Annotated in this window: 52 protein-coding genes and 1 pseudogene (1 of these 53 only partly in view); 36 read left to right on the forward strand and 17 right to left on the reverse strand. The window is 72.5% G+C overall.

Annotation, left to right across the window (positions count from 1 at the left end):
- Positions 1-14: 14 nt before the first annotated feature.
- Both RBH18_RS08620 and RBH18_RS08625 read right to left on the reverse strand, forming a co-directional pair.
- Positions 15-416, reverse strand: a complete 402-nt coding sequence (locus tag RBH18_RS08620) for a peptidase inhibitor family I36 protein (protein WP_306205520.1) — start codon at positions 414-416, stop codon at positions 15-17.
- Between the two features lie 48 nt (positions 417-464).
- The gene (locus tag RBH18_RS08625) at positions 465-1403 is read right to left on the reverse strand and encodes a hypothetical protein (protein ID WP_306205522.1); all 939 of its coding nucleotides are present in this window, start codon (positions 1401-1403) and stop codon (positions 465-467) included.
- 185 nt (positions 1404-1588) lie between these two features.
- Here RBH18_RS08625 and RBH18_RS08630 point away from each other — a divergent pair, with 185 nt between their 5' ends.
- The 3 genes from RBH18_RS08630 to RBH18_RS08640 are packed head-to-tail and all read left to right on the forward strand — an operon-like array spanning position 1589 to position 4940.
- Complete coding sequence (locus tag RBH18_RS08630; RefSeq protein ID WP_306205524.1) at positions 1589-2146, forward strand: ABC transporter ATP-binding protein; 558 nt, start codon at positions 1589-1591, stop codon at positions 2144-2146.
- On the forward strand, positions 2143-4362 hold the full coding sequence (locus RBH18_RS08635) for a YhgE/Pip family protein (RefSeq protein ID WP_306205526.1): 2220 nt from the start codon (positions 2143-2145) through the stop codon (positions 4360-4362). The genes RBH18_RS08630 and RBH18_RS08635 overlap by 4 nt, the downstream gene beginning before the upstream one ends.
- 5 nt (positions 4363-4367) lie before the next feature.
- Positions 4368-4940 carry a TetR/AcrR family transcriptional regulator gene (locus RBH18_RS08640; protein ID WP_306205528.1) on the forward strand — a complete coding sequence of 191 codons (573 nt, stop codon included), beginning with the start codon at positions 4368-4370 and terminating at the stop codon, positions 4938-4940.
- Here RBH18_RS08640 and RBH18_RS08645 read toward each other — a convergent pair.
- The 6 genes from RBH18_RS08645 to RBH18_RS08670 form a co-directional block, all read right to left on the reverse strand.
- Complete coding sequence (locus RBH18_RS08645; protein ID WP_306205530.1) at positions 4937-5992, reverse strand: ABC transporter permease; 1056 nt, start codon at positions 5990-5992, stop codon at positions 4937-4939. The two genes, RBH18_RS08640 and RBH18_RS08645, sit on opposite strands and share 4 nt — an antisense overlap.
- A complete protein-coding gene (locus RBH18_RS08650; protein WP_306205532.1) occupies positions 5989-6882 on the reverse strand; it encodes an ABC transporter ATP-binding protein in 894 nt (297 codons plus the stop codon). The genes RBH18_RS08645 and RBH18_RS08650 overlap by 4 nt, the downstream gene beginning before the upstream one ends.
- 217 nt (positions 6883-7099) lie before the next feature.
- Positions 7100-7753: a response regulator gene (locus tag RBH18_RS08655; RefSeq protein WP_306205534.1), complete on the reverse strand. Its 654-nt coding sequence runs from the start codon at positions 7751-7753 to the stop codon at positions 7100-7102.
- A gap of 292 nt (positions 7754-8045) precedes the next feature.
- Complete coding sequence (locus tag RBH18_RS08660; RefSeq protein WP_306205536.1) at positions 8046-9320, reverse strand: sensor histidine kinase; 1275 nt, start codon at positions 9318-9320, stop codon at positions 8046-8048.
- Positions 9317-9979 carry a DUF998 domain-containing protein gene (locus RBH18_RS08665; RefSeq protein WP_306205538.1) on the reverse strand — a complete coding sequence of 221 codons (663 nt, stop codon included), beginning with the start codon at positions 9977-9979 and terminating at the stop codon, positions 9317-9319. Before RBH18_RS08665 ends, RBH18_RS08660 begins: the two co-directional genes overlap by 4 nt.
- 417 nt (positions 9980-10396) lie before the next feature.
- Entirely contained in the window at positions 10397-10795 is a 399-nt protein-coding gene (locus RBH18_RS08670) for a MerR family transcriptional regulator (protein WP_306205540.1), read from the reverse strand.
- A gap of 737 nt (positions 10796-11532) precedes the next feature.
- Between RBH18_RS08670 and RBH18_RS08675 the strand changes: the two genes are divergently transcribed.
- From RBH18_RS08675 to RBH18_RS08705, 7 genes are all read left to right on the forward strand, one after another.
- Complete coding sequence (locus tag RBH18_RS08675; protein WP_306205542.1) at positions 11533-13035, forward strand: amino acid permease; 1503 nt, start codon at positions 11533-11535, stop codon at positions 13033-13035.
- A gap of 14 nt (positions 13036-13049) precedes the next feature.
- On the forward strand, positions 13050-14396 hold the full coding sequence (locus RBH18_RS08680; protein ID WP_306205544.1) for a glutamine synthetase family protein: 1347 nt from the start codon (positions 13050-13052) through the stop codon (positions 14394-14396).
- 12 nt (positions 14397-14408) lie between these two features.
- Entirely contained in the window at positions 14409-15770 is a 1362-nt protein-coding gene (locus tag RBH18_RS08685; RefSeq protein WP_306205546.1) for an aldehyde dehydrogenase family protein, read from the forward strand.
- A gap of 6 nt (positions 15771-15776) precedes the next feature.
- Positions 15777-16541 carry a 3-oxoacyl-ACP reductase gene (locus RBH18_RS08690; protein ID WP_306205548.1) on the forward strand — a complete coding sequence of 255 codons (765 nt, stop codon included), beginning with the start codon at positions 15777-15779 and terminating at the stop codon, positions 16539-16541.
- A 227-nt stretch (positions 16542-16768) separates the two neighbouring features.
- Complete coding sequence (locus RBH18_RS08695; RefSeq protein ID WP_306205550.1) at positions 16769-17464, forward strand: gamma-glutamyl-gamma-aminobutyrate hydrolase family protein; 696 nt, start codon at positions 16769-16771, stop codon at positions 17462-17464.
- 191 nt (positions 17465-17655) lie between these two features.
- Positions 17656-18417: a gamma-glutamyl-gamma-aminobutyrate hydrolase family protein gene (locus tag RBH18_RS08700; protein WP_306205551.1), complete on the forward strand. Its 762-nt coding sequence runs from the start codon at positions 17656-17658 to the stop codon at positions 18415-18417.
- A gap of 138 nt (positions 18418-18555) precedes the next feature.
- Positions 18556-22134 carry a SpoIIE family protein phosphatase gene (locus RBH18_RS08705; RefSeq protein WP_306205662.1) on the forward strand — a complete coding sequence of 1193 codons (3579 nt, stop codon included), beginning with the start codon at positions 18556-18558 and terminating at the stop codon, positions 22132-22134.
- Here the strand turns inward: RBH18_RS08705 and RBH18_RS08710 are convergent.
- Positions 22121-22435: an STAS domain-containing protein gene (locus tag RBH18_RS08710; protein WP_306205554.1), complete on the reverse strand. Its 315-nt coding sequence runs from the start codon at positions 22433-22435 to the stop codon at positions 22121-22123. The genes RBH18_RS08705 and RBH18_RS08710 overlap by 14 nt on opposite strands.
- A gap of 89 nt (positions 22436-22524) precedes the next feature.
- Between RBH18_RS08710 and map the strand changes: the two genes are divergently transcribed.
- On the forward strand, positions 22525-23382 hold the full coding sequence (gene map / locus RBH18_RS08715; protein ID WP_306205556.1) for a type I methionyl aminopeptidase: 858 nt from the start codon (positions 22525-22527) through the stop codon (positions 23380-23382).
- Here map and RBH18_RS08720 read toward each other — a convergent pair.
- Both RBH18_RS08720 and RBH18_RS08725 read right to left on the reverse strand, forming a co-directional pair.
- A complete protein-coding gene (locus RBH18_RS08720; protein ID WP_306205558.1) occupies positions 23379-23801 on the reverse strand; it encodes a ferritin-like domain-containing protein in 423 nt (140 codons plus the stop codon). The genes map and RBH18_RS08720 overlap by 4 nt on opposite strands.
- Positions 23798-24241, reverse strand: a complete 444-nt coding sequence (locus tag RBH18_RS08725) for a hypothetical protein (RefSeq protein ID WP_306205560.1) — start codon at positions 24239-24241, stop codon at positions 23798-23800. The genes RBH18_RS08720 and RBH18_RS08725 overlap by 4 nt, the downstream gene beginning before the upstream one ends.
- A 287-nt stretch (positions 24242-24528) precedes the next feature.
- Here RBH18_RS08725 and rimP point away from each other — a divergent pair, with 287 nt between their 5' ends.
- The 11 genes and pseudogenes from rimP (at position 24529) to truB (ending at position 35572) form a co-directional block, all read left to right on the forward strand.
- Positions 24529-25200, forward strand: a complete 672-nt coding sequence (gene rimP / locus RBH18_RS08730) for a ribosome maturation factor RimP (protein ID WP_306205562.1) — start codon at positions 24529-24531, stop codon at positions 25198-25200.
- Positions 25197-26213, forward strand: coding sequence for a transcription termination factor NusA (gene nusA, locus RBH18_RS08735; RefSeq protein WP_306205564.1), 1017 nt, complete (start codon positions 25197-25199; stop codon positions 26211-26213). Before rimP ends, nusA begins: the two co-directional genes overlap by 4 nt.
- 76 nt (positions 26214-26289) lie before the next feature.
- The gene (locus RBH18_RS08740) at positions 26290-26550 is read left to right on the forward strand and encodes a YlxR family protein (protein WP_372338888.1); all 261 of its coding nucleotides are present in this window, start codon (positions 26290-26292) and stop codon (positions 26548-26550) included.
- A 132-nt stretch (positions 26551-26682) separates the two neighbouring features.
- Positions 26683-26766 (forward strand): annotated as a pseudogene (locus tag RBH18_RS44085) (translation initiation factor IF-2 N-terminal domain-containing protein); the annotation flags it as partial.
- A gap of 357 nt (positions 26767-27123) precedes the next feature.
- On the forward strand, positions 27124-29811 hold the full coding sequence (gene infB, locus RBH18_RS08745) for a translation initiation factor IF-2 (protein WP_372338889.1): 2688 nt from the start codon (positions 27124-27126) through the stop codon (positions 29809-29811).
- A gap of 75 nt (positions 29812-29886) precedes the next feature.
- Positions 29887-30906 (forward strand): TRM11 family SAM-dependent methyltransferase, encoded by a 1020-nt coding sequence (locus tag RBH18_RS08750; protein WP_306205567.1) that lies wholly within the window; start codon positions 29887-29889, stop codon positions 30904-30906.
- Positions 30907-30948: 42 nt separating this feature from the next.
- A complete protein-coding gene (locus RBH18_RS08755) occupies positions 30949-31242 on the forward strand; it encodes a DUF503 domain-containing protein (RefSeq protein WP_306205570.1) in 294 nt (97 codons plus the stop codon).
- A 90-nt stretch (positions 31243-31332) separates the two neighbouring features.
- Entirely contained in the window at positions 31333-31797 is a 465-nt protein-coding gene (rbfA, locus tag RBH18_RS08760) for a 30S ribosome-binding factor RbfA (protein ID WP_306205572.1), read from the forward strand.
- Positions 31794-32840, forward strand: a complete 1047-nt coding sequence (locus tag RBH18_RS08765; protein ID WP_306205574.1) for a DHH family phosphoesterase — start codon at positions 31794-31796, stop codon at positions 32838-32840. Before rbfA ends, RBH18_RS08765 begins: the two co-directional genes overlap by 4 nt.
- 504 nt (positions 32841-33344) lie before the next feature.
- On the forward strand, positions 33345-34667 hold the full coding sequence (locus tag RBH18_RS08770; protein ID WP_306205576.1) for an MATE family efflux transporter: 1323 nt from the start codon (positions 33345-33347) through the stop codon (positions 34665-34667).
- A 23-nt stretch (positions 34668-34690) separates the two neighbouring features.
- The gene (gene truB, locus RBH18_RS08775) at positions 34691-35572 is read left to right on the forward strand and encodes a tRNA pseudouridine(55) synthase TruB (protein ID WP_306205577.1); all 882 of its coding nucleotides are present in this window, start codon (positions 34691-34693) and stop codon (positions 35570-35572) included.
- A 24-nt stretch (positions 35573-35596) separates the two neighbouring features.
- Here truB and RBH18_RS08780 read toward each other — a convergent pair whose 3' ends face one another.
- Together RBH18_RS08780 and RBH18_RS08785 are read right to left on the reverse strand one after the other, a co-directional pair.
- The gene (locus RBH18_RS08780) at positions 35597-35992 is read right to left on the reverse strand and encodes a response regulator (protein ID WP_306205579.1); all 396 of its coding nucleotides are present in this window, start codon (positions 35990-35992) and stop codon (positions 35597-35599) included.
- Positions 35989-38631: a response regulator gene (locus tag RBH18_RS08785; protein WP_306205581.1), complete on the reverse strand. Its 2643-nt coding sequence runs from the start codon at positions 38629-38631 to the stop codon at positions 35989-35991. Before RBH18_RS08785 ends, RBH18_RS08780 begins: the two co-directional genes overlap by 4 nt.
- A gap of 80 nt (positions 38632-38711) precedes the next feature.
- Here RBH18_RS08785 and RBH18_RS08790 point away from each other — a divergent pair, with 80 nt between their 5' ends.
- From RBH18_RS08790 to dapB, 6 genes are all read left to right on the forward strand, one after another.
- The gene (locus RBH18_RS08790) at positions 38712-39644 is read left to right on the forward strand and encodes a bifunctional riboflavin kinase/FAD synthetase (protein ID WP_306205583.1); all 933 of its coding nucleotides are present in this window, start codon (positions 38712-38714) and stop codon (positions 39642-39644) included.
- Between the two features lie 113 nt (positions 39645-39757).
- Positions 39758-40027 carry a 30S ribosomal protein S15 gene (gene rpsO, locus RBH18_RS08795; RefSeq protein ID WP_305782807.1) on the forward strand — a complete coding sequence of 90 codons (270 nt, stop codon included), beginning with the start codon at positions 39758-39760 and terminating at the stop codon, positions 40025-40027.
- A gap of 197 nt (positions 40028-40224) precedes the next feature.
- Positions 40225-42567, forward strand: a complete 2343-nt coding sequence (locus RBH18_RS08800) for a polyribonucleotide nucleotidyltransferase (RefSeq protein ID WP_306205587.1) — start codon at positions 40225-40227, stop codon at positions 42565-42567.
- An 8-nt stretch (positions 42568-42575) separates the two neighbouring features.
- Positions 42576-43910 carry a M16 family metallopeptidase gene (locus RBH18_RS08805; protein ID WP_306205589.1) on the forward strand — a complete coding sequence of 445 codons (1335 nt, stop codon included), beginning with the start codon at positions 42576-42578 and terminating at the stop codon, positions 43908-43910.
- Positions 43911-43996: 86 nt separating this feature from the next.
- Complete coding sequence (locus tag RBH18_RS08810; RefSeq protein WP_306205666.1) at positions 43997-44887, forward strand: phosphatase PAP2 family protein; 891 nt, start codon at positions 43997-43999, stop codon at positions 44885-44887.
- On the forward strand, positions 44871-45623 hold the full coding sequence (gene dapB / locus RBH18_RS08815; protein ID WP_306205668.1) for a 4-hydroxy-tetrahydrodipicolinate reductase: 753 nt from the start codon (positions 44871-44873) through the stop codon (positions 45621-45623). The genes RBH18_RS08810 and dapB overlap by 17 nt, the downstream gene beginning before the upstream one ends.
- Positions 45624-45741: 118 nt before the next feature.
- Here the strand turns inward: dapB and RBH18_RS08820 are convergent, their stop codons facing one another.
- Complete coding sequence (locus tag RBH18_RS08820; protein WP_306205590.1) at positions 45742-46299, reverse strand: GNAT family N-acetyltransferase; 558 nt, start codon at positions 46297-46299, stop codon at positions 45742-45744.
- Between the two features lie 10 nt (positions 46300-46309).
- Positions 46310-46813: a GNAT family N-acetyltransferase gene (locus RBH18_RS08825; protein ID WP_306205592.1), complete on the reverse strand. Its 504-nt coding sequence runs from the start codon at positions 46811-46813 to the stop codon at positions 46310-46312.
- Positions 46814-46913: 100 nt separating this feature from the next.
- Here RBH18_RS08825 and RBH18_RS08830 point away from each other — a divergent pair, with 100 nt between their 5' ends.
- The 5 genes from RBH18_RS08830 (at position 46914) to RBH18_RS08850 (ending at position 52723) form a co-directional block, all read left to right on the forward strand.
- Positions 46914-48128 carry a winged helix-turn-helix domain-containing protein gene (locus RBH18_RS08830; RefSeq protein ID WP_306205594.1) on the forward strand — a complete coding sequence of 405 codons (1215 nt, stop codon included), beginning with the start codon at positions 46914-46916 and terminating at the stop codon, positions 48126-48128.
- A 37-nt stretch (positions 48129-48165) separates the two neighbouring features.
- A complete protein-coding gene (locus tag RBH18_RS08835; protein ID WP_306205595.1) occupies positions 48166-48669 on the forward strand; it encodes a DUF2752 domain-containing protein in 504 nt (167 codons plus the stop codon).
- A 41-nt stretch (positions 48670-48710) separates the two neighbouring features.
- A complete protein-coding gene (dapA, locus tag RBH18_RS08840; RefSeq protein WP_306205597.1) occupies positions 48711-49607 on the forward strand; it encodes a 4-hydroxy-tetrahydrodipicolinate synthase in 897 nt (298 codons plus the stop codon).
- 18 nt (positions 49608-49625) lie between these two features.
- Complete coding sequence (locus tag RBH18_RS08845; RefSeq protein ID WP_306205599.1) at positions 49626-51314, forward strand: ribonuclease J; 1689 nt, start codon at positions 49626-49628, stop codon at positions 51312-51314.
- Between the two features lie 89 nt (positions 51315-51403).
- Entirely contained in the window at positions 51404-52723 is a 1320-nt protein-coding gene (locus tag RBH18_RS08850) for a S1 family peptidase (protein WP_306205601.1), read from the forward strand.
- A gap of 59 nt (positions 52724-52782) precedes the next feature.
- On the opposite strand, the gene RBH18_RS08855 is transcribed toward RBH18_RS08850, so the two are convergent.
- Positions 52783-53781, reverse strand: coding sequence for an NAD-dependent epimerase/dehydratase family protein (locus RBH18_RS08855; RefSeq protein WP_306205603.1), 999 nt, complete (start codon positions 53779-53781; stop codon positions 52783-52785).
- Between the two features lie 86 nt (positions 53782-53867).
- Here RBH18_RS08855 and RBH18_RS08860 point away from each other — a divergent pair, with 86 nt between their 5' ends.
- Both RBH18_RS08860 and RBH18_RS08865 read left to right on the forward strand, forming a co-directional pair.
- Positions 53868-54719: a helix-turn-helix transcriptional regulator gene (locus RBH18_RS08860; RefSeq protein WP_306205606.1), complete on the forward strand. Its 852-nt coding sequence runs from the start codon at positions 53868-53870 to the stop codon at positions 54717-54719.
- A 48-nt stretch (positions 54720-54767) separates the two neighbouring features.
- Entirely contained in the window at positions 54768-55136 is a 369-nt protein-coding gene (locus RBH18_RS08865; RefSeq protein ID WP_306205608.1) for a DUF2784 domain-containing protein, read from the forward strand.
- On the opposite strand, the gene RBH18_RS08870 is transcribed toward RBH18_RS08865, so the two are convergent.
- The gene (locus RBH18_RS08870) at positions 55123-55545 is read right to left on the reverse strand and encodes a type III secretion system chaperone family protein (RefSeq protein ID WP_306205609.1); all 423 of its coding nucleotides are present in this window, start codon (positions 55543-55545) and stop codon (positions 55123-55125) included. The genes RBH18_RS08865 and RBH18_RS08870 overlap by 14 nt on opposite strands.
- A gap of 76 nt (positions 55546-55621) precedes the next feature.
- Here RBH18_RS08870 and RBH18_RS08875 point away from each other — a divergent pair, with 76 nt between their 5' ends.
- Positions 55622-56724, forward strand: the start of a protein-coding gene (locus RBH18_RS08875) for an FtsK/SpoIIIE family DNA translocase (protein ID WP_306205610.1). Its footprint extends 1441 nt past the window's final position; the window shows 1103 of its 2544 coding nt (coding positions 1-1103); its start codon is at positions 55622-55624; the stop codon falls past the right edge of the window.

A 56724-nucleotide genomic window follows, 5' to 3' on the forward strand; every position in this document is an offset into this window, starting at 1 on the left:
CGCCCGCCGCACGGTCAGCAGTTGTAGTACCAGCCGTGCGAGACGCCGTGGTCGCTGGACGAGGGCTTGCTCGCGAAGTACGTGCCGGCCTGCAGGCAGATGGTCATCGCGCCGGTCCGGTTGTAGTTGTCGTACACCCGCACGAAGGTCGGGCCGGACAGGATGCCGTGGTTGTACCAGGACGAGTCGTGCTTGAAGACCTTGGCCGAGCGGTTGCTGAACCAGTTGTCACCCCAGTCGTTGTCGTTGCCGGGGGTGCCCCAGACGCCGTTCTTGAAGTCGACGTCGTTGTAGACGCAGAACGACCCGGACGGGCACTGCTGGGGGACGGCGGCCTGAGCGGGCGACGCGGCGACCGCGATGGACGCGGCGGCGCCGGCGAGGCCGAGCACGGCGGCCAGGATGCGTTTCATCATTGGTGCTCCTTCGTGGTGTCGGTGTGCACCCGGGTCGGTCCCGGGAATTCAGGAGTCCTCGCCGGCGAGCAGGCGGCGCGCGTACGGCAGCGCGGCCTGTTCCCGGCGGGACAAATCGGCGAGCTGGGCACTCAGGTCGGCGAGGATCCGTCGCCGGGCGGCCGGAGCGAGCCGTCGTGCGGTCGCCGACAGGCCGGCCTGCCGGTTGCACCGCGCGGAGGTCACGGCGGCGGCCCGGGACTGCGCGGCCTGCTGATCGGAGGGAAGCGCCGCGACGCGGGCGGTGAGCTCGGCCGGGTCGGCGACGGCCCAGTGCCGTTCCGTCATGCAGGTCCGCCACCGGGCCAGAGCGGCCGTGAAGGCCGGGTCGGCGGTGACCCGGGCCTGGACGAGCGGGTTGAGGTTGTCCTTGGTGATCCGGGCCCGCACGTACGCGTCGAGGTCGCCGTAGAGCAGCCGGAGCGCCTCGCTGCGACAGCCGGCCCGGCTCTGCCGCACGGTGCCGCTGGGCATGGGTACCTCCACCGCCGGGCCGGTCGCGGGGTCGCCGTACAGGGCGGTGGCGAACGCCTCGCGGCGAGCCGGATCGAGTCCCTCGACGTAGCGTTCGAGGGTGCTCCGAGGCCGGGGCGGCTCCGCGGCCGCACTCGGGACGGCCGCCGCGGCGGCGGCACGTTTCTCGTCGTCCTCCGGCCACGCGGAGTCGAGGGACGCCGGGGGCGGGGGAGCGGCCAGCTCGCTCCGCACCTCCGCGGCGTCCACGGAATAGTCGAAGCCGGCGCGTCGCATGCAGCGGGCGATCAGCACCGTTTCGGCCAGCCGCAAGGCGCCGGCGTCATCGGCACCGCGCGCCAACGACCGCACGTCGGCCGGAAGCACGGCCGGCATCGAAGCCGGCAGCGGGGCAGGAGGCGAAACCTGCGGGCTCCCGCAGGCCGCAGCCAGCAGGACGACGAACAGAAGCAACCGGGTGGGCGGAACGACCATGCGAACCACGATCGACGGCCGTGAATCGCCCGGACAAGGCCGTGCTGTCCCCGGAAGACAGATCAACCCCAGGTCAGACAGCTAACCGGAGATGCCCATGGTGAGGTGCGCCACCGCCGACGCTCATCGATGTCCGGGAGGGGTATGTTTTTGAACTGACCAGTCAGTGCAAAGTAGGTGGCGACATGCCGGTACTCCACGCGGCCGGGGCGGGCGTCAAGCATCGCCGCCGGTGGCTTTTCCGTGACCTCGACGTCGATGTCGAACCCGGTGAGGTGGCCGCGGTCGTCGGCCCGCCCGGAAGTGGGCGCACCACGGTGCTGCTCGCCCTGGCTCAGCGCTTCAAGCTGGACGCCGGACGGGTGGACGTGACGGGCCGGGTGGCGCTCGGGCACGTGCCCGGAGTCTCCGAGCCCGAACCGGTGCTGACGGTCGCCGAGCATGTCCGGGAGCGCTTCCTGCTCTCCGGGCGCAAACCGGCCGAAGTGGACCTCCGCGACCTGCGCGCCGAGGCGAAGGGCTTCGAGCTCAGCCCGTACGAGAAGCAGGTCCTGGGGTTGATCCTGGCCGGCATCGCGGAGCCGGACCTCATCGCGCTCGACGGCGTCGACGACGGTCTCGACGCGCCCGAGCGCGCCGCCCTATGGGAACTAATCGGACAGTTGAGCGCCGCGGTGATCGTGACGGCGCGCGAGATCGACGTCGACGTCGCCACCGTGGTGCGGCTGGGAGGGGCACAATGACGAGCATCCGGCTGGCGGGCTTCGAGCTGCGCCGTTTCCTCCGCGGCCGCCTCCCGGCTGCCGCCCTCGCCGTGCTCTGCGTGGTCCCGCTGCTCTACGGGGCCCTCTACCTGTACGCGTTCTGGGACCCCTACGGCCGCCTCAACCACATCCCCGCCGCCCTGGTCGTCGAGGACAAGGCGGCCACCGCGACCGACGGCACCCGGGTCCACGCCGGTCAAGACCTCGCCGATGAGCTGATCGAGCGCGAGGTCTTCGACTGGCACGTGACCGACGAGCGCGGCGCCGAGGCGGGCCTGGCCGACGGCAGCTACCAGCTCTCCCTGCGCATCCCGAGTGACTTCTCCGCCAACCTCACCACCGGGCCCGACGAGCACGCCCAGCCCAAGGCGGCCGAGTTGCTGGTGGTCAACGACGACGCGACCAACTACCTGTCCGGCATCTTCTCCAAGACCGCCTTCGCGGAGGTACGGGCGGCAGCCGCCCAGTCCGCGCAGAGCGGCTACTTCGACAAGATGCTCATCGGCTTCACCGACGCCCAGTCGCAGACCCAGGAGGCGGCGGACGGCGCGCACAAGATCGACAACGGCCTGACCGACGCCGAGTCCGGGGCCGATCAGCTCAACGACGGTCTGGGCGACGCGCAAACCGGCGCCGGCCGGCTCGCGGACGGTCTCGGCGACGCGGAGACCGGCGCCGGTCAGCTGTCCAGCGGTCTGGGCACGGCGGCCCAGGGCGCGGACGACCTCGCCGACGGTCTCGCCGCGCTCCAGGCCGGGACGGCGCAACTCGTCACCGGGACGCGGCAGGCGGCCACCGGCGGCCGGCAGCTCGCGACCGCCGTCGACCAGGCCGCCGACCGCATCGAGCCGGTGCTGCGCGACAACGCCCAGGCCATCCAGGACGCCGCCCGGGAGGTCGCCCAGGGCGCCGATCTGCTCGCCCGCAACGTGGGCCGGCTCGACGACGCGGCCGACGACGCGGTGCGCACCGCGACCCGGCTGCAGGACTACCTGGCCGGGCTGCCCGACGACACGCCCGGCATCGACCAGGCGCGCGAGGATGCCGCCCAGCTCGTGGCGGCGGCCCGGCGGGTGCGTACGGCGATCGACGACTCGGATCTCACCGCGCTCAGCAAGCGCCTCACCGCCGTGGCCGCCGACGCCCGCAAGGTGGCCGCCGCCGCGCCGCACCTGGCCGACGACGTCGCCGCGGCTCGATCCCAGGTGGACGAGCTCGCGTCCGGCCTCGGGCAGCTGGCCACCGGCGCGCAACAGGTGAACGACGGCGCCCAGGACGCGGCAGCCGGCGCCGACGACCTGCGCGGCGGCCTCTTCCGGCTGGCCTCGGGCGCCCGGGAGCTCGACTCGGGCCTGGACACCCTGGCCGCCGGCGGAAACCAGCTCGCCGGCGGGCTGGGCTCGCTCTCGGCCGGCGGCGCCCAGCTCGCGAGCGGGCTCGGCGACCTGCAGACCGGCGCGGCGAAACTCGCGTCCGGGCTCAGCGACGGCGCCGACCAGCTGCCCTCGTACGGCGACGACCCCTCCCAGCGCGCGGACCTGCTCGGCAACCCGGTGCAGCTCGACCGGACCGTACGCCACCCGGCGGCCACCTACGGCGTCGGCTTCGCGCCCTACTTCCTCAGCCTGGCCCTGTGGGTCGGGGCGATGATCACGTTCATGGTGCTGCGCCCGTTCAACCGGCGCTACCTGGTGTCGGGCACGCCGGCGTACCGGGTCGCGCTGGCCGGCCTGCTGCCCGCGGTCGCCGTCGGGCTCGTCCAGGCGCTGCTGCTCTTCGCCGTCGTGGTGTTCGGACTGGGCCTGAACCCGGTGTCGCCGGTCCTGACGCTGGGCCTGCTGATGCTGACGGCCACGGCGTTCGCCGCCATCATGCAACTGCTCGGGGCGGCGGCCGGGCCGGCCGGGCGCATCGTGGCGCTGGCCCTGCTGATGCTGCAGCTGACGTCGTCCGGGGGCACGTACCCGGTGGAGACGTCGCCCGGCTTCTTCCAGGCGATCCACCCGCTGCTCCCGATGACGTACACCGTCGGGGCGTTGCGGCACACGATCGACGGCGGCCCGGCGGGTACGGTGGTGTCGGGCCTGGTGGCGCTGCTGGCGTACGGTCTCGGGGCGCTCGCCCTGACGATCGTGGTGGCGCACCGCAAGCGCCGCTTGACCCCGTCCGCCCTGCACCCGGAGCTGGTGATCTGACAACCGTGGGACGCCGAGAAGCCACCCGCCAGAAGCTGTACGAGGCGGCCGTCGAGCTGATCGCGGAGCAGGGCTTCTCGGCGACCACCGTGGACGACATCGCCCTGCGGGCCGGGGTCGCCAAGGGCACCGTCTACTACAACTTCGCCTCCAAGACCGCGCTCTTCGAGGAGCTGCTGCGGCACGGCATCGGGCTGCTGACGACGGCCTTCCGGGAGGCCGTGGCGGGGCTGCCGCCGCGCGAGGCGGTCGGGGCGCTGGTCCGGGCCGAGCTGGAGTACATCCGGCAGTACCGGGCCTTCGCCCAGCTCCTGCTCTCCGAGATGTGGCGCACCAACCGGGAGTGGCAGCAGACCCTGGTCCTGCTCCGGGAGCAGGCCATCGGGGTGATCGCCGAGACCGTCCGGGCCGGCGTCGACTCGGGCGAGCTGCCGGCCGACCTCGACGTGCGGGTGGCCAGCTCGGCCCTCTTCGGCGTGGGCCTCGTCGTGGCGGTCGACTGGCTGGTCTTCCAGCCCGACCGCCCGATCGAGGACGTCGAGAAGAGCCTGCTGGCCATCCTGCACCGCCGGGTCTAGCTTCGGGCCAGTGCCGTCTTGAACGAGGTACGGCCGTTGGTGCGCAGCAGCGACCCCTCATAGATCCGCGATCCGAGGGCGAGGAACACCGCCGCCGTGGCCGCGAGGATCACCAGTGCCACGATCGGCTCCCACACCGCCGCGTCGCCCCGGAAGAGCCGGATCGGCATCGCCATCGGCGACGACAGCGGGACATAGGACAGCGCCCGGATCACCGCGTCGTTGTCGCTGAGGAAGACCACCGCGAACATCGGCAGCATGACAATCATCTGCAGCGGGGTGGACGTGCCGGCGAGGTCCTCCTGCCGGGCGGCGAGCGCGCCGACCCCGGCCCACAGCGTCGCCAGCATGACGAAGCCGAGGACGAAGAAGGGCAGGAACCAGGCGATCGTGGGCCCGAGCCGGCCGACCACCTCGGTGTCCATGTCCCCGATGCGGACGCCGACGATCGCCACGATCGCGATGAGCGCGATCTGACCGAAGGCGAGCAGCGTCATCGCCGCCACCTTGCCCGCGAGCAGCGCCCGCACCGGCACACTGGAGACCAGGATCTCCACGATCCGGGTCTGCTTCTCCTCGGTCACGCTCTGCGCGATCTGCATGCCGAAGGTGAACGACGTGATGAAGAACAGGAACGCCAGCGCGAACGGCACGAGGTAGTCGAGGGCCGGGTCGATCGCGTTCGGGTCGAGCAGCTGGACGGGCGGCGCCACGCTCAGCGCGCCCACCACATCGGACGGCGCGTCGTCCATGGCGAGCACCCGGGGCCCGGACACCACGGCGGCTGCCACGTCGCCGTCACGCACCAGCTTCTCGGCCGCCGCGTCGTCCGGGGCCGCGGTCACCTCGAAGTCGGCGCTCTGCAGCGGGGCCACGGCGGCGGGCAGGGAGACGGCCACCTTCGTCGGGCCGCCGTTGAGCAGGCTCGGGATCACGAAGCTGCCGATGGTGACGATCAGGAAGAAGGCCGTACTGAAGAGGAAGGTCTTGTCGCGCAGCTTGACTCGCACCTCGCGGGCCGCGACCAGCTTGGCAGCATCGAACACGGTCACTGGTTGACCTCCCGGAAGATCTCGGTGAGCGAGGGAGTGACGGGGGCGAACGCGCGGACCGGCCCCCGGGCGAGGGCGGCGCGCAGCACGGCCTGGTCGTCCTCGCCGTTCGCCAGGTCGAACACGGCGACGGGCCCGTCCAGGTCCACGAGCGTCACGCCGGGGTGGTCGCGCAGCCAGCCCGCGTCCCCGTCCACCTCGAGGCGGTAGCGGGGGAGCGCGTGCTCGGCGCGCAGCTGGGCACGGCTGCCCGCCGCCCGGATCGTGCCGTCCGCGATGATGACCAGGTCGTCGCAGAGCCGCTCCACGACGTCCAGCTGGTGGCTGGAGAAGAGCACGGGAGCGCCCGAGGCCGCCCGGTCGCGCAGCACGGCCAGCACGACCTCGACGGCGAGCGGGTCGAGGCCGGAGAACGGCTCGTCCAGCACCAGCACCTCGGGGTCGTGCACCAGCGCCGCGGCGATCTGCACCCGCTGCTGGTTGCCGAGCGACAGCTTCTCGACCTGCTCACCCGCGCGGTCGGCGAGCCCGAGCCGCTCGAGCAGCGACTCGGTGGAGCTCCTGGCGGCCGCGGCGGACATGCCGTGCAGCCGGCCCAGATAGACGACCTGGTCCAGGACCGACATCTTCGGATAGAGGCCGCGCTCCTCCGGCATGTAGCCGAAGCGCTGCCGCACGTCCCGGGTCAGCGGCCGGCCCTGCCAGGTGACCTCGCCCGCGTCGGCGGCCAGCACTCCGAGCATGATGCGCATGGTCGTGGTCTTGCCCGCACCGTTCGCGCCGACGAAGCCGGTCATCCGGCCCGCCGCCACGTCGAACGAGATCTTCTTGAGCACCTGCCGGTCCCCGAAGCTGCGGCTGACATCGTCAACACTCAGCACGTTGGTCATGGCAGTAACGCTAGGTTCCCGCGGCGCCGCGCGCGTCGGGCTGGCGAAGGACCGTCGATGTCCTCCTCCAGGAGGACCCTCCACACCGGCGAGCCGGCGAACCCGCGCGGGCAGGTCGTCCGTCTCCCCGCTGATCGTCTCGTAGATGGCCCTGATGAAGTCCGGGCACCGGTCCGTCGACAAAGCTCCCGGCCTGTGGTCGATGACCCCGGTCCAGTCAGGAAGAGCCTGGTCTCACCACCCCCAACTCATAGGCCAGCACCACAGCTTGCGTACGGTCCCGGGCCCCGATCTTCATCAGCACGCGGCTGACATGGGTCTTCACGGTCGTCTCGCCCAGGTGCAGCTGCTCCGCGATCTCGGCGTTCGTGCAGCCCCGCGCCAGCAGCACGAACACCTCGTGCTCACGCGGGGTCAGCTCCGTGACCCGAGCCTTCTCCGGCCGATGCAGATCCACGGTGGCGAACGCCTCGATCACCCGGCGCGTGATCTGCGGGGCGAGCAGCGCGTCCCCGCCGGCCACGACGCGGACGGCCTCGGTGAGCGCTTCGGGCGTACCGTTCTTGAGCAGGAAGCCCGACGCCCCCGCCTGCAACGCCGCGAACAGATAGTCGTCCCGGTCGAAGGTCGTGAGGATGAGCACCGCAGGCCCGTGCGCCGCCGTGATCTCCCGGGTCGCCGCGAGCCCGTCCGTGCCCGGCATCTCGACATCCATCAGCACCACGTCCGGCGCGAGCCGCCCGGCCAGATCCACGGCCTGCCGCCCGTCCGAGGCCTCGCCGACGACCTGAATGTCGTCCTCACTCTCCAGAATGACCCGGAAGCCCGTCCGCACCAGGGCGTGATCATCCGCCAGCAGCACCCGGATCATGCGCCCACCGCGCCCCGCCGGAAAGCGCGCAGCTCCCCATACATGCCATCGCCGTGGCGTTGTCGCACCAGCAGCGGCTGAGTTATGCGTTCACCGTGGCCTGGTCGTGGCAGCGCCGGCTGGGTCATGCGTTCACGGTGGCGTGGTGGTGGCAGCGCTGGCTGGGTCATGCGTTCACGGTGGCGTGGTGGTGGCAGCGTCGGCTGGGTCATGCGTTCACCGTGGCGTGGTGGTGGCAGCGTCGGCTGGGTCATGCGTTCACGGTGGCGTGGTGGTCGCAGCGGCGGCCGGGTCATGCGTTCACCGTGGCCTGGTCGAGGGGCAGCCGGGCGCGGACCCGGAATCCGCCGCCGGTGCGCTGCCCCGCTTCGAGCGTCCCGTCGTGCACGGCCACCCGCTCCCGCATCCCTGTCAGCCCCATGCCCGGGCCCTCGGCCGAGTCGTGGGCGGGGCCGCGCCCGTCGTCGGCCACGTCGACCTCCAGCTCGCCGGCCAGATATCGCACTCGAATGTCCACCGTGGTCGCGTGCGCGTGCTTGAGGGTGTTGGTCACCGCCTCCTGCACGATCCGGTAGGCCGCCTGCGACACCGAGGCGGGCACCGGCACCGGGTCGCCGTAGACGCCGTAGCTGGCTGCGAGGCCCGCCGCCCGTACGCGATCGGCGAGATCGGCCACCCGCTCGACGCCGGCCGCGGTCCCGGCCCGCTCGGCACTGCCGTCGGAAGCCCGGAGCGCGCCGAGCATCTTCCGCAGCTCGCCGACCGCCGTGCGGGCGCCCTCCTCGACGGACGTCAGCGCGGTGCTCGCCAGCTCGGCGTCCTTGCGCAGCACCCGGCGGGCCGCCGACGCCTGGATGCCCATCACCGACACGTGGTGCGCGACCACGTCGTGCAGCTCCCGCGCGATCCGCAGCCGCTCGTCGAGCAGCGCGCGCTGCCCGGCCTCCCGCTGCGCCTCGACCAGCGCCGCCGACTGCTGCTCGACGAGATGCTGCCGGTAACGGGACTGCCACACGGCCTCCCCGAACAGGTACGCGAAGCCGAAGAACGCCGCATTGATCAACATGCTGCTGATCAGCTGGGCGATCAGCGGCGACAGCTCGCCCGACGCGTGCTCGGGCGTGTGCTCGGCCACGTCGCGCCAGGAGATGAGCCAGCTGATTCCCAGGTACGCGAACATGCCCGCCACGATGACGATCCGGATGACCTTGGACCGGCGGTGATCGCGGCCCCACACCCCGAGCGTGTAGATGGCGGTCATCAGCGCGACCGACGCGGCGCTCTGCTCCTGCACGTAGCGCAGCTGCCCACCGGTGAAGAGCACGGCGACCACGAGCGCCACCGCGTCCGGATAGCGCCGCCGCACGCACAGCGGCAGACAGATGGCGAGCCCCCACGCGATCTGCTCGGGCACGCTGGGCACGTTGAGGCCGCCCATGACGCCGACACTGCGGGAGACATAGCCGTTGAGCACTGCCGCCGCGGCCACGGCAAGCCCGATGACGACGTCGACGCGTTGCTGCCGGGCGGTGGGCGGCGGCGGCATCCACTGGTCGGCGGGGGTCATGCGTCGACTCTCGCATGATCGCGAGCACGGGGGCGACCCCCGATCGTCCCGGCCGGCAGGCTCGCCAGCAGCGCGGCTCCCGTCAGCCACGCCACCGCCACCACCAGCGCCACCCGCTCGAGCGCCGCACCGAGCGGGTGCCGCCCCACGATCAGCATGGTGAGCCCCAGCGCCGCCCCCACCGGCACGATCACCACCCCCGACACCGCCGCCAGCCGCCGCTGCACCCGGCCCGCCCGCTGGTCGATCACGGTCAGACCCATGGCTCCGGCCAGCAGGACCAGCCCCACGATGCTGGCCCCGCCGTGCACGAGATCGGTCACCGTCGCCCGCTCGTACGGCGGAAGCGGGCACCCCACCGAGCAAGGCACCGCCGCCGACGTCGCCGCCAGCCCCGCCGCCACCCCCAGCACCGGCCCCGCGAACCGCACCACCGCCCCGAACGCCCCGGCGAGCAACGCCACCCCGCACGCGACGGCGAAGAACCCCCACCGGTAAGTGGCGGCGAACGGCAGCCCCGGCACGGCCGCCTCACTGACATAACCGGTGAGCCACGACCCGGGCGCCGCCACGAGCGCGACGAGCATGGTCAAGGCGCCGGCGGGAACCAGGCAGGCAGCCCCGGCGGCAAGCCTGCGACGGTGATCATGGGTGAGCACGCGATCAAGGCTAGGGCCCGTGCCTGACGAGACCCGTGGTTATCCACAGCCGCGAGTTGTCCACAGGCAGGTCCGCACGATGACGCCCTCCTTGCCACACTGTCAGCGGGGGCCTGCCCCCTTGGGAGGGTGGGCCCGTGGCCGGCCCAGGCCCGGCCCAGGCGCGGCCCAGCCCGGCCCAGGCGCGGCCCAGGCCCGGCCCAGGCGCGGCCCAGGCGCGGCCCAGCCCGGCCCAGGCGCGGCCCAGGACCGGCGGGCACACCGGCCCAAGGTCGGCACTTGGCCGGCACGCTCGGGCCCGCGCGCTCCGAGGGCAGCCCGCGAGCTGCGCGTTGCAAGGGGGGCCTGCGAGCTCGTGCCCGCGGCCGGCGCGGTCACGCCCGTGACCAGGGGAAGGGGCAGGGTGTGGGCGGCCGGCTAGGGGGCGGGCGTCGAGCGGCCGGTGCGGGGTGACGGGTAGTAGGTGGGGCGGGCGATGTCCGGCTGGGTGCCGGTCGGGAGGTCGGCGTCGTCCTCGGCGGTGAGGGTGCCGCCCAGTTCCTCGATGTGGCGGTGGGCGGCGGCGAGGCGATCCTCGAGGGTGACGATGCGGCAGGCCGCGGTCATCGGCAGGCCCTCGTCGAGCAGCTGGCGGGCGCGCGTGGCCAGCTGCAGCTGGTGGCGGGAGTAGCGGCGGTGGCCGCCGAGGGAGCGCTCGGGCTCGATCAGGCCGGCGGCGCCGAGGCTGCGGAGGAAGGCCGGGGTGACGCCGATCAGCTCGGCGGCGCGGCCCATCGTGTAGGCGGGGTAGTCGTTGTCGTCGAGGGCACTGCTCATGCTGCTGCTTCCCCAAGAGCGAGAGGGACCGAGGAGCGAGAGGGACCGAGGACCGAGGGGGACCGAGGAGCGAGAGGGACCGAGGAGCGAGAGGGACCGAGGAGCGAGAGGAACTGGGACGAGGCGCCGAGGAGCCAAAGGGACCGGGCGACGGGAGAAAGAAACCGGAGCGGAAGCGAGACGCAGTCCAAGGCCCCGGCGGGTCACCGGGGCCTTGGCTTTTCAGTTCTGCTGCCGGCCGTCGCCGGCGTGTGGTCAGTCCGCCTGCGTGCCGCTAGCGGATGGCCTTGTGATGGGCATCGGCTGCGATCACCTCTTGTCGGGTCGGGGACGGTCTGATTTCGCTTCGCTGCGGTATCTCGTCCTCCTTAGCCAACTCGGCGTCCGGGCCTGCCGGCGAGCGTTCCGCCGACTCCACGAATGCTATGCCGATCAAGACACGATTTCTAGTCTCGACGCTGTAGATTTTCTGGGCTTTTCCGGACAGTCTGACGTTTTCCATCGAGGGTGGTGAGGGCGCGGGGCGGGCGCTTGACCTGAGTGAGAGAGGTGACCGCGCCCCGCGCCGTCACGGGCCTGCCGAGGGCCCGTACGCCAGGAAGCCCGGCGTCAGCATGTCCCTGAGTGTGCGGTTCTGTCCCGGCCACCGGCAACATAATTAACACTCCGCATTGACTGTCGTAACGCTCCGGCGAGAAGATCACCCGACGACGTGGCCTACGTCACAGGGAGTTCACATGAGCGATGAGGCACGCCTCGCCCAACTCGGCTACCAGCAGGAACTGCACCGCCGGCTCTCCGGCTTCTCCAACTTCGCCGTCTCCTTCTCCATCATCTCGATCCTGGCCGGCGCCATCACGTCGTACGGGATCGCCATGACCGCGGGCGGCCCGCTCGCGATCACCCTCGGCTGGCTCTTCGTCGGCATCATGGTGACCTTCGTCGCGCTGGCCATGGCGGAGGTGTGCTCCGCCTATCCCACGGCCGGCGCGCTCTACTGGTGGGCCGCGGCGCTCGCCAAGCGGAACAAGGCCGCCTGGGCCTGGTTCGTGGGCTGGTTCAACTTCCTCGGCGAGGTCGCGGTCACCGCCGCCATCGACTTCGGCGCGGCGATCACCACGTCGGCGTTCCTCAGCCTGACCTTCGACATGGAGGTCACCACCGGCCGGACGTTCCTGATCTTCCTCGTGATCATCGTCGCGCACGGGCTGCTCAACACGTTCGGCGTCAACCTGGTCCGCCTGCTCTCGGACGTGAGCGCGTGGTGGCATCTCGCCGGGGTCGCCGTCATCGTCGCGGTGCTCGCGGTGGTGCCCGACAACCACAAGCCGATCTCCGAGGTCTTCTTCGAGGTACGCAACGAGACCGGCTTCACCTTCGGCGGCGCCGCCGCGTACGCGGTGCTCATCGGTCTCCTGATGGCGCAGTACACGTACACCGGGTATGACGCCTCCGCGCACGTGGCCGAGGAGACGCACGACGCCGCGCGGGCAGCTCCGCGGGGGATCGTGATGTCCGTGGTCGTCTCCGTGCTCGCCGGCTTCGTGCTGCTCTTCGCGATCACGTGGTCGATCCAGGACTACGAGGCCGAGCGGACGACCGAGCTCGCCCTGCCGCCCGCCCAGATCTTCATCGACGCGGCCGGCCACGACACCGGCACGTTCCTGCTGTTCATCTGCATGGTGGCGCAGTGGTTCTGCGGGATGGCGTCGGTGACGGCCAACTCGCGGATGGCCTACGCCTTCGCCCGCGACGGCGCGCTGCCCGGCTCCCGGCTGTGGAAGCAGGTCAACCCCCGCACCGGTACGCCCACCAACTCCATCTGGCTCTGCGTGACGATCAGCACCCTCCTCGTGCTCCCCTCGCTGTGGAACACGACGGCCTATCTGGCGGCGACCTCCATCGCGGTCATCGGGCTCTACATCGCGTACGTGGGCCCGGTCTTCCTGCGCCGGCTGAGCCCCGACTTCCAGCCGGGCCCGTGGAGCCTGGGCCGGTGGAGCGCGCCGATCGGCTGGATCGCCATCGCGTGGGTCGTGATCATCTGCGTGCTGTTCGTCCTGCCGACCGCGAGCCCGATCACGGCGTCGACCTTCAACTACACGATCGTCGCCGTGGCGGTCGTGCTCGGCGCCGCCACGATCTGGTGGTTCGCGAGCGCCCGCAAGTGGTTCACCGGCCCGAAGCAGAACCTCATCGACAAGGCCGCGCACGGCGAGCAGACCATGCCGGACGCGTGAGATAGGACTGACCCATGGATCTCGAGGACCTCGACGTCGCGGTGGACAACGGCAGCATCGACACCGTGGTGCTGGCGCTGACCGACATGCAGGGCCGGCTGCAGGGCAAGCGGCTGCACGGGCGCTACTTCATGGACGAGGTGGTGACCGGCGGCAGCGAGGGCTGCAACTATCTGCTGGCGGTCGACGTCGACATGAACACGGTCGACGGCTACGCGATGTCGTCCTGGTCGAGCGGCTACGGCGACTTCGTCATGAAGCCCGACTTCTCGACGCTGCGCCCGGTCCCGTGGCAGCCCGGCACGGCGATGGTCCTCGCCGATCTGGAGACCACCGGCGGGGAGCCCGTCTACGCCTCGCCCCGGCAGATCCTGCGCCGCCAGCTCGACCGGCTGGCGGCGCACGGCCTGACCGCCTTCGCCGGCACCGAGCTGGAGTTCGTCCTCTACAAGGACAGCTACGAGGACGCGCTGACGAAGAACTACCGCGGCCTGACGCCGGCGAACCAATACAACGTGGACTACTCGCTGCTCGGCACCGCCCGGGTCGAGCCGCTGCTGCGCCGCATCCGCAACGAGATGGCCGGGGCGGGCCTGGTGCCCGAGAGCGCGAAGGGGGAGTGCAACCTCGGCCAGCACGAGATCGCCTTCCGCTACGCCGACGCGCTCACCGCCGCCGACCATCACGTGGTCTACAAGAACGGCGCCAAGGAGATCGCCGCGCAGGAGGGCATGGCGCTCACCTTCATGGCCAAGCCGAACGAGCGCGAGGGCAACTCGTGCCACATCCACTTCTCGCTGCGCTCCGAGGACGGGCGCTCGGCGATGCTCGGGGACGGCCCGGCGCACCTGTCCGTGACCGGGCAGCGGGTGCTCGCCGGGCTGCTCGCCACGATGCGGGAGTTCAGCCTGCTGTTCGCGCCCAACATCAACTCGTACAAGCGCTATCAGCCCGGCTCCTTCGCGCCGACGGCGCTGCGCTGGGGTGTCGACAACCGCACCTGTGCGCTGCGCATCGCGGGGCACGGGCAGGGCATGCGCGTGGAGAACCGCGTGCCCGGGGGCGACGTGAACCCGTACCTGGCGATCGCGGCGCTGATCGCGGGCGCGCTGCACGGGATCGAGCACGAGCTCGACCTGGAGGAGGAATTCCAGGGCAACGCGTACGACGACAGCAGCGCCCCGCGCGTGCCCACGACCCTGCGCGACGCGCTCGGGCTGTGGGAGCGCGGAGGAGTGGCGGCGGAGGCGTTCGGCGGCGAGGTGGTGGCCCACTACGCGAACATGGCGAGGGTGGAGCTGGCCGCCTTCGACGCGGCGGTCACCGACTGGGAGCTGCGCCGTGGCTTCGAGCGCATGTGAGGATCTGTGACCGTGGACAGCTATGACGTCATCGCGCCGGCGACGGGTGCGGTGCTGACGACCGTACCGATGAACGGGGTCGAGGAGACCGACGCGGCGATCGCCGCGGCGGAGAGGGCCTTCCCCGGCTGGCGGGCGGTGGCGCCGGGGGACCGGGCCCGGTTGCTGCGCCGGTTCGCGGCGGTCGTCGACGCGCACCTGGAGGAGCTCGCGCAGCTGGAGGTACGCAACTCCGGTCACACGATCGGCAACGCGCGCTGGGAGGCGGGCAACGTCCGCGACGTGCTCGACTACTACGCGGGCGCGCCGGAGCGGCTGTCCGGGCGGCAGATCCCGGTCGCGGGCGGGCTGGACGTGACGTTCCACGAGCCGCTCGGGGTGGTCGGGATCATCGTGCCGTGGAACTTCCCGATGCCGATCGCCGGCTGGGGGTTCGCCCCGGCGCTCGCGGCCGGCAACACGGTGGTGCTCAAGCCCGCCGAGCTGACCCCGCTGACCGCCGTACGGCTGGCCGAGCTGGCCCTGGAGGCGGGGCTGCCGGAGGGCGTGTTCACGGTGCTGCCCGGGCGGGGTGACGTGGTCGGGCAGCGCTTCGTGACGCATCCCGGCGTACGCAAGGTGTGCTTCACGGGGTCCACCGCCGTGGGCAAGTCGATCATGGCGGGCTGCGCCGAGCGGGTGAAGCGCGTGACCCTGGAGCTCGGCGGCAAGAGCGCCAACATCGTCTTCGCCGACGCCGACCTGGAGAAGGCCGCGGCGGCAGCGCCCGGCGGGGTGTTCGACAACGCGGGCCAGGACTGCTGCGCGCGCTCGCGGCTGCTGGTGCAGGACTCCGTGTACGACAAGTTCCTCGAGCTGCTCGAGCCGGCCGTCAAGGCGTTCCGCGTCGAGGACCCGGCGCTCGAGACCGCGCAGATGGGCCCGCTGATCTCGGCCGCGCAGCGCAGCCGGGTCGAGTCCTACACGAGCGCGGCCGACGTCGCCTTCGCCGGCAGCGCACCGGACGGGGACGGCTGGTGGTTCCCGCCGACCGTGCTGCTCGCCCGCGACACCGCCGACCGGCACTGGCGCGAGGAGGTGTTCGGGCCGGTGGTGTCGGTGCTGCGCTTCCGCGACGAGGCCGAGGCGGTCGCGCTGGCCAACGACACCGAGTACGGCCTGTCCGGCTCGATCTGGACCCGCGACGTCGGCCGGGCGCTCCGGGTGTCGCGCGGGGTCGACAGCGGCAACCTCAGCGTCAACTCGCACTCGTCGGTGCGCTACTGGACGCCGTTCGGCGGCATGAAGCAGTCCGGCCTCGGCCGGGAGCTCGGCCCCGACGCGGTGCTCGGCTTCACCGACGTCAAGAACGTCTTCATCTCGACAGAGGAGTAATCGCCAGTGGAGCGCTTGCAGGATCGGGTCGCGGTCATCACCGGCGCCGGGAGCGGCATCGGGCTGGCCACCGCCCGCCGGTTCGCGGCGGAGGGCGCCAGGGTCGTGGCGGTCGACATCTCGGCCGACGCGGGCAAGGCGGCCGCCGACGAGGTGGGCGGCGAGTTCGTGGCGTGCGACGTCAGCGACGAGGAGCAGGTGCGCGCGCTCTTCGACGGGGTGGCTTCGCGCTACGGCCGGGTGGACATCGCCTTCAACAACGCCGGGATCTCCCCGCCCGAGGACGACTCGATCCTGACCACCGGCATCGAGGCGTGGGAGCGGGTGCTCAAGGTCAACACCACGAGCGTCTTCTTCTGCTGCAAGTACGCCATCCCGCACATGCAGCGGCAGGGCAAGGGCTCGATCATCAACACGGCGTCGTTCGTGGCGCTGCTCGGGGCGGCGACCTCGCAGATCGCCTACACGGCCAGCAAGGGCGGCGTGCTCGCCATGACCCGGGAGCTGGGCGTGCAGTTCGCCCGCGAGGGCATTCGGATCAACGCCCTGTGCCCGGGGCCGGTGGCGACGCCGCTGCTCATGGAGCTCTTCGCCAAGGACCCGGAGCGGGCGGCCCGACGCCTGGTGCACGTGCCGATGGGCCGCTTCGCCGAGCCGGAGGAGATCGCCGCCGCGGTCGCCTTCCTCGCCAGCGACGACGCGTCGTTCATGACCGCGTCGCAATTCGTCGTCGACGGAGGTATCACCGGCGCCTATGTCACCCCTCTCTAGGAACGTGCCACTTTCGACGGTTGCGCGAAACATGTGTTTAGCCCCCGCAGGGCGCGGGCACCGATCTTTGCACGCCCCCATGGCCGGGGGCGAAGGGTCGGATCTCCGCTGGTAGACGCTTCAATCGCTGTGCCGGCGGACAGCATCGGCCAGGACGCGGCGTCAGCCTCCAGGGGCGGCGCCGCGAGCCTTGTCCGGCCCTTGGTGATCGGATTAGGGTGGGCCGGATGCGTCCCGTGATCGGCATCACCACCTATGTGGAGCAGGCAAGCTGGGGAGTGTGGCACGACCTGCCCACCGCCCTCCTCCCGTACGACTACGTGCAGGCCGTGACCGGCGCCGGCGGCCGCGCCGTGCTGCTCCCGCCGGACGACCTCGACGCGGACGTGCTGGACGTGCTCGACGGCCTGGTGCTCTCCGGCGGCGCCGACCTCGACCCCGCCCTGTACGGCGCCGAGCCCGAACCCCTGACCGTCATGCGGCCCGAGCGCGACGCCGCCGAGGTGCTGCTGGCCCGCACGGCGCTCGAGCGTGACCTGCCGGTCCTGGGGGTCTGCCGCGGCATGCAGCTCCTCGCCGTCGGGGCGGGCGGCCGGCTGCACCAGCACCTGCCGGACACGCTCGGCCACGAGAGCCACCGGCCGGCCCCCGGCGTGTACGGCGAGCAGGAGGTCACCTTCGTCCCGGGCAGCCGCATCGCGGCGCTGATGGGCGACGACCGGAGGGTGCACTGCTACCACCATCAGGGCGTGGCCGACGCGGGCTCGCTGACCGTGACCGGCCGGACACCCGACGGGCTGCCCGAGGCCGTCGAAGATCCGCGCAAGGCGTTTGCCCTTGGCGTCCAGTGGCACCCTGAAGTGGTACGCGACAAACGCATCTTCGGCGCCCTGGTCGCCGCGGCGGGCCACTCCAGCGGGTGAACCGCCCGGGATCGGGGACTATCGGGCGGCTTCTGCCGCTTTTTCCGTATAGAAGCGCGACGAAGCGCCACCACCCCCCGCCGCATCGGATCCCCGGCCGTCCCCCGGCCCGGGGCCGGGAGCCGTCCGTCCTCAGAACCCGGGCGGCCCGGCCGATGACGGAGATTTGGACGAAGGAGGACCGCGATCCCATGCGCAGGCCTTTGATCGGACTGACCGCGTACGCGCAGCAGGTCCAGTACAACGGCACCGACCTGATGGCGGGCATGCTGCCCATGTCCTACGTCAAGGCCGTGCACGCCACCGGCGGACGCGCCGTGCTCATCACCCCCGACGACCCGGGCACCGACGTGATCGAGTCCCTCGACGGCATGGTCTTCGCCGGCGGGGGCGACATGGACCCCGCCCTGTGGGGCGCCGAGCCGCACCCGGCGACCGAGGTCGACGCCGTGCGCGACACCTCCGAGCTCATGCTCATGCGCGCCGCCCTCGACGCCGACCTGCCCGTGCTCGGCGTCTGCCGGGGCATGCAGGTGATGGCCGTCGCCACCGGTGGCTCGCTGCACCAGCACCTGCCCGACCTCGTCGGCCACGAGCGCCACCGGGCCGCGGCGGGCACCGACCCGCTCGCCGCCGGCGCCGACGACTTCGGCCGCCACGACGTGGAGCTCCAGCGGAACTCGCGGGCCGCGGCCCTGCTCGGCGACCGGCTGACCGTCAACTCGTTCCACCACCAGGCCGTCGACGACCCGGGCGCCTTCACGATCAGCGGCTGGTGTCCCGACGACCGGGTGACCGAGATCCTCGAGGGCCGTGACCACGCCTTCGCCCTCGGCGTCCAGTGGCACCCCGAGCGCACCGGCGACCTCCGGGTCTTCGCCGCCCTCGTCCAAGCCGCCGCCAAGCGCTCCGGCCTCGCCCACACCCCCACCGCGGACCCGCTCGCCGCGTAGGGCCCCTGGGCCGGGGTTGCCCCGCGCCGCCGACTGGCTACGGTTAGCGTGCTGAAGCACACAGGACCAGCCCAGGAGGTTGCGTTGGGCGGCGCCCTTCCGGAGCAGCTGCGGACGGCGTTCGAGCGCGGCGGTGAGATGGGCCGCCGCATGCTCGAGCTCGACTGGGCGGCCTCCCCGCTCGGCGACCCGGCCGGGTGGCCGCCGGAGCTGATCAGCGCCGTGGCGACGATGCTCGCGTCCAAGGCCCAGATCGTCGTCTTCTGGGGGCCCGACTACGTCGCCCTCTACAACGACGCCTACATCGAGACCATGGGCACCAAGCACCCGCAGCACCTGGGCCGCCCGGGCCGGGAGCTGTGGGCCGAGACGTGGGAGCTGCTCGAGGACCTGTTCGACGGCGTGGTCCGCGACGACGAGGCATTCTGGGCCGCCGAGCACCCGTTCCTGCTGGAACGGCACGGGTTCCTGGAGGAGACCTACTTCGACATCTCGTACGACCCGATCCGGCTCGCGGACGGCTCGGTCGGCGGGGTGTTCTGCATCGTCAGCGACAAGACGAGCCGGGTCCTCGCGGACCGGCGGGTGCGCACGCTGAGCCGGCTCGGGTCGGGCCTGTCCGGCGCGGACGGCCGGACCGGGTTCGGGGCGCGGGTGGCCGGGCTGCTCGGGGAGAACCCGCAGGACGTGCCGTTCGCGGCGCTCTACCTGGACGACCCGGCGAGCGGCGACGGGCCGGCCCTGGCCGGGGTGTGCGGGTCCACCGCCGCGCAGTGCCGGCCGTTCACCGGGGAGCTGCGGCGTACGGTCGACGCGGTCATGCGCTCCGGCGAGCTGCGCACGATCCCGCTCGCCCGGGTGACCTCCGGGCCGGTGGCGGCGGCCGAGGCCCTGGTGCTGCCGGTGGGCTCCGGGACGGCGAACGTCGGCGCGCTGGTGGTGGCGATCAGCCCGCGGCTGTCCCTCGACGACGGCTACCGGGACTTCCTGCGGCTCGCCACGTCGCAGATCTCGCAGGCGGTGGCCAACGCCCGCGCGTACGAGCAGGAGCGCCGGCGGGCCGCGGAGCTGGCGGCGCTGGACGCGGCGAAGACCAACTTCTTCTCGAACGTGAGCCACGAGTTCCGTACCCCGCTGACCTTGATCCTCGGCCCGCTGGAGGAGCTGCTCGAGTCGCCGGGGCTGAGCGACGACGTCCAGGAGCGGCTGCTGCCCATGCACCGCAACGGTCTGCGCCTGCTCAAGCTGGTCAACACCGTGCTGGACTTCTCGCGGCTGGAGTCGGGCCGGCTGCGCGCCGCCTACCGGCCGACCGACCTCGCCGACTACACCGCGCGGCTGGCCGGCACCTTCCGGTCCGCGACCGAGCGGGCCGGGCTGGCGCTGGAGGTGCAGACGCCGCCGCTGTCCGCGCCCGTGCACGTCGACCGGGAGATGTGGGAGAAGATCGTCTTCAACCTGCTCTCCAACGCCGTGAAGTTCACGCCGGCCGGCGGGATCACCGTGCGGCTCGGCGAGCGGCACGGCTCGGCGGTGCTGGAGGTGCAGGACACCGGCGTCGGCGTCGCCGCCGACGAGCAGCGGTTGCTCTTCGACCGCTTCCACCGGGTCACCGGTGCCTGGTCGCGCAGCCACGAGGGTACGGGCATCGGCCTCGCCCTGGTCCGTGAGCTGGCCGAGCTGCACGGCGGCACCGCCTCCGCGGCGAGCGAGCCCGGCCGGGGCAGCACCTTCACGGTGACCGTCCCCCTGGGCACCGCGCACCTGCCCGGCGACCGCATCGTGGCGGACGCCGTGGTGGCCCTCCCCGACGACCAGGCCCGCCTCTACGTGGAGGAGGCGCACTGGTGGCTCGGCGACGTCACGCCCGAGCCGGCGGGCGGCGCCGACGAGCCCGGTCAGGTGCGCCAGGGCCGCCGGGGCCGGGTGCTGCTCGCCGACGACAACGCCGACCTGCGCGACCACGTGTCCCGGCTGCTGCGCCCGCACTTCGACGTCGTCGCCGCGGCCGACGGGCAGGAGGCGCTCGACCGGGCGCGCCGCGAGCAGTTCGACCTGGTGCTGACCGATGTCATGATGCCGCGGCTGGACGGCTTCGGGCTGATCCGGGCGTTGCGGGCGGACGAGCGTACGCGGGACCTGCCGATCCTGGTGTTGTCCGCCCGGGCCGGCGAGGAGTCCTCGGTCGAGGGACTGTCGGTCGGGGCCGACGACTATCTCGTCAAGCCCTTCTCCGCGCGGGACCTGACGGCCCGGGTCCGCGCGAACCTCGAGCTCGGGCAGCTGCGCCGGCAGATCATCAGCCGCCTGCGCGGGCTGGTCGACGCCGCGGCCGCCGTCAACACGGTACGCACGACAGCCCAGGTGCTCGACGTGGCCGCCCGGCACGTGCGCGCGATGACGTCCGCCGGCCGGGTGATCGTGACCGCCCCGGGCGCCCGCGCCGAGGCGGACGGCGGGGCCCCGGTGGACGTACCCCCGGATGCGGTGTTGCCGTTGCCCGGCACCTCGGGGGAGCGGCTCGGGGAGCTCAGCGTCTGGTCCGGTCCCGACGGCGCGGCGGAGCCCGCGGTGCTGACCCAGCTGGCCCGCCTGATCGGGCTGCGGCTGGAGAACGCCCGGCTCTACGAGGCCGAGCACCGCATCGCCAGCACCCTCCAGCACAGCCTGCTGCCGCAGTCGCTGCCCCGGGTGCCCGGTGCCATCGTCGCCAGCCGCTACCTGCCGGGCAGCGCCGAGGCCGAGGTCGGCGGCGACTGGTACGACGTCATCACCGCCCCGGACGACCAGCTCTTCCTGGTCATCGGCGACGTGGTGGGCAAGGGCGTGCAGGCGGCGGCCGGGATGGGGCAGCTGCGCAACGCGCTCCGGGCGTACATCCTGGAGGGCTTCGACCCCGGCGAGGCCCTGACCCGCCTCAACCGGCTGGTCGACAACCTGGGCCGGCGGCAGTTCGCCACCGTGGTGTGCGTGCGCTTCGACCCGCGGACCCGCGAGCTGAAGTTCTCCTCCGCGGGGCACCCCTCGCCGATCGTGGCGGCGAACGGCGACACCGGCTTCCTCTACGAGGCGGCGCTGGGGCCGCCGATCGGTGCGCTGGGCGACTCGCGCTACCCGACGCGCGGCACGCGGCTGGTGCCGGGCAGCCGGCTGCTGCTCTACACCGACGGGCTGGTGGAGGACCGGCGGCAGGGCATCGACATCGGCCTCGGCGACGTGCGCGCCGACCTGGCCAAGCCCGCCGACCACGTCGAGGACCTGCTGGACACGCTGCTCGCCAAGGCGGCCCCGAGGCCCCGGCGCGACGACATCGCGCTGCTGGCGCTGCAGGCCACCGAGCCGCGCGAGTTCCGGCTGCGGCTGCCCGCGGACCCGACCCGGCTGAGCGTGCTGCGCCGCCGGCTGGAGGACTTCCTCACCGCCGCCGACGTGCCCGAGAACGACATCTTCGACCTCATGGTGGCGGTCTCCGAGGCGGCCGCGAACGCCATCGAGCACCCGATCGCCCCGGCCGAGCCGATGATCACGGTGGAGGTGTCGCTCGACGAGGACGAGGTGACCGCGACCGTCCGGGACACCGGCAGCTGGCGCCCGGCGACCGGGCCGGGCTTCCGCGGGCGGGGGCTGGCGCTGATCGGGGCGCTGTCGGACCTGGAGGTCGTCCGCTCCGAGCACGGCACCTCGGTGACCCTGCGCCGGCGCCTCAGCCGGTCGTGAGCCAGGGCTGGGTGCTCAGGCCGGAGATGTCGAGGACGCGGCGGACCTGCGGGGAGGGGACCACGGTCAGCGCGCCGGGGAAGCGCTCGGCGAGGCGGATCAGCGCATGGATCGCCGCCGAGTCGAAGAAGGTGACCGCGCGCAGGTCGAGCGTCACGGCGCCCGGGCCGCCCCCGGTGGCAGCCTGGAACATGGTGTCGGCGGTCGACATGTCGACCTCGCCCGTGACCACCACGGTGAGGTGTCCGTCCGCCACCGTCGTGGTCGCCGAGAAAGGTGCCTCGGGGCCGTCTTGATCCACGCTGACACGATTACACAGGCGCCCAGGAGCGGCAACAACCGGTGTGCGGTCCCGGCCGGAGCGCCCGGGCGCGGAGCTAGTCTGGCGGTATGACCGTTCGCGCCCCGCTGACCCCGGGAAAGGTCTCGCCCTGGCGGGCGGTGCCGCCCTCGATCGTCCGTCCCGAATACGTGGGCAAGAAGCGCCCGAAAGAGTGGCGTGGATCGCACGTGCAGACGCCGGAGACGATCGAGAAGATGCGCGTCGCGGGCCGGCTCGCCGCCCAGGCCACCCAGCTCGCCGGCGAGCACTGCAAGCCCGGCGTGACCACGGACGAGATCGACCGGGTCGTGCACGAGTTCCTGACCGACCACGGCGCCTACCCGTCGACGCTGGGTTACAAGGGCTTCCCCAAGTCGTCGTGCACGTCGCTCAACGAGGTCATCTGTCACGGCATCCCGGACAGCACGGTGCTCGAGGACGGCGACATCATCAATGTCGACGTCACCGCGTACATCGGGGGTGTGCACGGCGACACCGACGCGACCTTCCTGGTGGGGGAGGTGAGCGAGGAGGTCCGCCTGCTCGTCGAGCGGACCCACGAGGCGATGATGCGCGGCATCCGGGCGGTGGCGCCGGGCCGGCCGATCAACGCCGTCGGCCGGGTCATCGAGGCCTACGCGAAGCGCTTCGGCTACGGCGTGGTGCGCGACTTCACCGGTCACGGCATCGGCGAGACCTTCCACAGCGGGCTCTACATCCCGCACTACGACAACCCGCGGCTCGACACGATCATGGAGCCGGGGATGACCTTCACCATCGAGCCGATGATCACGCTCGGCACCCACGAGTGGGAGATGTGGCGCGACGGCTGGACCGTGGTCACCAAGGACCGCAGATGGACGGCCCAGTTCGAGCACACGCTCGTGGTGACCGAGGACGGCTACGAGATCCTGACGCTGCCCTAGGGACGGCCTGGCCAGGTCAGCGTGACCGGGCTCGCCTGGTCCAGCCGGCGCCAGCGGGTGGCCTGCACGGCCGCGTCGGTCAGCGCGCTCAGGGCGGTGGAGCGGTCGCCGTCCTCGGTGACGGGCAGGACGGCCCGCCACGCCTGGGCGACGCCGTCCTCGACCTGCGTGGCCAGCTTCCGGGCGCTCGCCGGGTCGGTCACCGGGAAGGGCAGCTCGTAACCGGCCGGCGCCGGCGCGGTGCTGGCCTTGAGAGCGGCCAGCTTCGCCACGAGCAGGTCGCGCCGGGCGCGGTGCTTCTCCTCGGCGGTGCGGGCCTCGGTCTGCTCGGCGTCGGCGGTCAGCTTGACGCCGAGCACTCCGTACGCGTAGATCGCCGCCTCCTCGGCCGCCAGGGCCGCCGTCAGCTCGGCGCTCACCGCAGGGCCTCCGCGTGCGCCGCCCGGGCAGCCGCGATCGATCCCACCAGCGCGGCGCGCTCGGCCGGGGCCTGCCGGCACGCGGCGGCCGCGGTCTTGTGCGCCGCCTGCTCGGCTTTGCGCAATGTGGCGAGGGTCTCGGCGCCGGCCGGTGCGCTCGAGGCTGCCGGCGCGGGAAGGCCGACGCCGATCAGCTGCGCCAGCGCCGTCGCGTGCTCCCGATGGTCCCCGGCGAGCGGGGCGAGGCGCCCGGCCTGAGCGGGATCGGCCACCACGGCCCGGTCGTACGCCCCCGCGAGCGCGAGCGCCTCGTCGAGCACGGGCTGCAACGGGTCCGGGGGCGGGGCGGGCTGGGGGTCGTCCGCGAGGAGGCCGCACCCCGCGAGGCTCGTGACACCGGCGGTCCCCGCGGCCGCGGCGAGGAGCTGACGTCTGTTCATCAAGCCTAGTCAACACTATGGGCGCACGAAGTCACACGCACGGTGTCGCCGAGGGGCGTACCCGCGTCGTGAGCTGCGCCGATGGCCCGGGCGGCGGGGCCCGTGGGGGTCTTCGCGGACCCTCGCGGGGGCCGGAATCGGTGCGGCGGCGGCCGGGCCCTCCGCGCGGCGCGTTACGCTCTGCGTCAGCCGCCGGGGAGATGGCCCCGGTGGCATGCCGGTGTTCCCGGCGAATCCCTGGTGGGCGCCGTCGGCCCGCCACAGGTGAGACAGAAGGGTTGGGCCCGATGACGCAGCGTGGTCGCGCCGGCGCCCGGCCGGTGAACCGCCGTCCCGGCAGCGGCCGGGGGCGAGCGGAGGACAGTGCGCCGCAGCAGCCCGCGGCTCCCCGCATCGACCTGGTCGCCGCCCGCGCCCGGGTCCGTGACGTGATCGAGCCCGTGATCGTCGCCGCCGGCTACGACCTGGAGGACGTCAGTCTGTCCCGGGCCGGCCGCCGGCACGTGGTCCGGGTGCTCGTGGACGGCGACGGCGGCATCAGCCTCGACGACGTCGCGATCGTCTCGCGGGCCGTCTCGGACGCGCTCGACGCGGCCGAGGAGAGCGGCGGCGAGGTGCTCGCCGGCGAGTACCAGCTGGAGGTGGGCTCGCCCGGCGTCGACCGGCCGCTGACCCTGCCCCGGCACTGGCGGCGCAACGTGACCCGGCTGGTCACGGTCGCCGTCGCGGGCCGGTCGCTGACCGGCCGCGTCACGTCCGCCGACGAGACCGGTGTGGTTCTCGACGTGGACGGGAAGATCCAGGAGATCGCGTACGGCGACCTCGGCCCCGGCAAGGTGCAGATCGAGTTCAAGCGGCTCGACGAGGCGGTCTTCGCCGACGAGGACGACGTCGACGATGACGACGACGATGACGACGAAACCGACGACGACGAGGATGGGGAGGGCGAGGGAAGGTGAACATCGACCTCGCGGCGCTGCGCGCCCTGGAGCGCGAGCGGGAGATCCCGTTCGACACGATCCTCGCGGCGATCGAGACCGCGCTGCTCACGGCCTACCGGCACACGGACGGGGCCGAGTCCCACGCCCGGGTGGAGATCGACCGCAAGAACGGCGCGGCCCTGGTCTTCGCCCAGGAGCTGGACGCCGACGGCGCGATCGTGCGGGAGTGGGACGACACGCCGCACGACTTCGGCCGGATCGCCGCCATGACGGCCAAGCAGGTCATCCTGCAGCGGCTGCGGGAGGCGACCGACGAGGCCCACTTCGGGGAGTACGCCGGCCGCGACGGTGACCTGGTCACCGGCATCGTGCAGGCCGACGCCGCCCGGGCCGAGAAGGGCATCGTGATCGTCGACCTCGGCAAGCTCGAGGCCGTGCTGCCGCAGGCCGAGCAGGTGCCGGGGGAGTCCTACGAGCACGGGTCCCGGATCCGGGCGATCGTGGTGCACGTCGCCAAGGGCTTCCGCGGCCCGCAGATCACCCTGTCCCGCTCGCACCCGGCCCTGGTCAAGAAGCTCTTCGCGCTCGAGGTGCCGGAGATCGCCGACGGGGTGGTCGAGATCGCGGCGATCGCGCGTGAGGCAGGTCACCGGACGAAGATCGCGGTGCGCTCGACGGTGCCCGGCGTCAATGCGAAGGGCGCCTGCATCGGGCCGATGGGCCAGCGCGTCCGGGCCGTGATGAGCGAGCTGCACGGCGAGAAGATCGACATCATCGACTGGTCGGACGATCCCGCGCAGTTCGTCGGAAACGCCCTCTCACCTGCGAAGGCGTTGCGGGTGGAGGTCGTGGACCTGGCCTCGCGGACGGCCCGGGTGACCGTGCCGGACTTCCAGCTGTCGCTGGCGATCGGCCGGGAGGGGCAGAACGCCCGGCTGGCCGCGCGGCTGACCGGCTGGCGCATCGACATCCGGCCCGACAACGAGCCGGCCCCGGCCGCGGAGCGGGATGCCGCCGAGACCGGAAGCTGACCGGATACGCGAAAGCCGCGTCCGAGGAGTAGACTTTTGCGAGGCCGGTCCGGTGCGCACCTGCATCGGTTGTCGCATGCGCGCTCCGGCCTCCCATCTGCTGCGGTTCGTTGCGGTGGAAGCGGGGGGTTCCCCCCGGCTTCAGCCTGATCCGGACCGGCGGCTGCCGGGGCGGGGTGCACATCTGCACCCCGATCCGGCTTGCTTCGCGCAAGCGGAGCGGCGACGCGCCTTCGGGCGTGCGTTGCGTCTCTCCGGCGTTGCTGACACCGGGCAGCTTGCCGAGCACATCCGTGCGGCCCCGCCGCTCGGAACAACCGATGACGAGGCGTCGTAGCCCCGTCACGACCCAGCAAGGTAGGACGACCGACATGAGCACACGATGAAGTCCCTGAAATGACCAGGCTTCTAGTGCACGAGTGAGGTCGCTGCGGGTTCGCACTCGCACGGCCTCGAAGTGAGGAGTGCAGTGCCAGGAAAGGCCCGCGTACACGAGCTCGCGAAGGAGCTCGGGGTCGACAGCAAGACCGTTCTCGCCAAGCTCAAGGAGATGGGCGAGTTCGTCAAGTCCGCATCCAGCACGGTCGAGGCCCCCGTGGCCCGGCGGCTGCGAGTCAACTTCGACGCCCAGTCCGGCGGTGGCGCCCCCGCGGCGTCCGCTCCCGCCCCTGCGGCGCCGAGCACCGGCACGCCCGCGCCCAGCGCGCCGCGTCCCAACCCGATGACGGCCCGGCCGCAGCCGCCGCGCCGTCCCACCCCTCCGCCGGCTCCGGGAGCGCCCAGCACGTCGGCGCCCGCGGCCCCGGCTCCCACGCCCGGTCCGGCCGCCCAGCCGCCGCGGCCCACGCCCGCCCGTCCGGGCCCCCGGCCCGGTCCGGTGGCGAAGCCGGCCAGTGCGCACGACATCGAGGTGGCGGCCGCCGAGGCCCGCGCCTCGGCGCTGAAGGCCGAGCAGGAGGCTGCGGTCAAGGCCGCCCAGGCCGCCCGCACCCGGGACGCCGAGCGCCGGGCGCAGCAGCCCCCGGCCGACGGCGGCACGGGCACCCCGGGTGCCCCGGTCCGTCCGGGCCCGCGTCCGGGTCCCGGCGCGGTCCCGCCGCGTCCGGGCTCGCCCGCCGCGAACCGCACGGCCCAGCCGGGCACGCCCGCCGCGCCGGGTCGTCCCGGCCCCGGCGGCCCGCGTCCGGGTCCGGCCCGCGGTCCGGGCAACAACCCCTTCGGCGTCTCCGGCGGCGGCGGTCGTCCGTCCCCCGCCTCGATGCCGCGTCCCAACCAGGCCGGCAGCGGCGGTCCCCGGCCCAACCCGGCCGGCATGCCCCCGCGGCCGAGTCCCGCGTCGATGCCCCCGCGGCCCAGCCCCGCGTCGATGCCGTCCCAGCGTCCGGGTCGTCCCGGTGGCCCCGGTGCGGGCCGTCCGGGTGGTCCCGGCGGTGGCGCCGGCGGCGGCCGTGGCGGTGCCGGTGGCGGCTTCCGTCCCGGTGGCGGTGGCGGCGGTGGCGGTGGCTACCGCGGCGGTCCCGGTGGTGGCGGCGGTGGCGGTGGCTACCGTGGCGGCCCCGGCGGCGGTGGCGGCGGTGCCGGTGGCGGTTTCCGTCCCGGTGGCGGCGGTCCCGTCGGTGCCGGTGGCGGCGGTCGCCCGGGTGGCGGCGGTCGTGGCCGTGGCGGCGGTGCCGCGGGTGCCTTCGGGCGTCCCGGTGGCCGGCCGACCCGTGGCCGCAAGTCGAAGAAGCAGCGGCGTCAAGAGTTCGACAACCTGTCGGCTCCGCAGATGAGCTCGGGTGCTCCGCGCGGTCAGGGTCAGGAGATCCGGCTGTCGCGTGGCGCCTCGCTGTCCGACTTCGCCGACAAGATCAACGCGAACCCCGGCTCGCTGGTCCAGGAGATGTTCAACCTGGGCGAGATGGTGACGGCGACGCAGTCGTGCTCCGACGACACGCTGCTGCTGCTCGGCGAGCACCTGGGCTTCGACGTGCAGATCGTCAGCCCCGAGGACGAGGACCGTGAGCTGCTCGCGCAGTTCAACATCGACCTCGACGCCGCGGTCGACGAGGACCGTCTCGTCACCCGGCCGCCGGTCGTGACCGTCATGGGTCACGTCGACCACGGTAAGACGAAGCTGCTCGACGCGATCCGCAAGACCAACGTGGTCGCCGGCGAGGCGGGTGGCATCACCCAGCACATCGGTGCCTACCAGGTCGGTTACGAGCACAACGGCGAGGAGCGTGCGATCACGTTCCTGGACACCCCGGGTCACGAGGCGTTCACCGCCATGCGTGCCCGCGGCGCCCAGGCGACGGACATCGTCATCCTGGTCGTGGCGGCCGACGACGGCGTCATGCCGCAGACGGTGGAGGCCCTCAACCACGCCAAGGCGGCCGAGGTGCCGATCGTGGTCGCGGTCAACAAGGTCGACAAGCCGGACGCCAACCCGGAGAAGGTCCGCCAGCAGCTGGCCGACTACGGGCTCCTCGCCGAGGAGTACGGCGGCGACACGATGTTCGTCAACGTCGCGGCGAAGCCCGGCATCGGCATCGACGACCTCCTCGAGGCCGTCCTGCTGACCGCCGACGCGTCGCTGGAGCTCACCGCCCCGACCGACGGCCCCGCCCAGGGTGTCGTGGTCGAGTCGCACCTCGACAAGGGCCGCGGTGCGGTCGCCACCGTCCTGGTGCAGAAGGGCACGCTCCGGGCCGGCGACTCGATCGTGGCGGGCGGCGCGCACGGCCGCGTCCGCGCCATGCTCGACGAGAACGGCAACAACGTCGCCGAGGCCGAGCCGGCCCGTCCGGTCCTGGTCCTGGGCCTGACGTCGGTGCCGGGCGCGGGCGACACGTTCCTCGCGGCCGAGGACGACCGCACGGTGCGGCAGATCGCCGAGCAGCGGCAGGCACGCCGCCGCGCGGCGAGCTTCGCCAACTCGCGCGGCCGGGCCACTCTCGAGACGCTCATGGAGCAGCTCAAGGAGGGCGAGAAGACCTCGCTCACCCTGCTCATCAAGGGCGACTCCTCCGGTTCGGTGGAGGCTCTCGAGGACGCGCTGTTCAAGATCGAGATTCCGGACGAGATCCAGCTCAAGGTCATCCACCGCGGCGTCGGTGCGATCACCGAGAGCGACGTCAACCTGGCGTCGGCCTCGTCGGAGCAGATCGCGACGATCATCGGCTTCAACGTCCGGGCCAGCAACAAGGTCAAGGAGCTCGCCGACCGCGCCGGCGTGGAGATCCGCTACTACAGCGTGATCTACCAGGCCATCGAGGAGATCGAGGCGGCGCTCAAGGGCCTGCTCAAGCCGGAGTACGAAGAGGTCGAGCAGGGCACGGCGGAGATCCGCGAGATCTTCCGCTCGTCCAAGATCGGTCTCATCGCCGGTACGATCGTCCGGTCGGGTCTCATCAAGCGCAACGCCAAGGCCCGGGTCCTGCGCGACGGGGTCGTGGTGGCGGAGAACGTCACCATCAACTCGCTGCGCCGGTTCAAGGACGACGCCACGGAGGTCCGGGAGGGCTTCGAGTGTGGTGTGACGTTCTCGGGCTTCGGCACGCCGCAGATCGGCGACATCTTCGAGACGTTCGAGATGCGGGAGAAGCCGCGCGCCTGATGATCTGACGCGAGGCTGAGACAAGCGGCGGCCCCCGGTGCGAAAGCACCGGGGGCCGTTGTCTTTACTACTCAGATGTCCCGCTACGCCCTGCTGCTCGCCCCGTCCGCCAACCGCGTCTACGCCGACCAGGCCGGCCGCCTGACCCGCGCGGAGCTCAGCGCCTTCTCCGGGGCCCTGTCCGCCCCGCTCGCGGACATCGCGGAGGCGACGATCGGCGGCGTCGGCTACGTCACCTTCGACGGCGCGCTGGAGCCCCGGGACGTCGCCCTGCTGTCCAACCTCTCCTCGGGCTACGCGCTCTTCGAGCAGCTGCCCGACGACCTGCTGCGGCCGGTCACGCTGACCCCGCTGGCGCGCTACGACAGCGACCTGATCACCATCCCGAAGTACGCGGGCAAGACCAACGAGCAGTTCACCAAGCTCGTGCTCAACCTCACCCTGCTCGCGTCGGCCTCCGCGGGCCGGATGCTCGACGCCCGGCTCACCGTCTGCGACCCGCTGGCCGGGCGCGGGACGACGCTCAACCAGGCCCTGATGTACGGCTACGACGGGCTCGGCATCGAGATCGACGGCAAGGACGTGGAGGCGTACAAGCTGTTCCTGCAGACCTGGCTCAAGCGCAAGCGGCTCAAGCACACCGCCGACCTGGTGCCCGTGCGGCGGCAGGGGCGCCGGGCCGCCCGCCGGCTCGAGGTGACGCTGGCGGCCAGCAAGGAAGATCACAAGGCCGGCGACACGCAGAAGGTCACGCTGATCCAGGCGGACACCACCCAGCTCGACGGCCTGCTGCGCCCCAGGTGCGCGGACGTCATCGTGGCCGACCTGCCGTACGGGGTCGCGCACGGCAGCTACGACGACGCCGGCGGCATCCGGCGCAGCCCTCTCGACCTGCTCGAGCGGGCGGTCCCCGAGTGGGCCACGCTGCTGCGTCCCGGCGGGGCCATGGGCCTGTCGTGGAACACCAAGGTCGCCAAGCGGGAGCTGGCCGAGGACATCCTGCGGGCCAACGGGCTCGAGCCGGTCCCGTACGAGGACCTGAGCCACCGCGTCGACCAGGGCATCGAGCGCGACGTCATCGTGGCCCGCAACTAACTCGGGTGCCCGCGCGGCCGGCCGGGCGTACTCTGCTCGCTGATGTACACCGAGACTGCGATCTTCGACCTGCTCCTGCCGGGTGACTCGCGCACCTTGAAGCAGAAGCGTTCCTATGTCCGGCCGATCCTCGCGATGCTGAAGAAGTTCGAGGTCAGCGCCGCCGAGGTGGGCATGCACGACCTCTACGGGCGGGCCCAGATCGGGGTCGCCGCGGTGGCCGCCGAGCCCGCCCAGGCCCGGGCGGTCGTCGACACCTGTGAGCACCAGGTCGCCGGCCGTCCCGAGATCGAACTGCTGTCGGTCAAGCGGCGGTTGTACGGCGACGAGGACTAGCGCGTTCGGCACCCGCGAGGCCTGGGTAGGCTTCGTGAGTTGGGCGGGGGAACCGGATCCCCGCAGGCACGGTTGTCGGAGGTGGGCGTTATGTCGGACCCGGCCAAGACTCGGCGGCACGCGGAGCGGGTGAAGGAGCTGGTGGCCTCGCTGGTGCGCGAGCTCAAGGACCCCCGCCTCGGCATGCTGACCGTGACGGACGCCCGGATCACCGGGGACCTGCGCGACGCGCAGGTGTTCTACACGGTCCTCGGCGACGCGACGGAGCAGGCCTCGACGGCGGCGGCGCTGGAGAGCGCCAAGGGCATGCTGCGCAGCAGGGTGGGCCACGCCCTCGGGCTGCGGCACTCGCCGAGCCTCACGTTCGTCCTGGACAACGTGCAGGACCACGCCAAGGAGATCGACGATCTGCTGGCGGCGGCGCGGCACCGGGACGCCGAGGTGCAGCGGCTGGCCGCGGGCAAGCAGTACGCGGGCGACGCGGACCCGTACAAGACCGACGACGAGGACGAGGACGACGCGGACGAGCGGGTGGGCGCCGAGGAGAATCGGTGACCGACACGGTCGCCGACACCTCCGTCGCCGCCCGGCCCGGGATCGCGGACGACGACTGGGCCGCCGCGGTGGCGGCGGTCCGGGGTCTCGCTCCCGGGGCACAGGTCCAGCTCGTCTGTCACGTGAACCCGGACGGGGACGCGCTCGGCAGCATGCTCGGCTTCGCGCTGGGCCTGCGCCGGCTCGGCGTCGGGGAGCTGCGGGCGTCCTTCCCGGGCCCGTTCGACGTCCCCGGCCCCTTCGCCGGCATGCCCGGCCTGGAGCTGCTGGTGCCGGAGGGCGAGGCGTTCGCCGAGCCCGACCTGCTGCTGGTCTTCGACGTGGCGGCGGAGTCCCGGATGGGCGCCCTCGCCGGCCGGCTCGCCGGTCCCGGCACGTGCGTGGTGCTCGACCACCACGCGACGAACACCGGCTTCGGCGACGTGCGTCTCGTCGACCCGTTCGCGGCCGCGACCTCGGTGGTGGCGGTGGAGCTGCTCGACCGGCTCGGCGTCCCGTTCGACCGGGCGATCGCCGAGTGCCTCTACATCGCGCTGACGACCGACACGGGCTCGTTCCGCTTCGACATGACCACCCCGCGGGTGCACGAGCTGGCGGCGCGGCTGCTCGCCACCGGGCTGCGGCCGGGGGACATCTCGCGGCGGATCTTCGACACCCGGCCGTTCGGGGCGACGAAGCTGTTCGCCGACGCGCTCGCCCGGGCGGAGCTGGATCCGGGGGCCGTGGGGGGCCTGGGGCTCGTGTGGACGTACGCGACGCTCGACGACCTGGCCCGGCACGGCCAGCAGCCGTACGTGCTGGACGCCCTGATCGACCCGGTCCGCTGCGTGGCGGAGGCCGACGTGTCGGTCGTGGTCAAGCAGACCGGCCCGGAGGAGTGGGCCGTCTCGCTGCGCAGCAAGGGGGCGGTCGACGTCAGCGCGGTCGCGCTCGCCCTGGGCGGGGGCGGCCATCGGCTCGCGGCGGGCTTCACCGGCCACGGCACGCCGGCCGACGTGATGGCCACCGTCCGCGCCCAATTGGATCAACGTTCAGTAACATAGACGTTACATTGCGTGGCGACAGGCCAACCCTCCTGGGCTGGCCTGTCGCCTTTTTTGCTTCCCGGTGGGTGGGACCGGCTGCGCAGAGACCGGGATTGAACGATAGTTTGGGTGAACGGAAGTTAGGTTTTTGCACGGTCATAACCCTGGCCGGCGGTGAAGACCTCGAGCCGCGCGTTCCGCGCCGCGCCGCGCGCCACCCCGCCCGGAAACCCCGGGCCCGGTCCCGCGAGGCCCGCTCGACGACGATCCTGTCCAGGAAGGACCCTTCATCATGGCCGCCAAGCCGAAGCCCCCGCCCGCCGACGACCCGCGCGAGCAGGCCCGTCGCGCCCTGCAGACCTCTCTCGACACGCGTCAGTAAGGCGCGCCGGGGTGCGTGAGTGCGCAGCCGCGGTGCGCGCCGGAGCGGGGGACGGGCGAGGGGTGTCGATCGACTCCGCCGACGTGTAACTGCCGAGCTGCGTTGCGATCCTTACGGCTGGGCGGGCATCATGGGCACTCATGAGCCCGTCCGCCGCAAGGGTCGCCCACCCCACGCCGGCCCGCCGCATCGCCGGCCTCGCCCTGCCCGCGCTGGTGGTGCTGGCCGCCGAGCCGCTCTACGTGCTGGTCGACACGGCGGTCGTCGGTCATCTGGGCCGGGTTCCGCTGGCCGCGGTCGCTGTCGGCGGCACGGTAATGTCGCTGGCCGTGTGGTTCGGCACGCTGATGGCGTACGGGACGACCGGTCGCGCCGCGCGCCGCTTCGGGGCCGGTGACCGCCCGGGTGCGGTGTCCGAGGGCGTCCAGGCCTCCTGGCTGGCCCTGATCACGGCGCTCGTGCTGGTGGTCCTGGCGCAGGCGTTCGCCGGTCCGCTGGCCCGCGCCCTCGCCGGCGACCCCGGGGCCGCCCGCGCCGCCGAGACGTGGCTGCGCATCGCCGTCCTGGGCGTGCCCGGCCTGCTGCTCGCCGCGGCGGGCAACGGCTGGATGCGCGGGGTGCAGGACACCCGGCGCCCGCTGTGGTTCGTGCTCGGCGCCAACGTGCTGTCCGCCGCCCTCTGCCCGCTGCTCGTCTACGGCGCCGGCTGGGGCCTCGAGGGCTCGGCCGTGGCCAACGTCGCCGCCCAGACCGTGTCGGGCGGCCTCTTCCTGGCGGCCGTCGTGCGCGAGCGCGCGCCCCTGCGCCCGGTCCTGTCCGTCCTCGGCAACCAGCTGGTCCTCGGCCGCGACCTGCTCATCCGCGGCGCGGCCTTCCAGGCGTGCTGGCTGTCGGCGACCGCCGTGGCCGCCCGCTTCGGCGTCGCCGCGGTCGGCGCCCACCAGATCGCCCTGCAGCTGTGGTTCTTCGCCGCCCTCGCCCTGGACGCGGTCGCCATCGCCGCGCAGTCGCTGGTCGGCGCGGCCCTCGGCGCCGGGGACACCGGCGCCGCCCGGGGGATCGCCCGCCGGGTCACCCTGGTCGGCGGGATCTCCGGAGTCGCGTTCGCCGTGCTCGCCGCCGCCGGCGCCGGCGTGATCCCGCGCCTGTTCACCAGCGACGCGGCCGTGCACGACCAGGCCGCCCTCGTGTGGCCGTGGTTCGTGGCGATGCTGCCCTTCGCCGGCGTGGTCTACGCACTCGACGGGGTGATGATCGGGGCCGGCGACGTCGGCTATCTGCGCACGATGACGCTGATCGGGGCGGTGGGCGGGTTCCTGCCGCTGATCTGGCTCGCGCACGCCTTCGCCTGGGGGCTGCCCGGCATCTGGGCGGGGCTGGCCGCGTTCACGCTCGTCCGGCTGGTCGCGCTGCTGATCCGCTGGCGCGGCAGCCGATGGGCGGTGGTGGGCGTCGCCCGCTGAGGAGCGTCTGGTTGGGTTAGGGCGTGAACGTCGACGGTCTCATCGTTGTGGACAAGCCGGCCGGGATGACCTCCCATGACGTGGTCGCCCGGATCCGGCGGCTCGCCAGAACCCGCCGGGTGGGGCACGGCGGCACGCTCGACCCGATGGCCACCGGCGTGCTGATCATCGGGGTCAACCGGGCGACCCGCCTGCTCACCTATGTGATCGGCGCCCGCAAGAGCTACGCGGCGACCATCCGACTGGGCCAGTCCACGATCACCGACGACGCCGAGGGCGACGTCACGGCGACCACGCCCACCGGCGCGGTGACCGACGAGGCGATCCGGGCCGGTCTCGTGGCGCAGACCGGGGAGATCGACCAGGTGCCCAGCGCGGTCAGCGCCATCAAGATCAAAGGCGAGCGGGCGTACAAGCGGGTCCGCGACGGCGAACAGGTCGAGCTGGCCGCCCGCCGCGTCACCGTCTTCCGCCTCGACGTCCTCGACATCCGCCGCGGGGACGGGGTGATCGACGTCGACGTGGAGGTCGACTGCTCCAGCGGCACCTACATCCGGGCGATCGCGCGGGACCTGGGTGCCACGCTCGCGGTGGGGGGCCACCTGACTGCCCTCCGGCGTACGGCCGTGGGCGACCTCACCCTCGCCGACGCCGCCACGCTGCCGGAGCTGGAGGAGCGCGCCCCGGATGTGATCGGGCTGCCGATGAGCGAGGCCGCCCGGCAGGCGTTCCCCGCGCGCGAGGCGACCGAGGACGAGGCCCGGGTGCTGAGCCACGGCGGCCCGCTGGCACCGGTCGGCATCCAGGGCCCGTACGCCGTCTTCGCCCCCACCGGCGACGTCCTGGCGATCGTCTCGGAGCGCGAGGGCCGGGCCCGCGCCGAGATCGTGCTCGCCCCGGCATAGCGTCCGGCCGGACGGACGCCGGGGTCACCTCGCCGGGAGGTGCTCCGCGACGACGGCGATCAGGTCGGCGGCCGCGTAGGGCTTGTCGAGGAAGCCGTCGCAGCCCGCCTCGACCGCGGCGGCACGGTCCTGGGGGAGGACGCTGGCCGTCACCGCGACGACCACCGGCCTGCGGCGGTCGGCGCCGATGCGGCCGGTGGCGAGGTCGCCCGCCAGGGTGAGGCCGTTGCCGTCCGGGAGGTTCATGTCGAGGAGCACCAGGTCGACGTCGGCGGTGTTGAGCTGCGTGCGGGCGGCGGCGAGGCTGTTCGCGTCGATGATCTCGGCGTCGCGGACGGCGGCGATCTCGGCGCGGGCCAGGACGGCCTTGACCAGGGTGCGGTTGAGTTCCTCGTCCTCGACCAGCAGGATGCGGCTCACGAATTCTCCTCGGGACTTCCGGCGGGCGGTTCGGGCGGGTCGGTGCGGACGCCCAGCAGCGGCGCGAGCTTGTCGGCCCCGGCGCCCCCGGCCATGGCGGTGGCCACGACGCCGCCCGCCATGGCCGTGGCGACCAGGGACGCCTCGCCGGCGGTGGCGGCCAGGCCGAGGACCGGCGTCTGCCGGGTGGCGGGGTCCTGCTCGATGGCGGCGAGCATGCTGAAGCCGTCGGCGGCGGGCGACTGCATGTCGCACACGATGAGGTCGAACTGGCCCTCGCGGCTGCGGGCCAGTCCGTCGCGGCCGTCCGCCACGGCGACCACGTCGGCGCCCCCGGCGCGCAAGCCGTCCTCGATCGCGCGGCGCACGGCGTCGTCGTGATCCACGACCAGGACGCGGGGCACGGGCCGCTTGGCGACCGTCCGGGCGAGGGCGCTCAGCAGCACCGCCGGCTCGACCGGCTTGACGAAGTAGTCGCTCGCGCCCAGGGCGAGCCCGGCCTGCCGCTCGTCGATGATCGTGGCGAAGAACACCGGGATCTCCGCCAGCCGGGCGTCGGCCTTGAGCCGGCGGATCACCTCGAAGCCGTCGATGCCGGGCAGCGCCACGTCGAGGACGATCGCGTCCGGCGGGTGGGCGCCGGCGGCGGTGAGCCCGGCCTCGCCCGTGCCGGCCACGTCGATCTGGTAGCCGGCGTGCTCCAGCTGCGTGCGAAGCAGCTCCGCGGCCTGCGGGTCGTCCTCCACGAGCAGGATCCGGGCGCCGTCGCCGGACCCGTCGGCGGTCACCGCTTCGACGACGGGCGCGGCCGGCAGCCGTACGGTGAAGGCACTGCCCTGGCCCGGCGCCGACACCAGCGAGATCTCCCCGCCGTGGGCCTCCACCAGCCGCTTGGTGAGCGCCAGCCCGAGGCCGGTGCCCGCGCGGGCCCGCTCCGGATCGCCGACCTGCTGGAACTCCTCGAACACCCGCGCCTGGTCCGCCTCGGCGATGCCCACGCCCGTGTCGGCGACCGTGACGGTGACGAACTCGCCGTCGGCGGCGGTCGTGACCGTGAGGCGGCCGCCCTCCGGCGTGAACTTGATCGCGTTGGAGAGCAGGTTCTCGACGATCTGGCGGAACCGCACCCGGTCCGCGTTCGCCGTGACCTGGGCCAGCTCGGTGACCACGGTCAGGTGCTTCGTGGTGAGCAGCGGCGAGAGGCCGGTGAGCAGCTCCTGGATGGCCGCGTCGGCGCGCAGCGGGGCGAGGCGCAGCTCCAGCCGTCCCGCCTCCACCTTGGCCAGGTCGAGGATGTCGTTGATCAGCCCGAGCAGGTGCCGGCCGCTGGTGTGGATGTGCTCGGCCCACTCGGCGGGGACCCGGCGCCGGTCGCCCTCCGGCTCCTCCTGGCGCATCAGGTCGCTGAAGCCGATGATCGCGTTGAGCGGCGTACGCAGCTCGTGGCTCATGTTCGCCAGAAAGGCGCTCTTCGCCTGGCTGGCCCGGGTCAGCGCCGCCACCGACGCGCTCAGCTCGGCGGCGAGCCGGCGCTGGGCCGCGACGACCGCCTGCCGCTCGGCCAGGATGCCCGCCTCGCCGCCGAGCAGCGCGAACAGCCGCAGGTCGTCGTCGTCGAACAGCGTCCGGTGCCGGTTGAACAGCAGCACGGCGCCCTCGGCGTCGGGCGGGACCGGCATGCTCACCACGGTCACGAAGTCGTCGCCGAGGTCGTCGCCGTAGTGGGCGACCAGCGCCTCGCCGCCCTCGCGGAGCCGGGCCGGCCGGCCGCGGCGGATCAGCGCGGTGACCTCCGGCAGGTCGAGCTCCTGCGGGGTCGGCAACGGCGGACCGGAGTACGCGGCCGTGGCCAGCATCCCGTCGGGGCGCGGCATGAGGACGGCCACGGCGTCGGCGCCGGTCTGCTCGCGCATGATCCCGGCGTACGTCTGCCAGACCTCCTCGGGCGACTCGACCTCGGCCCGCAGCAGCCGCTCGGTGACGGACTGGGCGGCCAGCGCGGAGAAGGCGCGGCGCAGCCACTTGGGCGGGGCGAAGGCGACGAGGTAGCCGGCCGCGCACACCAGGGCGATGACCCGGTACGCCGTGACGAACCTCTCGTCCAGCGGATGCGTCACGGCCAGGACCAGCACGACGACCATGGCCACGGACGTCAGGGCGGTGGCCGCCGCGACGGTCAGCCGGACCCGGTTGGCGCCCGTGCGGCGGCGGGCCTTGCTCAGCAGCAGGTAGCCGGCCGCGATCTCGACCAGCACGTATCCGGCGACGGCCACGACCCACTGCCGGCCCGGGATCGGCTGCGGCGCCAGGATCAGCGGGCCCGCGGTGAAGACGGAGACGCTCAGGGCGCCCCACTCCTGCCAGGCCGGCACCGCCCGCAGCCGGGAGGCCAGGCGCAGCGTCAGGTAGGGCTGGGCGAAGAGGAGCACGATCGCGACCAGGATCACGCGGTAAGGAAGCTCGACCACGCGGCTGAGCAGAACGAGGGAGAACCAGACCGTGCTCGGCAGGAACACGAGCGTCACGTCACGCTGCAGCGGATCGCGTCGTCGCAGGTAGCCGTAGAGGGCGCGGAGAAACAGCACGGCGAAGACGCAGCCCGCCGCGACGAGGTCCAGAGCCAGCTCGTCCCGTCTCATATCGGGATCAACTGTAGCGTTTCAGGCAGTCGGGGAGGCCGATACTCTTACGCGTGGTCGACGCACAGGGGAGGCGTGCAATGCAGCGGTGGCGCGGCTACGAAGCGGTGCCGGGCGAGCTGGGGCGATCGGTGGTCACCATCGGCGTCTTCGACGGGGTGCACCGGGGCCATCAGGCGATCATCGGGCACACCGTGAAGCGCGCGCGGGACCTCGGGCTGCACTCGGTCGTGGTCACGTTCGACCCGCATCCCGCGGAGGTCGTCCGGCCCGGGTCGCACCCGGCGGTGCTGACCGAACCCGTGCACAAGGCCGAGCTGATCGCGGAGCTGGGCGTGGACGCCCTGTGCGTGGTGCCGTTCACGCCGGCGTTCTCGCAGCTGGGCGCCGAGGAGTTCGTGCACGACGTGCTGGTCGAGGCCCTGCACGCCGCCGTGGTGGTGGAGGGCGACAACTTCCGCTTCGGGCACCGGGCGGCCGGCGACCTGGCGCTGCTGGCCAAGCTCGGGCACACGTTCGGCTTCACGGTCGAGGAGGCGCCGCTGGTGGCGGAGGAGGGGCTGGTCTTCTCGTCCACGTACATCCGCAGCTGCGTCGACGCGGGCGACGTCAGGGCGGCCGCGGCCGCGCTCGGCCGGCCCCACCGGGTCAACGGCGTGGTGGTCCGCGGCGACCAGCGCGGCCGGGAGCTCGGCTTCCCGACCGCCAACCTGATGACCCACCGCTACGCCGCGATCCCGGCCGACGGGGTCTATGCGGGGTGGCTGCTGCGCGGCGGCGCGGGCGGCGAGCGGCTGATGGCGGCCGTGTCGGTGGGGACCAACCCGACCTTCTCGGGCCGGGAACGGCGGGTCGAGGCCTACGCGCTCGACTTCGAGGGCGATCTCTACGGCGAGCGGGTGGCCGTCGATTTCGTCGCGCACCAGCGTGGCCAGCTGACATTCACCGACATCTCGGCGCTCATCGAGCAGATGAACGACGATGTCGCCGAGACGAGGGCGCTGCTCTCCTGACGGGCTGGTAGGGTTGTCGAGTATCGGAATGTCCGATCGACGACCCTGCGTGCCTGCCCGACGCCGCGGGTGCAGGGATTCGCAGTCACCGGCAACACAGAAGCACGGAGAACATGGCGCTCGATCAAGAGACCAAGACCAAGATCATCGGTGAGTACCAGGCCGCGGAGGGCGACACCGGCTCTCCCGAGGTCCAGATCGCGATGCTCACCAAGCGGATCGCCGACCTGACCGAGCACCTCAAGGTGCACAAGCACGACCACCACAGCCGTCGTGGTCTGCTGCTGCTGGTCGGCCGTCGCCGCCGCCTGCTCAACTACGTCCAGAAGAAGGACGTGCAGCGCTACCGTTCGCTCATCGAGCGCCTCGGCCTGCGCCGCTAGTTTCACCCGGGGGAGTGGCCGACGGTCGCTCCCCCGCTGTACAACCCACGGACCCGCGCGGCCGCAGTAATTGACGGCACCGGTCCTCGGTAGTGGTTCCCGGAACCGGATTTCCGGGCACTTCGATCGAAGACCGGCCACCGCTGCAACCGCGCTGTAGAGACCGCCGGGTCCTCGACGAAGGAGTTCCGCACCACATGACAGAGCAGACCAACGCTCTCGGCACCGAATCCCGCACCGCCGTCATCGACAACGGGTCGTTCGGCACCCGGGAGATCACCTTCTCCACCGGCCGGCTGGCCAAGCAGGCCGGCGGCTCGGTCGTCGTCCAGCTGGGCGAGACGACCGTCCTCTCGACCACCACGGCCAGCAAGGCGCCGAAGGAGCACTTCGACTTCTTCCCGCTGACGGTCGACGTCGAGGAGCGCATGTACGCCGCGGGCCGCATCCCCGGCTCGTTCTTCCGCCGCGAGGGCCGCCCCAGCGAGGACGCGATCCTCACCTGCCGCCTGATCGACCGGCCGCTGCGCCCGTCGTTCACCAAGGGCCTGCGCAACGAGGTCCAGGTCGTCGAGACCGTCCTCGCGCTCGACCCGGCGCACCCCTACGACGTCGTCGCCATGAACGGCGCCTCGATGTCGACCAAGCTCTCCGGCCTGCCGTTCAGCGGCCCGGTCGGCTCGACCCGCGTCGCCTACATCGAGGGCCAGTGGGTCGCCTTCCCGACCATCGAGGAGCTCGAGCGGGCCGTCTTCGACATGGTCGTCGCGGGCCGGGTCACCGAGGACGGCGACGTCGCGATCATGATGGTCGAGGCCGAGGCCACCCCGCAGGCGGTCAAGCTGATCGCCGCCGGCGCCACCGCCCCGACCGAGGAGATCGTGGCGAGCGGCCTCGAGGCCGCCAAGCCCGCGCTCCGCGAGCTGTGCCGCGCGCAGAGCGAGCTGGCCGAGGTCGCCGCCAAGCCGGTGCAGGAGTTCCCGGTCTTCCTCGACTACCAGGACGACGTGTACGCCGCCGTCGTCGAGGCCGTCCGCGAGGAGACCGCCGAGGCGCTCAAGATCGCCGGCAAGCAGGAGCGCGAAGAGGCCCTCGACCGGGTCAAGGCCAAGGCGCACGAGCTGCTCGACGAGCGGTTCGAGGGCCGGGAGAAGGAGATCTCCGCCGCCTTCCGCTCGGTCACCAAGTCCGAGGTGCGCCAGCGCGTCCTGCGCGAGCAGGTCCGCATCGACGGCCGTGGCCCGCGTGACATCCGCCCGCTGTCGGCCGAGGTCGGCATCCTGCCCCGGGTGCACGGCTCGGCGCTGTTCGAGCGCGGCGAGACCCAGATCATGGGCGTCACCACGCTGAACATGCTGCGCATGGAGCAGGCCCTGGACACGCTCGCCCCCGAGAAGTCCAAGCGCTACATGCACAACTACAACTTCCCGCCCTACTCGACCGGTGAGACCGGCCGGGTGGGTTCGCCGAAGCGCCGCGAGATCGGCCACGGCGCGCTGGCCGAGCGGGCCCTCGTGCCCGTGCTGCCGTCGCGCGAGGAGTTCCCCTACGCGATCCGCCAGGTCTCCGAGGCCCTGGGCTCCAACGGCTCGACGTCGATGGGCTCGGTCTGCGCCTCGACGCTGGCCCTGCTGTCCGCCGGTGTCCCGCTGAAGGCCCCGGTCGCCGGCATCGCGATGGGTCTGATCTCGGACGAGGTCGACGGCAAGACGGAGTACGTCGCGCTGACCGACATCCTGGGCGCCGAGGACGCGTTCGGCGACATGGACTTCAAGGTCGCCGGCACCAGCGAGTTCGTCACCGCGCTGCAGCTCGACACCAAGCTCGACGGCATCCCGTCCGACGTGCTGGCCGCCGCCCTGCAGCAGGCGCACGACGCCCGCGCCACGATCCTCGGCGTGATGGCCGCGGCGATCGAGGGCCCGGCGTCGATGAGCGAGTACGCCCCGCGGGTCACCAGCGTCAAGATCCCGGTCGACAAGATCGGCATGGTCATCGGCCCGAAGGGCCAGACGATCAACGCGATCCAGGACGAGACCGGCGCCGACATCTCGATCGAGGACGACGGCACGATCTACGTCGGCGCGACCAACGGCCCGTCGGCCGACGCCGCGGTGGAGCGGATCAACGCCATCGCCAACCCGACGCTGCCCAAGGTCGGCGACAAGTTCCTCGGCACGGTGGTGAAGACGGCCGCGTTCGGCGCGTTCATCTCGCTGCTGCCCGGCCGCGACGGCCTGCTGCACATCTCCAAGGTGGGCGACGGCAAGCGGGTCGAGAAGGTCGAGGACTTCCTCAACGTCGGCGACAAGGTCGAGGTCTCGATCGCGGACATCGACAACCGCGGCAAGATCTACCTCGACAAGGTCCGCCCCGAGGGCGAGGAGGCCCCGGCGGCCCCCCCGGCCGCGGCCGGGGGCGACAAGCCCCGCGAGGAGCGCGCCCCGCGCGGTGACCGTGAGGGTGGCGACGCCCCGCGCCGCCGCCGCTCGCGCCCGAGCGGCGACCGTGGCGGGGACCGCGGCGGCGACCGTAGCTGACGCCACGCATGACAACCAGTAACAACCGCGGGCCGGCCGAGAGGCCGGCCCGTTCGGCTACCAAGACCCTCGGCGACGGCGTCAAGCGCACCATCCTGCCCAGCGGTCTGCGCATCATCACCGAGGCGATCCCGACCACGCGCAGCGCCGCGCTGGGCATCTGGGTCGGCGTCGGCTCCCGCGACGAGTCGGCCACGCTGTCCGGCGCGTCGCACTTCCTGGAGCACCTGCTCTTCAAGGGCACCGAGCGCCGGTCGGCCCTGGACATCTCCGCGGAGATCGAGGCGGTCGGCGGCGAGACCAACGCGTTCACCACCAAGGAGTACACGTGCTACTACGCACGGGTGCTCGACGCGGATCTGCCGCTCGCCATCGACGTGCTCTGCGACGCCGTGGCGCACTCGGTCATGGACCCGGCCGACGTGGAGACCGAGCGCGGGGTCATCCTCGAAGAGATCGCCATGCACGACGACGAGCCCGGCGACGAGGTGCACGACCTCTTCACCGAGGCGATCTTCGGGGCGGACACCCCGCTGGGGCGGTTGATCTCGGGCACCGAGGAGACGATCACGCCGATGACGCGTGAGCAGATCCACCGGTTCTACCGCAGCCGCTACAAGGCGCCGCGGATCGTCGTGACGGCGGCCGGCAACCTCGAGCACGCGACCGTGGTGCGGCTCGTGCGCCAGGCGCTGGCCGGGAGCCCGCTGGACTCGGCGGGGGCGCCGGCCGCGGTGCGTACGGGGAAGGCGGCCCGGGTGAAACCGCCCGTCACCGTCGTCCGGAACCAGGACACCGAGCAGGCGCACCTGGTCCTCGGCACCGCCGGCCTGCACCGCGACGACGAGCGGCGCTTCGCGCTCGGCGTGCTCAACAACGTGCTCGGCGGCGGCATGTCGAGCCGGCTCTTCCAGGAGGTCCGGGAGAAGCGCGGCCTGGCCTACTCGGTCTACTCGTACGGCACGCAGTACGCCGACGCCGGCCTCTTCGGCGTCTACGCGGGGTGCGCGCCGGGCAAGGCCGAGGAGGTCCTGCAGCTGATCCGGGCTTCGCTCGCCGAGGTCGCCGCCGACGGGATCACCGCCGAGGAGCTGGCGCGGGGCAAGGGGATGACCAAGGGCGCGTACGTGCTGGGCCTGGAGGACACCGGCTCGCGGATGAGCCGGCTGGCCAAGTCGGAGCTGCTCTACGGCGACTTCATGGGCGTCGACGAGCTGCTCGCGAAGGTCGATGCCGTGACGCTCGAGGACGTCAACGCGCTCGCGGCGGACCTGCTCGCCCGGCCGATGTCGCTGGCCGTGGTCGGCCCCTTCGCCGACGATGCCTTTTCGCCCGCTGGCTAGCCTGGAGTGTTGTGACCATCGAAAGCCCCCCGGCGCCCGATGTCGAGCTGAGCCCGGCTGACCGGCGCAAGCGGCGCATCATCGGCATGACCGTCTTCGCGGTCGTGTTCGCGGTCGGCACGTACTTCATCGGCGTGCCGACCAGCGACCCGCTCATCGCCTTCGGCTGGCTCTGGCTGGCGACCATCGCGTGGCGCAACTACCTGCCCTGGAAGCAGCACCTGCTCTTCCTGCGCGACTGGCTGCCCATCTCCCTGCTGCTGGTCGTCTACAACGTCTCCCGCGCGTGGGCCGACGACTTCTTCGACCCGCACGTCACCGAGATGATCCACGCCGACATCGACATGTTCGGCTGGCTCACCGGCGGCCAGGTCCCGACCACCTGGCTGCAGCAGCACCTCTACCACCCGGGCGTCGTCCAGTGGTGGGAGGTCGTGGTCACCCTCGTGTACGTCTCCCACTTCCTGACCGTCCCGACGGTGGCCGTGATCCTGTGGGTGCGCACGCGCTTCCAGTGGGCCCGGTTCATCCGCCGGTGGTTCACGCTGTGCGTGTTCGGGCTGATCACGTACTTCCTCTACCCGGCCGCGCCGCCGTGGTGGGCGGGGGAGCGCGGCTACCTCAACGCGCCGGTCGCCCGCATCTCCACGAACGGGTGGGACGCGATCGGCCTGCACGGCGCCGGCAACACGCTCAACGCCCTGCAGGTCGAGCAGTCCAACCCCGTCGCGGCGATGCCGTCGCTGCACACCGCGTGGGCCATGATGGCGGTCGCCTTCTTCCTGCCCATGGTGCGCCGGCGCTGGTGGCCGCTGCTGCTGGCCTATCCGCTGGCGATGACCTTCACGCTGGTCTACACCGGCGAGCACTACGTGATCGACGTGCTGGTCGGCTGGGCGTACGTCGCCGCGGTCTTCGTCGTCGTCGGCCTGGTCGAACGCCGCTGGTTCCGTCCACTAGATTTGCCGCGTGACTGAAACTCTCCGCGTCGGCGTCATCGGATACCAGGGCCGCATGGGCACCGAGGCGTGCAAGGCGATCTCGGCCGCCCCGGACCTCTCGCTCGCGGCGACGATCGGCCGCGGCGACGACCTGGCCGCGGCCGCCGGCGTCGACGTGGTGGTCGACCTGAGCACCCCCGACGCGGTCATGGACAACCTGCGCTGGGCCGTCGGCCAGGGCATCCACGCGGTCGTCGGCGTCAGCGGCTTCACCACCTCGCGCCTGGCCGAAGTGGCCTCCCTGGTCGAGGAGCACCCTCCGGTGGGCGTGCTGATCGCCCCCAACTTCGGCATCGGCGCGGTCCTCATGATGCAGTTCGCGCAGCGAGCGGCCCGCTTCTTCGACTCCGCCGAGATCATCGAGCAGCACCACCCTCGCAAGCTCGACGCCCCCAGTGGCACGGCCACCCACACCGCCCGCCTGATCGGCGCCGCCCGTGCCTCCGCCGGACTCGGCCCGATGCCGGACGCCACCAAGGAGGAGATGGCGGGCGCCCGGGGCACGGAGATCGACGGGGTACGCGTCCACGCCGTCCGGGCGGCGGGTCTGGTGGCCCACCAGGAGGTCCTCTTCGGCACGGCCGGCGAGACGCTGACCATCCGGCACGACAGCCTGGACCGGGCGTCGTTCATGCCGGGCGTGCTGCTGGCCGTGCGCAACGTGGCGTCCCGCCCCGGCCTGACCGTCGGCCTGGACCCGCTCCTCGACTGAGGACGCCGGTCAGGGCTTGACCAGCTCGATCCGGCTCCGCAGCGGTTTCCCGGACGGTCCGCGCCGGCGCTGATCAGTCCGCGCAGGGTGCCGGCGCCCGTCCGCCACGGGACAGCCGTCAAGCGAGGGCGACGTGGAGGCGGAGCTGGTTGACGAGCATGTCGTCGACGTCGAGGGCGCGGCCGGCGCCGTCGGGTTGCCAGCCGGAGCCGGTCAGGAACTTCTGGGTGGCCTTGTCCGCGTCGTAGGCCCACGCCACCGCCGAGGCGAAGCCGTCCTCGCGCCACAGGTCGACGGTGGCGGCCAGCAGGCGGCTGCCGTGGCCGCGGCGGCCCCAGCGCGGCTCGACCAGGAAGTCGGTGACGGCGGCGACGGAGTCGGGCAGGGGCGGCTCGTCCGGGGCGAGGGCCTGCTCGTCGGCCGGTCCGGAGGCCGCGAAGCCGACGACCGTCTGCTCCGACTCGCTCTGCTCCACCGCGATCAGCACCCGGTGCCGCGGGGTCGGCGGCTGCTCGATGGCGAGGCTCCAGCCCCTGGTCAGGTACGCCTCGTCGAGGTTCGCCAGCACGTGCGGCGGGAACATCCGCCGGTAGGCCGTGCGCCACGTGGTGAGCTGGATGCGGGCGATCTCCGAGGCCTCGGAGGGGCGGGCGGTGCGGACGAAGCCGAGAGCCATGCCCGGCAGCCTACAGAGCCTTGACGTAACGCAGCTCACGCAGCCGGGCCGCCGTGCCGTGCGGGGTCCAGAAGTCACTCGCCCCGTCCGGGCGCATGCCCTGCCGCTCGTAGAACCGGCGCGCCCGCAGGTTGTCCTCCAGCACCCAGAGTCGCATGTCGGGCCAGGTGCCGGTCATCTCCTGCTCGACGGCGGCGAACAAGGCGTGCCCCGTCCCGGTGCCCCACGCCGATGGGTCGACGTAGATGGCGTTGAGCTCGCCGTGCCGCGGGTCGGGGGATCCGTCGTCCTCGCGGTAGTGCCCGTAGTCCGCGTTGCCGATGATGACGCCGTCCCGGACGGCGACGAGGACGGTCGTCCGTCGCGCCCGGCGGCGCTCGGCGAACTGAGCGGGATCCATCGCGGCGAGAAAGGCGCCGGGGACGATCCCGGTGTAGGCGGAGCGCCAGGTGCGCACGTGCATCTCGGCGGTGGCCAGGGCCTCGCCGTCGGACATCGGGCGGATCTCGAGCATGGCGCCATCGTGCCCGGCCGGAAATTGTCGTACCACTGAGATAGCGTCTGGCTCGTCTTCAGTCCGGTTTCAGGGTGGAGGGTGGGGTGGTCGGACGGCGATGGCCGTACCCGAGAAACTGAGTGTCGCGCAGGCCCGCCGGATCGCGCTGGCCGCGCAGGGCTTCACCGATCCCGCGCCCGGCGGGGCCACCGACCTGCGCCATCTGCGGCGGGTGCTGCGGCGGCTGCACCTGATCCAGATGGACTCGGTCAACGTGCTCCAGCGGGCGCACTTCATGCCGCTCTACAGCCGGCTCGGGCCCTATCCGGCCGGGCTGCTCGAGCGCGCGGCCTATCGCCACCCGCGGGAGCTCTTCGAGTTCTGGGGGCACGAGGCGTCGCTGATCCGCGCCGATCTGCAGCCGCTCTTCCGGTGGCGGATGGCCCGCGCCCGCGACTACGCGTGGGGCGGCATGGTGCGCATCGCCAAGGAGCAGCCCGAGCTGGTCGCGCGGGTGCTGGGCGAGGTGCGCGACCGCGGGCCGATCACCGCCGCGGAGATCGAGCACGACGTGCCCCGCAGCAAGGACCACTGGGGCTGGAACTGGTCGGCGGTCAAGCAGGCCCTGGAGTGGCTGTTCTTCACGGGCGAGATCACGGCCGCCGAGCGGACGACGTCGTTCGCCCGCCGTTACGACCTCGCCGAGCGGGTGCTGCCGCGGGCCGTGCTCGACACCCCGACGCCGTCGGAGCAGGACGCCTTCCGGGCGCTGGTCGAGCACTCGGCGCGGGCGCTGGGCGTGGCCGCCGAGGCGGAGCTGCGCGACTATTTCCGGCTGCCGGTCGAGGGGTTCAAGCGGGCGGTGCGCGAGCTCGTCGAGGACAAGGTGCTGCTCCCGGTCACGGTCCAGGGCTGGAAGCCGCCGGTCCATCTGCACCACGAGGCCCGGCTGCCGCGCCGGGTGGGCGCCGCGACGCTGATCAGCCCTTTCGACCCGCTGGTGTGGGAGCGGGGGCGGACCGAGCGGCTGTTCGGCATGAACTACCGCATCGAGATCTACGTGCCGGCGGCCCAGCGGCTCTACGGCTATTACGTGCTGCCGTTCCTGCAGGGCGACGCGCTGACGGCCCGGCTCGACCTCAAGGCCGATCGCAAGGCCGGCGTGCTCCGCATCCCCGCGGCGTGGCTGGAGCCGGAGGGCGACGCGGACGAGACGGCGGGTGCGCTGGCGGTCGAGCTACAGCGGCTCGCCGGCTGGCTGGGGCTCGGCGCGATCGAGGCGCCGGAGCGGGGCGACCTCGCGCCCGCGCTCACCGCGGCGCTCAAATCGTGATCTTCGCTGGTTTCGCCCTCGGTGTAGCCTCGAAATCATGACGGTGGAGAGCGACCAGGCCTGGGCGGGCTATCAGCCCTACCCCGAGCCGCAGGGTGATCGCTTCAGCCGTTTCCTCCAGCGCAAATGGCACGAATCGCCGGTCTGGCTGGCTCCCGCCGCCGCCCTGGTCTGCATGGCCGGCGCGGTGGGCTACACCTATGCCACCCACCCGGCCGACGCGGAGCCCGGCGCGGCCCCCTCGTGCCTGCTGAAATACGTCACCGGCTTCATCTGCCCGGGCTGCGGCGGCACGCGCGCCGCGTGGTACCTGCTGCACGGCGACCTCCCGGCCGCCGCCCGCCACCACGCGCTGTTCGTGTTCGCGGTGCCCTTCCTGCTGTGGATGTATGTGGCCTGGGCCGGCCGCCGCGTCTTCGGCTGGAACCTGCCGCAGCTCACCCTCTCGCCCCGGGTGCTCGGCACATTCATCGCCGTGTGGGGCGTCTGGAGCGTGCTCCGCAATCTTCCGTGGGCGCCCTTCACCTACCTCTACGTCTGAGCCCCGGAGCGCCTCCGCGCCTCGTCCGATAAGTTGTTCTCATGACGCACGACCCCGTACGGCCCTTCGGGCGCTTGGTGACCGCCATGGTGACCCCCTTCACCGCCGACGGCTCCCTCGACCTCGACGCGGCCGGCTCGCTGGCGGAGTGGCTCGTCGACGAGCAGGGCCACGACGCGCTGGTGATCAGCGGCACCGGCGGGGAGTCGCCCACGACCAGCGACGCCGAGAAGGAGGCGCTGCTGCGGGTCGTGGGGGAGGCCGTCGGCGACCGGGCGCGCGTCCTGGCCGGCGTGGGGACCAACAACACCGCGCACACCGTGGAGCTGGCGCGCACCGCCGAGAAGGCCGGGGCGCACGGGCTGCTGGTGGTCACCCCCTACTACAACAAGCCTCCGCAGGCGGGTCTGATCAGCCACTTCACCACCGTGGCCGACGCGACCGGGCTGCCCGTGCTGCTCTACGACATCCCGCACCGCTCCGGCGTGCCGATCCAGACCGAGACTCTCGTCCGGCTGGCCGAGCACCCGAACATCGTGGGCGTGAAGGACGCGAAGGGCGACATCGCGGCCACCTCGGACGTGCTGCGGCGCACCGATCTGGCGTACTACTCGGGGGAGGATTCCGCGACGCTGCCGCTGCTGTCGATCGGCGCGGTCGGCGTGGTGGGCACCTCGACGCACTTCGTGGGCCCGCGGACCAAGGAGATGATCCTGGCGTACGAGGGGGGCGACGTCGCCCGGGCGCTGGAGCTGCACCGGCAGATGCTGCCGCTCTACACCGGGATCTTCCGCACGCAGGGCACGATCCTCGTCAAGGCGGGCCTGCGCGCCCTGGGCCGGCCGGCCGGTCCCGTGCGGCCGCCGCTGGTCGACGCCACCGACGCGGAGCTGGACCAACTGCGCCGGGACGCCTCGGCGGCCGGCGTGGACCTCTGACAAGACGGAAAGAATTACATGAGCCAAGCGCACGTCGAGCTGAGCCCGCCCCCGCCGCTGCCCGAGGGCGCCCTGCGCGTCATACCGCTCGGCGGTCTCGGCGCCATCGGACGCAACATGACCGTCTACGAGTACGACGGCAAGTTGCTGGTCGTCGACTGCGGCGTGCTGTTCCCCGACGTGGAGCAGCCCGGCGTCGACCTCATCCTGCCCGACTTCGCGCCCATCCTGGACCGCCTCGACCAGGTGCAGGCGATCGTGCTCACCCACGGGCACGAGGACCACATCGGCGCCGTGCCCTACCTGCTCGCGCACAAGCCGGACATCCCGCTGGTCGGCTCCGAGTTCACGCTCGCGCTGGTGGAGGCCAAGCTGGCCGAGCGCCGGCTCGACCCCTACACTCTGACCGTACGCGAGGGGCAGGTCGAGCGGCTCGGACCGTTCGAGTGCGAGTTCTTCGCCGTGAACCACTCGATCCCGGACGCGCTGGCGGTCGCCGTGCGTACCCCCGCGGGCCTGGTCCTGCACACCGGCGACTTCAAGATGGACCAGGTGCCGCTGGACGGGCGGATCACCGACCTGGCCGGCTTCGCGCGGCTCGGCATGGAGGGCGTGGACCTGCTGCTCTCCGACTCGACGAACGCCGAGATCCCCGGGTTCGTGGCGCCGGAGCGCGACATCGGCCCGGTGCTCAACTCGATCTTCGCCAAGGCGCGCGGGCGCATCATCGTGGCCAGCTTCGCGTCGCACGTGCACCGGGTGCAGCAGGTGTTCGACGCCGCGTACGAGTACGACCGCAAGGTCGCCCTGATCGGCCGCTCGATGGTCCGCAACATGGGCATCGCCCGCGACCTGGGCCTGCTCAACATCCCGGACGGCCTGCTGGTCAGCCTGGACGAGGCCACCCACCTGCCCGGCGACGAGGTCGTCTTCATGTCGACGGGCTCGCAGGGTGAGCCGATGAGCGCCCTGGGCCGGATGTCCACCGGCGACCACCGGCACATCACGATCGAGTCCGGCGACACGGTCGTGCTGGCCAGCTCGCTGGTGCCGGGCAACGAGACCAGCGTCTACCGCGTGATCAACCAGCTGGCCCGGGCCGGCGCCACGGTCGTGCACAAGGAGACCGCCAAGGTGCATGTCTCCGGGCACGCGCCCGCCGGCGAGCTGCTGTACCTGCTCAACGTGGTGCGGCCGAGCAACCTCATGCCCGTACACGGGGAATGGCGGCACCTGCGCGCCCACGCCCAGCTCGGCATCGACTCCGGCGTCGCGCCGGACCGCGTCGTGCTCTGCGAGGACGGCGACGTCGTGGACCTGGTCGAGGGGCACGCGCGGCACGTGGGCCGGGTCAAGAACCGCTACGTGTACGTCGACGGGCTCGCCGTGGGCGACGTCAGCGAGTCGCTGCTGACCGAGCGGCGCATCCTCGGCGACGGCGGCTTCATCTCGGCCACCGTGGTGATCGACTCGGTCACCGGCAAGGTCGTCGGCGAGCCGTCGATCATGGCGAAGGGCTTCTCGGAGGACCCCGAGGCCTTCAATCCGGTGATCCCCTTGCTGACCGCCGCGCTGCACCGCTCGGCCGAGGACGGCATCACCGACACGCACCAGTTGCAGCAGGTCGTGCGGCGTACGGTGGGCCGCTGGGTCAACGACGCCTATCGCCGCCGGCCGATGATCGTGCCGACGGTCGTCGAGGTCTGACCGCCCTTTTTTGAACTCTTCGCCGCTCCCCCTCGTATCGATGGGCACGGCACCGCCCCCACGGTGCCGCGATGCGAGGGGAGTAGCGAATGCAGCGCAGAACGGTCGTCGCGATCGCGGCGACGGTGACGGCAGCGGGCGCGGCGGTGGCCTTCACCCTGCCGTCCATGGCGGGCACCAACGACTCGGCCGGCGGCGCCACGCCGCAGGCATCGGGCGCGGTGGCCCCGCAGCTGCTGGACGCGATGAAGCGGGACCTCGGTCTCGACGCGAGTGACGCCACCGCCCGCATCAAGCGCGCCGCGTGGGCCAGCGGGGTGTCGGCCCAGCTGCGCAGCCAGACCGGCGACGCGTACGGCGGCTCGTGGCTGGCCAAGGACGGCACCACGCTGAACATCGCGATCACCGACCCCGGGCTCGCCGAGGTCGTCAAGGCCACCGGCGCCGTGCCGAAGGTCGTCTCGCGCAGCGTCGCCCAGCTCGACAAGGCCAAGCAGGCCCTCGACACCACCGCGGTGAAGTCCGACCAGGACCTGCCCGGCTGGTACGTCGACGTGGCCGCCAACAAGGTCGTCATCCAGGCCCTGCCGAACGACGACGACCACGCCTGGGAGCTGGCCGAGGACGCCGGCCTGCCGAAGTCCGCCGTCGACGTGGTGACCGTCAAGTCGGCGCCGCGCACCTTCGCCGCCGACGTGATCGGCGCCCAGCCCTACTTCGTCGACCTCGGCGGCGGCCAGCAGGCCCGCTGCTCGATCGGCTTCGCGGTCGAGGGCGGCTTCGTCACGGCCGGCCACTGCGGCGCCGAGGGCACGCCGACCATCGACTTCGAGGGCGACGCCCAGGGCGAGGTCGCCGCGTCGGTCTTCCCGGGCAACGCCGACATGGGCTTCGTCCAGACCGGCGCCGACGTGCCGCTGCAGCCCTTCGTCGACGACTTCGACGGCAACGCCCTCCCGGTGGCGGGCAGCACCGAGGCCCCGGTCGGCGCGGCGGTCTGCCGCTCCGGCTCCACGACGGGCACCTTCTGCGGCACCATCCTCGCCAAGAACCAGACGGTCAACTACCCGGAGGGGTCGGTCACCGGCCTCACCCGGACGAACGTCTGCGCCGAGGGCGGCGACTCCGGCGGCCCGTGGCTCTCCGGCGACCAGGCCCAGGGCGTCACGTCCGGCGGCTCGGGCGACTGCACGACCGGCGGCGAGACCTTCTTCCAGCCGATCACCGAGATCCTCGAGACCAACAACCTGACCCTGCTGACCACGACGGCAGGCTCGGGCGGCGGCGCGGCCCCGACCCCGACGGCCACGGCGACCACCGAGCCGCCCGTCGAGGCCACGACCCCGCCGGCGGACAACGGCAACCAGGGCGGCGGCCACCACCGCCGGGGCCACCGCCACGGCAACTAGTAACCACCGAGATCGTGCTGCCCGCGTGAGTCATCCTCCGGCTCACGCGGGCAGCGCTGCTAGACCAGACCCAGGGCGAGCAGGCTGTTGGCCGTGTCGACCACCGATTCGGCAGCCGGCCGGGTCCGCCAGCCGAGCAGCTTCTCGGCGTGCCCGGCGCTCAACCGGGTGCGCACGCCGAGGCTGGGCACCATTTGGTCCATCTCGGCATTGAACGGCGCGGCGGCGCGGACCACCCAGTCCGGCAGCCGGCGCAGCGACACCTTCGCCGCCCGGGCGCCCAGCCGATCGCGCAGGATCGCCGCCATCTCCCGGAACCACAGGAAGTCGCCGGCGGCTATGAACCGCTGCCCGGCGGCGGCGGGGGCGGTCATGGCCTCGGCGTGCAGGACGGCCAGATCGCGGACGTCGACGATCGAGTAGCCCATGCGCGGCAGGACCGGCATCTTGCCCGTCAGCATCAGCCGGATCAGCCACACCGAGGGGGACAGGTCCTCGTCGAGCGTGGGGCCCTGGATGTTCGCGGGCAGCACGGTGGTCAGCTCGGGCCCGTCCGCCCAGGCGCGGACGGTTCGCCACGCGTCCTGCTCGGCCAGCGTCTTCGCCCGCGGGTAGACGTAGCGGGGCTTGTCGGGCAGGTCGGTCCAGGTGCTTTCGTCGGCCGGCGCCCCCGGGTGGGCGGGCATCGCGGCCGCCGTCGAGGACGTCAGGACCACCCGGCGTACGCCGGCTCGCCGTGCCGCCTCAAGGACCCGGCGGGTGCCTTCCCGGGCCGGGGTGGTGATGTCCTGTCCGCGATGTTCGCCCACCGGCATCGGTGACGCGGTGTGCACCACGTAGTGCATGCCTTCGGCGGCCGCGTCCCAGCCGTGGTCGCTCAGCAGGTCCGCGGCGACGAACGTCAGGTCTCCCTCGGCCGCCAGTTTCTTCCGTACGGCGTTGCCTCGCCCCGGGTTCCGCAACGTCGCCCGTACCCGGTAGCCCCGGCCGAGAAGCTCCCGCACGACATGACCCGCCACGTAACCGGACCCGCCGGTGACCAGAACCGATGCGCTCATACCGAGAACCGTCGCCGGGCCGGGGCCCGGTATCCAGAGACCGTGAGTCTGTGGATGAGCCGCTCGGGCCTGCGTAGCCTCGGATCATGGACAGACGGGCGCTGGCGGCGTTTCTGCGCGGTCACCGGGAGCGGATCAGTCCCGGCGATGTGGGACTTCCGGCCGGCACCCGGCGCCGCACGCCCGGGCTGCGCCGGGAGGAGGTCGCCCAGCTGGCGATGATCTCGGTCGACCACTACAGCCGTCTGGAGCAGGGCCGGAGCCGCCATCCCTCCCGGGCGGTGCTGAACGGGATCGCCCGCGCGCTGCGGCTGTCCGGGCAGGAGCGGGAGCACCTGTTCCGGCTGGCCGGGCAGGCGGAGGCCCGGAGCGCCGACGGGCCCGACGAGGAGGTGCCGGCCGGCACCCTGCAGCTGGTGGACAGGATGACGGACGCCGGCGTCGTGGTGCTGGACGGGGGCTGCCGGGTGCTGGCCTGGAACCCGCTGGCGGCCGCGCTCTTCGAGGACTTCTCCGCGCTGGGCGCCGGCGACCGCAACATCGTCCGCAGATACTTCCTGCACCCCGACCCGTCGAAACGCGGCTACGGGATGGGGGACTCGCCGCTGTTCGCGCGGACCGCGGTCAGCTATCTGCGCGTCGCCGCGACGCGTTATCCGCACCACGAGGAGATCCACGGTCTGATCCGCGACCTGCTCGCCGCGAGCCCCGAGTTCGCCGGGCTCTGGCGCGATCAGGAGGTGCACATCGACCATCACAGCCACCAGGTGATCGAGCACCCGGCGGTCGGACGGCTGGAACTCGACTTCGAGGTCCTCACCCTGCCCGGCCGCGACCAGCAGGTGGTCATGGTCACCGCCGAGCCGGGCTCACCGGTCCATCGCGCCCTCGAACTCCTCCGCGTCATCGGCACGCAGGACTTCTCCGCGCCCCGCTGAGTACGGCAACTCAGCCCGGCCTCGCCGCGGCTGGCTACCGTGGGACGCGTGTTCTACCACTTGGTGATCTGGTTCGCCGTCGGGGCGCACTTCGCGTTCCTGGCGTTCGGCGTCTTCGGCGGGTTTCTGGCGTGGCGCTGGCCGCGGGTGCTCTGGGTGCAGATCATCGCCGCCACCTGGCTGCTGGTCATCGTGGTGTTCGGGCTCTACTGCCCGCTCACCTGGCTCGAGGACCGCGCCCGGGAGGAGCTGGGCGAGCCGCCGCTGGTGGGCGGCTTCCTCGACAACCATGTCGCGGGGATCTTCTACCCCCACGGGTACGAGTGGGTGGCCCAGCTCGTCGTCGCGGTCCTGATCATCGTCTCGTGGACGGGTTTCGCCCTGCGCCGGCGCAAGAAGGCCGCTATTGCCGCTTGAGCTCCTGGACGGCCTCGGCCAGCTCGATGCCCGTGGCGATGCCGCAGACCATGACCTGGTCGAGCTGCGCGGGCGTGACGCCGTGCTCGAAGTCGGCGCCGACCTCGCCGATGACGCGGACGATGCCGTCGTCGCCGGTGTGGACGTAGGCCTTGGGCCAGAGCCGGTCGTGGTTCCAGGCGTTGCAGAAGGCGTAGAGCCGGGGCACGTCGTCGACGGTGAAGCCGGCGTGGGTGAGGACTCTCACCTGGAAGATCTCCTGCTTCTGGCCCAGCCGGAAGAAGTAGATCAGGCACCCCTGCCAGTTGCCGCCGATGTCACCGTCCTCGTCGACGAAGTGCGCGAACTCGCGCGCCTTGAGGGCGTCGACGATCATGTCGTGGCTCAGCGGCTGCGGCACGGCGGACATGACAACGATCGTAGTCATCGGGAAAAGCCGGTGCGGCGCGCGTCCCCACCGGCGCGGCACGGTTACGGTATGGGGCATGGCCAGCCGTACTCCTCCGGCGAGCCGGGGCCGTACCGCCGCGTCGAAGGGCGGCGCCGCGACGACGCGTGCCCGTCAGGCCGCGCCGCGCAAGGCCGCCGCTCCCCGTAAGACCACCGCCGCCCCCCGCGCCCGCGCCAAGAGCGCGACCCGGGCCCGGCCCACCGTCGGCGCCGCCGTGGGCAGCGGCCTGACCCGGGGCGCCGGCTTCCTGTGGATGAGCGTCGCCGGCAGCGTGGGCTGGCTGGCCCGCGGCGTCGGCACGAGCGCCCGGGAGATGGATCCCGAGCACCGCCGCGACGGCGCCGGGCTCTTCATGCTCGGCCTGTCGATCCTCATCGGGGTCGCGGTGTGGGCCGGCTCCGCCGGTCCGGTCGGGACGTGGCTGGCCGACGCCCTGCACCTGTTCTTCGGCGGCCTGGCTGCGCTGCTCCCGCTCCTTTTCCTGTACGGCGCCATCCGGCTGATGCGCAAGCCGGCCGACCCCGAGCACCGGGGCCGGACCGTGGTGGGCTGGGCCGCGCTGCTGATCGCCACGGCGGCGCTGCTGCACGTCGCCCAGCAGCCGACCAACGCCGTCGGGCTGGACAGCGCCGGAGGACTGCTCGGGTACGGCGTCGGCGCGCTGCTGATCCGCGCGGTGACCGCCTGGGTGGCCGTACCGCTGCTGGTCCTGCTCTTCGTCTTCGGCCTGCTGGTGATCACCGCCACGCCGATCAACAAGATCCCCGAGCGGGTCCTGCTGCTCGGGGACGTGCTGCTCGGCCGCTCGACGGCCCGCTCGCCGCTGCCCGGGGCCGATCCGGCGCTGCCCGAGCTCGACGAGCCGGCCGACGCGCCGAAGACCCGCCGGCCCGCCCGCCGCCGGCAGGCCGCGCTGGCCGACGACGCCGAGCCGGACGGCTCGCTGGCCGACATCGGGCTGGCCCCCGATCCGGTCGAGAGCGAGATCCTGCACGACACGTTGTCCCTGAGCCCGGCGAAGCTGCCCAAGGCCCGCAAGGTCGCGCCGCCGCCCGAGCACTCGCCGGCGCCGGTCGCGGCCGAGCAGCTGGAGATCAAGCCGGTGCCGGGTGAGTACCGTCCGGCGCCCGCGGCGAT

It is taken from the genome of Actinoplanes oryzae (assembly GCF_030757795.1).
Lineage (GTDB): Bacteria > Actinomycetota > Actinomycetes > Mycobacteriales > Micromonosporaceae > Actinoplanes.

Excerpts from the sequence above, each read along its gene's own strand:
- RBH18_RS08620 (WP_306205520.1), bottom strand. The coding sequence starts at position 416 with ATGATGAAACGCATCCTGGCCGCCGTGCTCGGCCTCGCCGGCGCCGCC.
- RBH18_RS08625 (WP_306205522.1), bottom strand. The coding sequence starts at position 1,403 with ATGGTCGTTCCGCCCACCCGGTTGCTTCTGTTCGTCGTCCTGCTGGCT.
- RBH18_RS08630 (WP_306205524.1), top strand. The coding sequence starts at position 1,589 with ATGCCGGTACTCCACGCGGCCGGGGCGGGCGTCAAGCATCGCCGCCGG.
- RBH18_RS08635 (WP_306205526.1), top strand. The coding sequence starts at position 2,143 with ATGACGAGCATCCGGCTGGCGGGCTTCGAGCTGCGCCGTTTCCTCCGC.
- RBH18_RS08650 (WP_306205532.1), bottom strand. The coding sequence starts at position 6,882 with ATGACCAACGTGCTGAGTGTTGACGATGTCAGCCGCAGCTTCGGGGAC.
- RBH18_RS08655 (WP_306205534.1), bottom strand. The coding sequence starts at position 7,753 with ATGATCCGGGTGCTGCTGGCGGATGATCACGCCCTGGTGCGGACGGGC.
- RBH18_RS08660 (WP_306205536.1), bottom strand. The coding sequence starts at position 9,320 with ATGACCCCCGCCGACCAGTGGATGCCGCCGCCGCCCACCGCCCGGCAG.
- RBH18_RS08670 (WP_306205540.1), bottom strand. The coding sequence starts at position 10,795 with ATGAGCAGTGCCCTCGACGACAACGACTACCCCGCCTACACGATGGGC.
- RBH18_RS08675 (WP_306205542.1), top strand. The coding sequence starts at position 11,533 with ATGAGCGATGAGGCACGCCTCGCCCAACTCGGCTACCAGCAGGAACTG.
- RBH18_RS08680 (WP_306205544.1), top strand. The coding sequence starts at position 13,050 with ATGGATCTCGAGGACCTCGACGTCGCGGTGGACAACGGCAGCATCGAC.
- RBH18_RS08695 (WP_306205550.1), top strand. The coding sequence starts at position 16,769 with ATGCGTCCCGTGATCGGCATCACCACCTATGTGGAGCAGGCAAGCTGG.
- RBH18_RS08700 (WP_306205551.1), top strand. The coding sequence starts at position 17,656 with ATGCGCAGGCCTTTGATCGGACTGACCGCGTACGCGCAGCAGGTCCAG.
- RBH18_RS08705 (WP_306205662.1), top strand. The coding sequence starts at position 18,556 with ATGGGCCGCCGCATGCTCGAGCTCGACTGGGCGGCCTCCCCGCTCGGC.
- map (WP_306205556.1), top strand. The coding sequence starts at position 22,525 with ATGACCGTTCGCGCCCCGCTGACCCCGGGAAAGGTCTCGCCCTGGCGG.
- RBH18_RS08725 (WP_306205560.1), bottom strand. The coding sequence starts at position 24,241 with ATGAACAGACGTCAGCTCCTCGCCGCGGCCGCGGGGACCGCCGGTGTC.
- rimP (WP_306205562.1), top strand. The coding sequence starts at position 24,529 with ATGACGCAGCGTGGTCGCGCCGGCGCCCGGCCGGTGAACCGCCGTCCC.
- RBH18_RS08740 (WP_372338888.1), top strand. The coding sequence starts at position 26,290 with ATGCGCGCTCCGGCCTCCCATCTGCTGCGGTTCGTTGCGGTGGAAGCG.
- RBH18_RS08750 (WP_306205567.1), top strand. The coding sequence starts at position 29,887 with ATGTCCCGCTACGCCCTGCTGCTCGCCCCGTCCGCCAACCGCGTCTAC.
- RBH18_RS08755 (WP_306205570.1), top strand. The coding sequence starts at position 30,949 with ATGTACACCGAGACTGCGATCTTCGACCTGCTCCTGCCGGGTGACTCG.
- rbfA (WP_306205572.1), top strand. The coding sequence starts at position 31,333 with ATGTCGGACCCGGCCAAGACTCGGCGGCACGCGGAGCGGGTGAAGGAG.
- RBH18_RS08770 (WP_306205576.1), top strand. The coding sequence starts at position 33,345 with ATGAGCCCGTCCGCCGCAAGGGTCGCCCACCCCACGCCGGCCCGCCGC.
- RBH18_RS08785 (WP_306205581.1), bottom strand. The coding sequence starts at position 38,631 with ATGAGACGGGACGAGCTGGCTCTGGACCTCGTCGCGGCGGGCTGCGTC.
- RBH18_RS08790 (WP_306205583.1), top strand. The coding sequence starts at position 38,712 with ATGCAGCGGTGGCGCGGCTACGAAGCGGTGCCGGGCGAGCTGGGGCGA.
- rpsO (WP_305782807.1), top strand. The coding sequence starts at position 39,758 with ATGGCGCTCGATCAAGAGACCAAGACCAAGATCATCGGTGAGTACCAG.
- RBH18_RS08800 (WP_306205587.1), top strand. The coding sequence starts at position 40,225 with ATGACAGAGCAGACCAACGCTCTCGGCACCGAATCCCGCACCGCCGTC.
- RBH18_RS08805 (WP_306205589.1), top strand. The coding sequence starts at position 42,576 with ATGACAACCAGTAACAACCGCGGGCCGGCCGAGAGGCCGGCCCGTTCG.
- RBH18_RS08810 (WP_306205666.1), top strand. The coding sequence starts at position 43,997 with ATGACCGTCTTCGCGGTCGTGTTCGCGGTCGGCACGTACTTCATCGGC.
- RBH18_RS08820 (WP_306205590.1), bottom strand. The coding sequence starts at position 46,299 with ATGGCTCTCGGCTTCGTCCGCACCGCCCGCCCCTCCGAGGCCTCGGAG.
- RBH18_RS08825 (WP_306205592.1), bottom strand. The coding sequence starts at position 46,813 with ATGCTCGAGATCCGCCCGATGTCCGACGGCGAGGCCCTGGCCACCGCC.
- RBH18_RS08830 (WP_306205594.1), top strand. The coding sequence starts at position 46,914 with ATGGCCGTACCCGAGAAACTGAGTGTCGCGCAGGCCCGCCGGATCGCG.
- RBH18_RS08835 (WP_306205595.1), top strand. The coding sequence starts at position 48,166 with ATGACGGTGGAGAGCGACCAGGCCTGGGCGGGCTATCAGCCCTACCCC.
- dapA (WP_306205597.1), top strand. The coding sequence starts at position 48,711 with ATGACGCACGACCCCGTACGGCCCTTCGGGCGCTTGGTGACCGCCATG.
- RBH18_RS08845 (WP_306205599.1), top strand. The coding sequence starts at position 49,626 with ATGAGCCAAGCGCACGTCGAGCTGAGCCCGCCCCCGCCGCTGCCCGAG.
- RBH18_RS08850 (WP_306205601.1), top strand. The coding sequence starts at position 51,404 with ATGCAGCGCAGAACGGTCGTCGCGATCGCGGCGACGGTGACGGCAGCG.
- RBH18_RS08855 (WP_306205603.1), bottom strand. The coding sequence starts at position 53,781 with ATGAGCGCATCGGTTCTGGTCACCGGCGGGTCCGGTTACGTGGCGGGT.
- RBH18_RS08860 (WP_306205606.1), top strand. The coding sequence starts at position 53,868 with ATGGACAGACGGGCGCTGGCGGCGTTTCTGCGCGGTCACCGGGAGCGG.
- RBH18_RS08870 (WP_306205609.1), bottom strand. The coding sequence starts at position 55,545 with ATGTCCGCCGTGCCGCAGCCGCTGAGCCACGACATGATCGTCGACGCC.